The organism is Thermococcus cleftensis, from assembly GCF_000265525.1.
GTDB lineage: Archaea > Methanobacteriota_B > Thermococci > Thermococcales > Thermococcaceae > Thermococcus > Thermococcus cleftensis.
This window is the reverse complement of record NC_018015.1, coordinates 380,799-435,397: the sequence shown is the minus strand read 5'-3', so window position 1 is coordinate 435,397 and position 54,599 is coordinate 380,799. Positions and strand designations below refer to the sequence as shown.

Sequence of the window (54,599 nt, the reverse complement as noted above, 5' to 3'; positions counted from 1 at the left end):
TCTGCGCTACTCCGAGGAGCTTCCTGAGAGGATAACCTCGATCGAGCACCTTCTCGGGGGAATTCTCTGGAGCGTCAGGCGCGGAAAGGCGGCCGAGCTCTTCGTCGAGAGCTGCACCGTCAGGTTTTACATGAAGCGCTGGGGCTGGGACGAGCTGAGAATGGGTGGACAGGTTGGTATAATGGCCAACCTCCTGGGCGGCGTTTATGGCGTTCCGGTAATAGCGCACGTCCCCCAGCTCTCCCGCCTTCAGGCGGGACTCTTCAAGGAGGGCCCGATTTACGTGCCGAAGGTTGAGAACGGAAAGCTCGAGCTGGTTCACCCGAAGGAGTTCGAGGCGGACGAGGAGAACTGCATTCACTACATCTACGAGTTCCCGAGGGGCTTCAAGGTTTTCGACTTCGAGGCTCCGAGGGAGAACCGCTTCATCGGCGCGGCTGACGACTACAATCCTAACGTCTACATAAGGCCCGAGTTCAGGGAGCACTTCGAGGAGATAGCCGGAAGGGCGAGGCTGGCAATAATCAGCGGCCTTCAGACCCTCACCGCTCGGAACTACCGTGGGCCATTGGAGGAGATGAAGCGCCACCTTGAAATCCTAGGTGAGAATAACGTCCCGGTTCACCTCGAGTTCGCCTTCACCGCCGACGAGACCGTCAGGAAGGCACTCGTCGATGTCCTGGGTCTCTTCCACAGCGTCGGCCTCAACGAGGTCGAGCTGGCATCGATAATGGAGGTGCTCGGCGAGAAAAAGCTTGCCGAAGAGCTTCTCGCCAGCGACCCCGTTGATCCGGTGGCGGTTGCGGAGGCCATGCTCAGGCTGGCGGAGAAGACCGGCGTCAGGAGGATACACTTCCACACCTACGGCTACTACCTGGCACTGACGGACTATAAGGGTGAACACGTGCGCGATGCCCTCCTCTTCGCGGCTTTGGCAGCTGCAGCTAAAGCCAAGCTCGGAGATGTTCCCTCAATCAACGAGGTCGTCGATGCCATGGACGTGCCCGTGAACGGAAAGGCCTCTGAAGTGGAGAAGAAGCTCGTCGAGGAGTACGGAATGAGCAACGGAATGGCCGAGGTGGATAACTATCAGTTGGTCTTTGTTCCGACGAAGATAGTTGAGAGGCCCAAGAGCACCGTCGGAATAGGGGACACCATATCCAGCTCGGCCTTTGTGGGCGAGTTCGCCCTCCGCTGATTTTTCCTTCGCCAAGGTTAAAAACCTGAAGAGCGTAAGTAGTGCAGTGAACTGGGGTGGTTGCCATGAAGTCGCTGATTCTAGCCGGCGGCAGGGGAACGAGGCTGTGGCCACTGAGCAGGGAGCTGATGCCGAAGCAGTTCGTCCGCTTCCTTGACGATAGGTCGCTCTTCCAGAAGACCGTCGAGAGGGCTCTGAAGTTTTCCAGGCCTGAGGAAATTTTTGTTGTTACCAATAGGGACTATAAGTTCCGTGTTCTGGACGACCTGGGCGAGCTTGGAGTCAAGCTTCCGGAGGAAAACGTTCTGCTCGAACCTGAGGGGAGGAACACCCTGCCGGCGATACTGTGGGGGGTGCTCAGGGTAGAGGAGACCTTCGGCGATTCCACCGTCGCGGTTCTTCCGAGTGACCACCTAATAGAGGCCGGTGAGGCCTACGAGCGGGCATTTAGGAACGCGGAGAAGCTGGCAGAGGGATACCTCGTTACCTTCGGAATAAAGCCGACCAGGCCACACACCGGCTACGGCTACATAAGGCCGGGCGGGAAGATTCAAAGCGAGGGTGGGGTCATCGGCTACACCGTGGCCGAGTTCAAGGAGAAGCCCGACCTAGAGACGGCAAAGAGGTACGTCGAGGAGAACTACCTCTGGAACAGCGGCATGTTCATGTTCAGGACGGGGGTTTTCATCGAGGAAGTCAAAGTTCATGCCCCAAAGGTCTGGGAGGCCTTCGAGAATGCCGGAAGTGTGGAGGAAGCCTACCGCGCCGTCCCGGACGTAAGCGTGGACTATGGCGTCATGGAAAAGACCGGCAAGGCTGCGGTGGTTCCCCTCAACACCTATTGGAACGATCTGGGGAGCTTCGACGCAATCTACGACGTCCTTGAAAAGGACGAGAGCGGAAACGCCGTGAGGGTGAGCGGGAAAAATTCCGATTACATAGCCCTCAACTCCCGCAATAACCTCGTGATGACCGAGCGCTTAACGGCAACTGTCGGTGTTGAGGATCTCATAATAATCGACACCGACGATGCCCTCCTCGTCGCTCATCGCGGGGAGAGCCAGCGCGTTAAGGAGGTCTATAAGCTCCTCAAGGAGCGCGGCGACGAGAGGGTCTTCGTCCACAGGACGGCCTATCGTCCCTGGGGAAGTTACACAGTTCTTGAGGAGGGTGAGCGCTATAAGATAAAGCGTTTAACCGTTCTGCCCGGCAAGAAGCTGTCCCTCCAGATGCACTACCACCGTTCTGAGCACTGGGTGGTTGTCAGGGGCACCGCCAGGGTCGTCGTTGGAGACAGGGAGATACTCCTCAGGCCGGGGGAGAGCACCTTCATTCCAGCGGGAGTTAAACACCGCCTTGAGAACCCGGGCAAGGTCGTCTTAGAGGTCATAGAGACCCAGATTGGGGAATACCTTGGTGAGGACGATATAGTTCGCTTTGCTGATGACTTCGGGAGAGATTGAGGAGATGGGAGCTATGTCCAATAAAGAGAAAACCAAGAACTGTGGCGATGAGTGGGAGAGGTTCAGTAGCTCAATAGCCTCGCTTTCGCTGAGCCTCCTTCCAACGCTCCTGTTCATTCTGATAATGGCCTACGTCATTGTCGTGGGACTTCAAAACGCGGAGATAAGCTTTACTGTCGGCGACCAGCGGGTGACCGTCACCTACCCGGAGGTGAGCGTGCCCATTGACTACACTGCTATAAAGAACGCCGTGGTTTATCTCTTCGCGGCGATACTTATAGGTCTCCCGGTGCCCCTTCTATCGGGGAAGCTGAAGCCCGTAAAGGTGCTCGTGTCCCTCCTGCAGGCTGGAGCGTTCATTTACGGACTGTACATATTTGTGATGGCAATACTGAAGTTCGCCAACGCGCTGATGTGAGGTGAAAGCGATGGGAAGGCTCTTTGGGACCTTCGGCGTCAGGGGGATAGCGAACGAGAAGATAACGCCTGAGTTTGCCCTCAAGATGGGCATGGCCTTCGGAACCATGCTCAGGAGGGAGGGGAGGAAAAGGCCGCTCGTCGTAGTCGGCAGGGACACCCGCGTTAGCGGGGAGATGCTGAAAAACGCATTGATAAGCGGCCTCCTCAGCGTCGGCTGCGACGTCATTGATGTCGGCATCGCTCCAACGCCTGCAATCCAGTGGGCCACGGCTCACTTCAAGGCCGACGGTGGGGCCGTTATAACCGCTTCCCACAATCCACCCGAATACAACGGCATAAAGCTCCTCGAACCGAACGGCATGGGACTTAAGAAGGAGAGAGAAGCGGTTGTCGAGGAGGTCTTCTTTAAAGAGGACTTCGACAGGGCCAGGTGGGACGAGATAGGCGAGGTCAGGGAGGAGGACATCATCAAGCCCTACATCGAGGCGATAAAGGCTCGCGTTGACGTTGAGGCGATAAGGAAGAGGAGGCCCTTCGTGGTCGTCGATGTCTCCAACGGCGCCGGCTCTCTAACGCTCCCCTACCTCCTCAGGGAGCTCGGCTGTAAAGTGGTGAGCGTGAACGCCCACCCCGACGGCCACTTTCCTGCTAGAAACCCCGAGCCCAACGAGGAGAACCTGAGGGGGTTCATGGAGATTGTGAAGGCTTTGGGTGCCGACTTCGGGGTCGCCCAGGACGGCGACGCCGACAGGGCTGTCTTCATAGACGAGAACGGCCGCTTCATACAGGGCGACAAGACATTCGCGCTCGTTGCCGATGCCGTTCTGAGGGAGAACGGCGGTGGGCTTCTCGTTACCACGATAGCGACCTCTAACCTGCTCGATGACATAGCGAAGAGGAACAACGCGGAGGTGCTGAGGACGAAGGTAGGCGACCTCATCGTTGCGAGGGCACTCCTTGAACACAACGGAACCATCGGCGGCGAGGAGAACGGGGGTGTAATCTTTCCGGACTTCGTGCTCGGCAGGGACGGGGCGATGACAACGGCAAAAATAGTCGAGATCTTCGCAAAGTCGGGCAAGAAGTTCAGCGAGCTGATTGATGAGCTTCCGAAATACTACCAGTTCAAGACGAAGAGGCACGTTGAGGGCGACAGGAAGGCGATAGTGGCGAAGGTGGCGGAGCTCGCTGAAAAGAAGGGTTACAGGGTGGACACCACCGACGGAACCAAAATTCTCTTTGAAGACGGCTGGGTACTCGTGAGGGCCAGCGGAACGGAGCCGATAATTAGGGTCTTCAGCGAGGCGAAGAGCGAGGAAAAAGCCAGGGAGTACCTCGAGCTCGGGCTGGGGCTTCTGGAAGAGGCTATAAGAAGGTGATTTTTGCCCGTCTCCTCTTTTTATCAATCCATTCAAATAATAAATAGAGCCGGGGGCTGACCGCCTCCTGGGCGCCAAGAGAAAAACGTCAGCCACTTCTGATGTAGAAGCCCATTGGAACGTTCACGGAGCAGGAGCTGAACCATCCGGCTTTGAACTTGTATTTCTGCGCGCTCTCGAAGGCGCTTATCATTACAAAGGAACCGTAGTTTTGAACTCCACCATCTATTGATACGCTCTTGGTCTTCTCGTACTGGACTGAAGCAACGAGTCCGGCAACCGGTGCTGGGGCGCCGAAGGCAACCGCAATTGCACCCACTGGAATCCCTACACCAAACTTCATACCGCATTTTCCACCAATGCCGTTGAACAAGTATGCAAGGCTTATTCCTTCGCCGGCACTCAGCGGTGTCCTGAGGGACTTCCTGGTGAACCTGTAAAACGTTGGGTCCAGTTGAGGTGTCTTTACCTCAGAACCGCCGTACATTATGTACCCATTGACGCCCCTTCTGACTTTAACGTCGTAAATCCCAACATCTATCCTTTCCCTTCCCGTCTCACTGCAACCGTATGCCCCCATTCCCCCCGCACAGATGTACTCCTTCTCGTGCCTGTAGTAGGGCTTTGCCAGGACGTAGATGTAGCCGACCTTTCCTTTGGGGACATCGATGGAGCGGTAAAAGTAATAGTGCCCCTCGACGGGGACCCACTTCTTTCCATATATCGTCACGGACGACGAGAGTGCCTTGACCGGATCACCGCTCCCGAACTTCACTTCAAGGTCTGTTCCATGGGCTAGAGTGGCAGAAAACTCTGTCTTGTAGTCTGCCCTAAATGAAATCGACGCCTGAAGCTTCCCCCTCCCGTTTCTGTTGTCGATGATGAGAAGGGGAACTGTCAGGAAGTCTTCGGCCTCCCAGGAGTCCTCAGCGAGTCTCCATTCGTAGTGGTACCCTCCTTCCCGGACAGGTGACGGCAGGGGTTCTTTCTCAAGAATCTCCAATTCAACCCTCTTCCATGTCCCGTCCAAGTCTTCCCTCGAGAGCAACGTCGAGCCGGTGCCCCTGTACAGGAGGCCATTCTCCCTATCCATAATCCAGACGGAAACCCTGACACCGTAGCGCTTTTCCTCACTTATCCCTGGGAACAATTTCCTCACGTTGTCCATCTTTACGGTGCTCCTCGTCGTATCGAGCTTCCAGAAACCGGACCTTTTAATTCTGTAATGTCCAACCGTTTTGATGCCCTCCGGTGTGGCCACGTCCACCTGAACCTGAATCTCGTAGTCCTCGGAGAGTCCCCTAAGGGGTTCCCCTTCTCGTCCGTCAAGACTATGAGCATTCCGTCCTTCGGCGGTATCCATTCCGCCAATCCTGGCATTCCGATAAAGAGCGTTATCAAAATTAGTACTGCCAATGTTTTCAGTCTCACTCTCAGGACGTATCACCAGATTCAACATGACCTGTAGTATTTTTAAAATTTGCTGTAAATTTTTTGCTTTAAAATGGCAAGCTTCAACTGAAATGTGCATATCAAGCCCGCCATTTCCTCAGAATCTCTACCCCCTCGTTCACGCTCTTCGGTACTGGCAGGCCGAGGTTCAGGAACAGCTCTACCAGTGGGGGCACGTCCAGATTGTGCTCCCTAAGGAGTCCTGGATTTCCAAGTATCTCTTCGGGAGTCCCGACCGTGATAATCCTTCCGCGGTCCATAAGGGCTATCCTGTCGCAGAGCGAGAGGTAATCGGCCTCGTGGGAAGCTAAGATAACGGTCTTTCCCTCCCCCTTCAGTTCGAGCATGAGCTCCCGCATCAGCCTCTTGCCCCTGAAATCGAGGTTGGCGAAGGGTTCATCGAATACTATTATCTGTGGCTTCATGGCAAGGACTGTGGCTATCGCTATCCTCTTTTTCTCACCAAAGCTGAGCTCCTTGGTTTCCCTGTCTGCATAGTTCTCCATGCCTACCTTTCTCAAGGCCCAGAGAACCCGCTCCCTCAGCTTCTCCCCCCTGAGGCCGAGGTTGTAAGGGCCGAATGCAACGTCCTCAAAGACGGTCGGCGAGAACAGCTGGTCGTTGGGGTCCTGAAAGACTATACCAACTTTTCTCCTGGCCTCCCTTGGCTTTTTTGAAGGATCAAGGCCGTCCACAAGAACTTTGCCCTTCTTTGGCCTGAGGATCCCGTTGAAATGGAGGAGCAGGGTGCTTTTTCCAGCCCCGTTTGGTCCGAGGAATCCGAAGAGTTCTCCCTTCTCAATCGCGAGGTTTATTCCCCTCAGCACTTCACTGCCGGAGTAGGAGAAGTAAAGGTCTCTCAGCTCTATCATAGCAGCAGTCCCCCCAGAGCGAGAAGGGCAAGTGTTGCGGTCCAAACACTCGGCTTCGGTTCCTCAAGGTGCGGGAACTCCCCGAAGCCCCTCGCCAGCATAGCCCGGTATATCCTCCCGTTCCTGAGGTAAGCCCTGACGAATATCTCGCCGATGAGGGAGCCGAGCTTTTTGTAGTATTCCTTCTTCCCGATCCCAAAGGCCCTTGAGTCGAGGGCGCGCTTCATTCTCGTTGCCTCGTCCACGAAAATGTCGAGGTAGCGGTATGTGAAGGCCAGGGTCAGGGTTAGTATCCTTGGAAACCTCAGTGCCTCCATCTCGGCGAGTATCCTGGAGAAGCCCACCGAGCTGGTCACTACCACGGCCGTTCCGGCGGAGAGGAAAGCCTTCCCCAGGAGCATGAAAAACGAGTGGATTCCCTCATGGGTTATCGGCCCAAGAGGGGTCTCTAAGATTGCTTGTCCCGGATTGAAGAGTGCCATGATAAACAGAAGTCCCTCGAAGCCGAGAAGGAAGCCGAGCTTTTTGAAAACACCCCTCTTTGGCCCCATTGTGAGCACAACGACAAGGAAAAGGAGCCCAAAATAGGCTAACTCCGTGATGCTCTTTCTCGTTACAACCCCAATCGCGTAAAGGAAAATGAAAGGCAGGTACACCTCAGGCACCCTTTGCAAGCTTTGCTAGAGCATAGCCAGCTGCGAAGGTTAGGGTTATGCCGAGCAGGCCCATAACTACGCTCTGACCCCAGGTTTCCCCGTAATCAAGGGGAGCGTGGTAAACTGGGTTCTCTTCAAGGCCGACTTTCTCCATCGTGGCCTCCAGCCCGTCCGGGTTGCTTGAGGCTAAGGGGAGAACCACCGCCAGTACGACGGCTATAATGAGCAAACCCTTAAAGACCGTCCTCATGCCGGCACCCCCTCCACCGATGGAAGCTTTGCCCTTATGGCGTGGACTATCAGGACGGTGAGTACGGCCTCACCGATTCCGATTATCGAGTGGTAGCCGACCATCAGGGTGAGCACCTTGAGGAACGGAAGGCTGTGGCTGAGGCCTATCTCGACCGATGCGAGGGCAGCTCCAAGAACGACGGAGAGCCAAGAGGCTAGACCCATCGCGAGGGTCTCGTTGATGTCCTTGAGTTTTGTGTAAACGGCGTAGCCTATGAAAGCCCCAATCAGTCCCATGTTGAGAATATTGGCTCCTATTGCCGTTATTCCCCCATCACCGAAGAGTAGTGTCTGTATTAGAAGAACCGCGGTCATGACTATTACTGCCGCATAGGGCCCGAGCATTATTGCAACTAGAGTTGCTCCCAGCAGGTGCCCGCTGACACCACCTATTATTGGGAAGTTCACCATCTGCGCCGCGAAGATTCCTGCCGCGAAGAGCCCGAGGAGCGGTATCTTCTCCTCCGGGAAGTTTCTGAGCTTCCTCACCGCGTAGGCTATTCCGGCTATCGTTATTGCGTATGTAATCACTATTACCGGTGTGCTCAGCAGTCCGTCTGGAATGTGCAACTCAAACACCTCCCTGAGGTCCTTAGTGTCATCAATTAGTAGAAAAGTGGCACGAAATAAAAGCGTTTTTTAAACCGGGTATTACCAACCAAAGGTTTGCAACGGCGGTTTTCAGTTTAAATCTTCAGAAAAGAAACGAACGGGGGCTCAGAGGTAGCCCCTGTCTTCCTCCTCCGGGGCCGGTGGCATCTGCTGCTCCAGCATCGCCCTCTGCATCTCCTGGACCTTCCTGAGTATCTCCTCCGTCTCCTTGGCGCGCTCTTCGAGGGCAGTCATGTCGATCTCGATGCCCAGTATCTTCGTCACCGCCAGGAGGACGGATTTTGCCGCCTTGGCATCGACGATGTAGCCCAGGCTCTCGCCGAGAAGGCTTATCCCGTACATAGAGCGGAGCTTACCCATGCCGAGGAGCAGTCCGGCGGCGCCTACTATGGCCCCTCCCTCGTCCTCGCGCCAAATTACCTCCACCTGACAGCCCTCGAGCCTTCTCTGATAGTGCTCGACCAGCTCCTCGTGGGTTACAGCCGCCAGAACCCTCGGCTCGCCCTGGAGCTCGGGCACCTGGTAGCCGCCCATTGTGATTATCTCCCTGACCCCAAACTCGCTCACGAAGTCCAGCATCTTTCCAACTACCTCGAAGTGACCGGGGCTGTCCGTTGGTGGAACCTGCTGGTCGCCGGTGATGATTATGATATCCCGGCCGTTCTCGTCCGGGTTCTTCCAGTAGTAGAACTCGTTCTTCATTAGCTCGACTATCGAGCCCTTCTTGATGAGAACCTGGTGCATGAAGTGGGGTGAATAGAGCTCTGCAAACTTGATGGCGTTGAGTTCCTGAATGAGATGTTCGGCCGCTAGCTTCCCGACTAGCCCAATGCCTGGAAGGCCCTCGATGAACACGGGATCCCTCAGCTGGGGTCTCTCAAGGACGTAGATGGTGGTCTCTTTCATCTCTCACTCCCTCCTAACAAGGCCCAGCTGCTCGCGCTTCAGCCTCCTTCTGTACTCGCCGTACGGGTCTTCCGGCGAGAAGCGCGGCGGATGGGCTACCTTGGTCTTCTCACCGCAGACAGGGCAGGTCTCCCTGAGCGTATAGCGCCCGCAGCTGGGACACTTCCTTATCCGGAAGTGCATCACGAACCCCTCTTCTTGACCTTCTTTATGCGCTTCTCCTTTCTAATGAGCGTGGCCTCTCCGCCGGCTTCCTTAATGACCCTGAGTATCTCCTCGGCTATGTCCTCCAGAACCGCCTCGGCCTTGTAGTAGTCCGGGGCGGTGATGTCGATCCTGTACCTCGGAGCGCCCTGGTAGGAGAACTTGACCTCTATCTCCCTCTCTTCGTTGGCCCTGTCCCTTGCCCTGATGAGAGCCTCCTTGATTATCTCTATACCGTTCGGCTTCGGAACGGTTATCTCAAACTCGGCGTCGATGGTGACGGTGGGTATCTCAACGTAGGCCTCAATTATCGGCTTCAGAGCCTCAATCCACTCGTCGCTGATGAGGCCCTGGAGAACCTCCATTCCGTTCTGGGCCGCGTCCTCGAAGGCGGCATAAACCTCCCCGTACTCCTCTTCGAGGGGAACCCAGACCTCGCGCCAGGCGGTTTCGAAGTCCTTTCCTGTCTTCTCAGCCGCCATCTTGAGGAGGTTCTCGGCCTTCTGGGCGCGCTTGTACTCCTGGAGCTTGGCCTTCCTCTGCTGCTGGTTGACGCGCTTGAGGCTCAGGTCTATATGCCCCTTGCTCGGATCCACGCGTATGACCTTGGCGACTATCTTCTGGCCCTCTTTAACGTGATCCCTGATGTTCTTAACCCATGTGGAGGCGACCTCGCTTATGTGCATGAATCCCTCCTTTCCGGGGTACTCGTCGAGCTTGAGAAATGCACCGTAAGGGTGAATGCTCTTGACGGTGGCGACCACAAACTCTCCCTCTTCCGGGTATTCTCTGGCTTTCCTCGGCATTTCAATCACCTCAAAATTTTCTCTGCCGGGATAAGTTACGAAAAGAGGTATTTAAAGTTTAGCAGAAGTTTCCAGGCACGGAGGCAAAGGAAAGAAAAAGCTCACTCGAGAACCTCGAGTATCTTGGCCTTGATGACGCCCTTACCGCCGGTCGGCTCGACGAGGGTCGCGCCGCAGACGAGGCACCTGACGGTGGTGGCCGGGTTGCTGAAGACTATCTGCTCGTTGCCGCAGTCTATGCACTTGACGCGGAGGAACCTGCTCCTCGGCATCGGGATAAGGTTCTTCGGGAGCGCCATGGATCACACCTCCACCAGCTCGAACTTCTTAACGCGGAAGCCCTGTCCCCTGGTGTGGGCCTTGCCGCACACGGTGCACCTAAACCTGAGGTCGAGCTTCTTGACCGGCTTCTCCCTTCCGGCCGGGTTCGGCCTCGGGAAACCACGGTAACCCTTCATGATTCTCCTAAAGCGCCTCTGACCCTGGCTGAGCTCGCTCCTCGGTCTCTTCTTGACCTTCTCGACCTTGTGGATCGTGTGCTTCTTACAGTAGGGGCAGTAAGTCCTTATCTGCTTCGGGTACTTCATTCTCTCACCTCCACGCAGAGGCCCGGTGGGTTCCTACTCGCCCCAGCCTCGGACACCCCCGAGCCGTGAGGCATGATAGTGCCTGCAAACCCCGGTAGCCGCGAGGCTTTAAAAAAGTTTTGCGAACTGAACCAAAACATTTAAATAACAATAGGTTATTAAAATGTCTGGAGGTGGGATCATGGAGGAAATGATAACTACCGTGGAGGAACTGAAAAAGCTGGAGGCAAAGGCGGAAAAGGAGTACCGGAGGCTCCTCAAAAAGCTCAAGGATCCGGAGTATGCAGATCTGAGGGCTCTGCTCCTTAGAATGGCTATAGACACTGCCTTTCACAGGCACCTGATGGAGGCCCTTGAGAGAGCGTACCATGAGTCCTTGAAGCTCGTCGAGGAGTATGGGAGCGGGGAGGACGTGAGTGATGTGGCACTAATCCCTGGCCTGCCCACGATTGTGATGCCCATGGGCTTTGGTGCAATGGGTGCCAGGGTTCCCCCGGAAGAGATAATCGAGGAGTACCTAAAGGACTTCCCGACGGAAGTGGTACTGCCTGAGAATGGAGACGGAAAGCTTAGTGAGTTGCTTGGGAGGTACCTCGAGCTCCAAGAGAAGATGCTAGAGCTCTACGATAGGCTCTCAAGGAGGGCATTCCACCCGGTAGTTAGGGGCATTGTCACAGAGATAAAGAGGAACGAGGAACAGCACGAGGCTATCCTTAAAAAGCTTGGTGAGAGGTACGGGACTCACTCGGCGGGTGCGTAGTAGCAGCGCTTCGGTGAGATTATCTTACCCTCTTTTTTGAGCACTTTTATGGCCTTGTCCACTTCCTTCTTGTCGATGCCGGCCAGCTCGGCTATCTCCTTGCTCTTGAGGGGCTTCCCTGCTTCCTTCAAAACCTTGAAAACGAGTTCAACCTCGGCCATCTTCATCACCGATTGAGTTTACACATAAAACCTAAATCGTTTGAACTTAAAAGATTATTGGTTAGAACTGAAGGATAAACGGGACAACGAAGGGCACCATAGCGGTGAGCACGAAGCCGTGGACGAAGGCTATAAGCGCCACCTCGCTCCCTCCGAACTTCGTCATTATCGGTAGCGTGGTATCCATCGTTGTAGCACCTCCCATGGAGACGGCCAGCTCCTTTGGTATTTTCTTTATCGCCACAGGATACAGGAGAACCGTGAATATTTCCCTCGTGAGGTTTGCCAAAAAGCCGAGCGTTCCGTAGACTGCTGAATACTGTGCGATCAGTGGTCCTGTGAGGCTGTACCAGCCGCAGCCGGCGGCAACTGCAAGCCCCCACCTGAGTTCTATCCCCAGGAGCAGGGAAGCGACGAGGCCGCCCAGGAGTGAGCCCAGGAGGGTGCCGAGGGGCAGCTTTATGGCGAGCCTTCCGAGCTTCCTGATCTCCGCGAGCCGGAAGCTCTGACCAAGGTCTATTCCGATTATCAGTATCAGCAGGTAGAGCATGATTTCATAGAGATTGCCGAACTCCGGGGCGTAGAAGTGCCCTGTGAGTATCCCTGCAATCAGCGCGACCAGAACGTAGGCCAGAAACCTCATCCCTTTCCCCCCACGAGGAGAGCGATCCCAACGCTGCCCGCTATGGTGAGGGCCGCGAATACTGTGGACGAACTAAGGAGCCACAGGGCATCTATCTTCACCTTCCCTGCCTCGACACCCATGAAGAATATTAGGAGCAGCAGTGCGGCGCTCATGGGGGCATCAACGTTCACCTTACGCTCTTTCCTGCGGAGAACGTAGCCTACGAGAACGCCCGCGATTAGTGGGATAAAGATGTTCATGTAAACCCCTCCTCTGAAGGTTAGTGAACTACCCCTCTCACAGGTGGGGCTTCGTGAGGAGTGAGACCACCCCAAGGTAGCCTCACCCTCACTGGCCGGTTCACACGGCCACTACCGGCTATCCCCCTGAGGGGGGAATCGCCGGCTACCTTCCTCAAAATGTTCAACGCACCGTTCACGTCGGCATTAACCAGCGTTCCAGTTGAGGACTGGAAAAGTCCCCTTTTCACCCGCCTCCCAAGGTATTCCTTCTTTTTCCCAATAGGCTCCAGAGCGAGGGCATCAACCCTGCTCGTGTACGCCTCATCAACCTCACTGTAGTTAATCCCGTAACGCTCGCACTTCGCCTTCAATTTTTGCTTGAAAAGGCCGAACGGAACATACTGGAAATTCTGGTTGTTCCTCTTGCCAAGGTTGGCGTTCTGCTTTATCCCTTTCAGCTCACCAATTACAATGTTGCCAATCCCGTTCTCAAGGCAGTAGTTCACGATGTAGCTCACCGCCTTGTTCATGAAGTCGTTAATCACGTTATTTCTTTTCCTCAAAAGCCAAGCCATCTTCTTTCCAAACTTCACGCCTTGCTTATCGTATTGACTCTGAAGGCGGGCCTTCTCCCTGTTCCACCACCGGTTGAAGCTCTTTAACCCCCGGCCTTCGATGATGAAGGCAGTCCCGGTGGTGGAGACACAGGTGGCGAAGTTGTTAAGGCCCAAATCAATGGCGAGGTATTTTGAGTGGTCTAAATCCCTCCTCTCGGGTTCAACCTCGTAAACATATTCAATCTCGAACCAGAGGGCGTTGTATCTTGGCACGATGCGGACTTCCTTTATCCTGTGGCCTTTAACGTTCTTCGGGAGGGTGAATTCGAGGTGCTGGACTCCATATTTTCTGGCAAAGTTCCTGCCGAGGGAGAGGATTATTCTGTCCCCTTTAACCCTGAAGGACTGGTAGGGGAAAATGAGGAGGAAGTGGCCGTCCTTGGGGAGGTATTTCGGCGGCCTTACCGGACGGTTGTAGTTACCCTTCCGCCTCTCGTTGAGGACGTGGAAGAAGGAGCGGAAGTTTCTCTCCACGATTTTCATCGTTTGCTGTGCGGCTTGGCTCGGAAGGAGTTTGTAAGGCTCGCTGTCCTTCACGAGGTGGTAGGCCTTCACGTATGGCAGAAAAGTGCCGTTCAGCTCGTAGTGTTGTTTAACCGTGTAAAGTGTGAGGTTGTAGAGGCTCCTGGATAGGTGGGTCAGCGTTCGGAGAATTTTGTAGGTCTTCTTGTCCACCCTGAGGTGGTTCTTCTGGGTGAGATACGTGGGAAACCACCTATTAGTTTCTAATATGCGTTGTCATTTAAAGTCTTCGGGCTTTCATCTCCTCCCTTTCGGAAGGAGTCTCCCCGCCCAATTGGATAAACGTATCGAGGGGCTCGGAGGGTGTTCACGTCATCATCTGTGAGCCGTCAGTTTGCTTGCTAGTCGTCATCGCCCCGAAAAACTACTCGACATGCCTTTTAAACCTCCCGGGCAAAGGTTTTTACGAGGAATTTTGCCTCATTCAGACGGTGGTTGATATGATTCGCGCATCGGAAAGGGCGATGGGGATAGAATACGCCATCAGAGACGTTGTCCTTCCGGCAAGAGAGCTTGAGAGGAAGGGAATAAAGGTTATCCGCCTTAACATAGGCGATCCCGGAAAGTACGACTTTCAGCCACCGGAGCACATGCAAGAAGCCTACTGTCGTGCCATAAAGGAGGGGCACAACTACTACGGACCAAGCGAGGGCCTTCCGGAACTCAGGGAGGCCATAGTCACGAGGGAAAAGAGGAAGAACGGCGTTGATATAACCCCCGAGGACGTTCGCGTCACCGCGGCCGTCACAGAGGCCCTCCAGTTCATATTCGGGGCCCTCCTCAACCCCGGCGACAACATCCTCGTTCCGAGTCCCAGCTATCCACCCTACGTCGGCCTGGTCAAGTTCTATGGAGGAATCGCAAATGAGTACCTGACGGTTGAGGAGAACGGCTGGCAGCCGGACATAGACGACATGAGGAAGAAGATCAACGAGAGGACGAAGGCCATAGCCGTGATAAACCCCAACAACCCAACCGGCGCTCTCTACGAGAAGAAGACGATAAAGGAGATACTCGACCTCGCCGGCGAGTACGACCTGCCCGTCATCAGCGACGAGATATACGACCTCATGACCTACGAGGGGAAGCACGTTTCCCCGGGTTCCCTCACGAAGGACGTTCCGGTTATAGTCATGAACGGCCTCTCCAAGGTCTACTTCGCCACCGGCTGGCGCCTCGGCTACTTCTACTACGTTGACCCCGAGGGCAAGCTTGAGGAGGTCAGGGAAGCTATAGACAAGATGGCCAGGATAAGGATATGCCCCAGCACCCCTGCACAATTTGCCGCGATAGCCGGCCTGACCGGTCCGATGGACTACCTGGAGAGGTATATGGCGAAGCTCAAGGAGAGGAGGGACTACATCTACAGGCGCCTCACCGAGATTCCTGGGATAAGCACGACGAAGCCCCAGGGAGCGTTCTACATCTTCCCGCGCATAGAGGAGCGCTCGAAGTGGAAGAGCGACAAGGAGTTCGTCCTCGACGCCCTCCACGAGGCGCACGTGCTCTTCGTCCATGGCTCGGGCTTTGGCTACGCTGGAGACTGGCACTTCAGGATAGTCTTCCTGCCTCCGGTGGAGATACTGGAGGAGGCCATGGACAACTTCGAGGCCTTCATGAGGAAGAGACTGAGCTAATCCCTCAGTTCCCCTTTCATTTTGAGATACTCCTTTTTACTCAGCGGAAGGTCTTGGCTGATTTCATTAGGGAGTTTATGAACTCTACCTGCTCTTTGAACACTTCATTGGGGTTCTTCTTCAACCTTTCAACGTACGTTCTAATGAACGATATCCGCTCGTTCATATCACGTCTCGAATGGAGCCTTAACGTTGGGTTTTTGTGCGTATTCATACAGCATCGCCCGGTCAAGCTTCTCCTTAAAAAGCTCATACAGAAAAAGTCGCTTAGTTCGCGGGTCACTACAATCTCGGTCAGTTTTTCGTTAGGGATTTGAATTCCTATGCCCTCACCAAGAGAAAATTGAAAAAGGCCTCTCCCTTCAGGGTGGGGAGGAGGTCAGCCTCCCGAGACCACTGGGATTACTTCAACGGTAACGCCGTCCTCGATCTTCTCGTCCTCCAGGGCAACCCTACCGTTCACCTTGGCTATGGCGCTTTCCGTGTTGAAGCCGACCTCGCGGAGCACGTCAGATACCTTGAGGCCCCTTCTCCACTCAATCTCCCTCTCTATACCCCTTCCGAGGACCCTTACCCTTATCATCGTCACCACCGAAAGGCATATCTTTTCCCGCTTTATAAACTCCACTGGCCGATGCGCTTACGCTCCCTTCGGGCTGAACGTTTGGCCCGGCACCGACGGGTGCGGAGACCACCACTCCCGAGGCCAGCTAGCTTTGCGCAAGCAAAGATTGACCAAACAGGATTTTGGAGAAAAACGGGGTTCGTGGGGTGTAGCCCACTTCGGGGGTTTGAGAGTACAGGAAGCTTTTGGAAAAAGCTTCACCAAAAGTTTGTGGTTCTCCTTAAAATTGGGTATATTCAGTGTGATTTTAATTGGGGGTGTTTTTGACTTGGAATCACTCTCGTTTTACAATTTAAAGGATAAGATTGTGGAGCCGGGACCGGGATTTGAACCCGGGTGGAAGGGATCTGCAGTCCCTCGCCTCGCCTCTAGGCTATCCCGGCATTCGACCCAGAGAAAGATTTTGGCGCCGCGGAGGGGATTTGAACCCCTGTGGGCAGCGCCCACCGGCTTAGCAGGCCGGCGCCCTACCAGGCTAGGCTACCGCGGCACTCCAATGCCCGAGTTATATGAACAGGGGAGGGTTTTTAAGTTTTTTGGCGGGGCAAAGCTTTTACGTCCTCTCACCCACACCCCTCAGATGACCGAGCTCTTCAACTCCAAGCTCTGCGCAGTCTGCAAGGGTCGAAAGCTCCTCTGCGGCAGGCCCACCTGTCCGATTCTTGAACGCTTCAGGGTAGCCCGCACCGTCGAAGGAAAACTGAACAAACGCCACCTTTTCGGCTCCTCCCCGCCGAGCGTCTTCGTCGGGGAGTACGGCTACCCCAAGGTGAGGATAGGCCCCCTCGTCCCTCCGATTGAAGGGAACACGAGCCACCTCGACAGCCCTCTCAAGTGGGAGGACAAGACGATTCGCGATATTCTTTACTACCGTTCCCTTCTTGTCATGGGCGAGACGAGAGCCGATGTGAACGTCAGAAAAAGCGGGAGGATTCTGAGCGAGGTCCAGGAGCTGGCCATGTCGGTGAAGCCCGTTGACAGCGAGATAATCCTCAAGAGGAAGCCCGTCCTCAAGGTTCTCCCGAGCGAGTTTGCACCACCCATAGGGCCGAAGGCTGAGCTACTCGACTTTGAACTCACGGAGAACCCACGGATTCCGAGGAGGACGGACTACGTCGTGAGCGACGAGCTGAAGGCAGAAGCGGCCATAATGAGGCTCTACAACTGGGGCTTTGACGAGTACTACATCATAAGGCTCCTCTCGGCCGGACTCCTCGGGGTGGACAAAAAGCTCGTTCCGACGCGGTGGAGCATCACGGCAGTTCAGGACACGATAGGAAAGAACCTGCGGCGCGAGATACTCCGCTATCCCGAGATAAACGACTATGAAGTTTACTTCTACCGCTTCCTCGGCAACCGCTACGCCGTTCTGCTCATGCCCGAGGGCTACGCCTTTGAACTGCTCGAGGTCTGGCTCAAGGGGTCGCTTTTCGGGAGCGAGAGGCCAAGCGTCATTCACGACTACGAGGACTTCCGCGGGAGGAGGGAGTACGTCAAGGAAACGGCCGGAGCCTACCACGCCGCCCGGCTGAGCGTTCTGGAGGCGCTGAGGAAAAGGAGGAGGCAGGCCAGAGCCGTTGTCTTCCGAGAGGTTACACCCGAGTACTATGCCCCCGTCGGAGTCTGGCAGATTCGCCTCGGAGTGAAGAAGGCGATGGGAAACCCCATCGGTCGCTTCGAGACGCTCAACGAGGCGCTCGATGCCATAAAACGGCGTCTCGAGCACCCGTTCGAGGAGTACCTCAGGAGGAGCTACATACTGGGAAGCCTCGCGAGGCAAAAAACGTTAGACGAGTGGCTCGGAAGGAATTTATACCGGGTCGAGAAATAGGAACGGTGGATGATGACCACTCCATCCCACTGAGGCGTGATGACTGCACGTCAGGCTGACACCGGTGATGGAAATGAGAAAAAAGCTCGCCCTCGTAAGCCTCGATGGCAACGGGGTTTACAACCTGAAGCACATGCCGTTCCTCAGCGAGTTAGCTGAGAGTGGAAGTTTTACCGTAGTTGATTCAATTTTCCCGACGCTGACAGATTTGGTTCACACCAGCGTGATGACTGGAGTTTGGCCGAAGGACCACGGGGTCGTTGAGAACGGCTACTACGACAGGCTCGCCGACAGGAAGATTAACTTCTACGACTACGAGGTTGCCTTCAACCCCCACAGGGTCATAAAGGCACCGACCGTCGTTGATTTGCTCCGCTCCAGGGGCGTTAGAACTGCCAGCGTCTCCGGCTACACGATGCCACCCTTCAGCGGGACTGATGTTAGAATCTTTCCGCCCTTCTTCGCGAGCGACAAGCTCTACAGGATTCACGGGCGTGACTGGAGGAAGGACCTGTGGGTTCTAAACTCGGCCATCTACCTCTACGAGGAGTGCAGGCCTGACCTACTCCTCGTCCACTTCGCCTCGATAGACGGCATGGGCCACGACCACGGCCCGCTGAGTGAGGGGGCTCTGAAGGCCGTCGAGACCGTTGATACTGCAGTGAGGGCACTGTGGGAAAGGTTGAAGGACGAGTACGCCTTCGTAATCTTCGCCGACCACGGGCAGGAGGAGGTGCACACCTGGGTGAACCTGAGAACTTACCTGAGGAAGCACGGAATCGAGACGCTCCGGGTTTCCTCTGGAGGCGGAGCACACGTCTACCTCAGGAACCCGAACGAGGCGGAGGAGGCCTTTGAAATCCTCAGGAGAGCACCCGGCGTTGGTGCGGTTTTCTTCCGGGAGGATTTGGAGCACCTAAACAGCCCGAACAGCGGCGAGCTGATAGTCTCGGCCAGGCCCGGTTACTGGTTCTGCTCCCACAGAATGTGCAGGGGGATAAAGGGAGTGAGCCACTGGGTTAAGGGAATGCATGGCTCGATGAACGAGCCAGTTGTGAAGGTTCCGCTGATACTGTGGGGATTTGAGAAGGTTGAGCTTGAACACGCCTCGCTGATGGACATAGCACCCACGATACTGAGGTTCTTCGGGATAGAGAAGCCGGGGAATATGGCGGGGAGGAGTTTAGTGAGCAGTACATAAAATTATTCTTCTTGGGGTTTAAAGATGAACTTAATAATCCATGCCTTATCTTTTTCAGAGTAATGGTATTCTGTCTTCAAAGCTAGGGGCATTAACGTGTGCTCCAGGGTTTCCTTAATTTCTGATATCTGGGGACCACTCAGTTTGGATTTAAGAATTCCTATAATCCCGTCTTCCCTATAACTCCATGAACAATCATTACGAACAAATTTGACACATCTTGTTAATGAAATGATCTTTGAACTTCCTAGTGACCCCTCGTAGACTTTCATCTTTATTAGGGGTGTGTTTTTGAAAAATACGGACTTAAGGTTCTTGATGTCTTCTTGGCGGTTTTTTCTGAAAAGTTTACCTACTCCTGATTTTGTGCTGAATAATATTCCGTTTATTAGTTACTGCTAATCCATTAAGTCCCCCGGAGAAATATCAAGATTAGTGAAGACGGTAAGGATATACTCCCCCGGCATCAAATAGTCCCGAAGTTCCATTTCCCTCCTCCCGGAGAGTATAATACTGGGGAGCTTAGAGCAGTCCAAGGCGGCGGAGTTTGCGTTCTTCAAGTGCCCTCTCTTCCTCGCGAATCTCTCGCATGATTTCCCTAGCGGATTTATCGAACTTCAGAAGACCTCTGAGCTCAATATCCTCATCAACCGGGATCAAAACAATCCCATTCCCAAAGTCGATGGTTTGGAATTTACGCTTCCCAACCCTGACCACTAGGAAAAGAATACGCATCAGGCACAAAAAACCTTTCCAAGAGACTGGGATAGAAAAGCAGAAGAATAGTGGGAAATCCCGCCAGCCCTCAGCGTGAGGACTGGGCAATCCTCTCGATCTCTTCCTTCTTGCTGTAGGCGAAGCTCTTCGGGTCCCTGTTGGCTGCAGCTATGATTTCCTCGGCGAGGGCCTGAGCGTAGCTGGTCTTGTTCCTGTAGCACTTGGCGGAAGCACCGAGGGCGATGTTCTTGAGGGCTATGTCGAGCCTCCTGAGCGGGGAAACATCGACGGCCATGTGGTAGCGTATCCCACCGAAGGCTATGGTGGTCGTGTCCTCCCTCGGGGCGGAGTTCTCGATGGCCCTCACGAGAACCTGTATCGGGTTCTGCTTGGTTCTCCTCTCGATGATCATGAAGGCCTCCTTGACTACCTCATAAGCTTTCATCTTCTTGCTCATAAGGGAGCGGTGCTCTCTCCTCATGAAGTGACCGCCGACCTTGTGACCGCTGGCACCGCTGCGCATGACCTTGTTGATGAGCCTCTCGACGATGTGGACCTGGGCCTTGCCGAAGGCCTTCTTGGCGTGCCTTCCGTGGCTGTGCGGGAGGATTCTAGCGTCGAGGTTGATGTAGGGCCTGAGCGAGGGGTCGTTCACGGTGACGTCCTCAACGCTCCACCTGCCCATGACCTTGAGCTCCTTAGGCTGGTAAAAGCGCTCGGTGAGTGGCTTGGCCATTCTCTTCACCTCCTCGGCTTCTCCTTCCTTCCCTTGACGAGCTCCTTGAGGCTGACCCTGTTCACCTTGACGACCTTGTACCTGATTCCTGGGATATCACCCATGGAACCTCCCTTTGGACCGCCGATTCCCTCGATGATGACCTCGTCGTGCTCGTCGATGTGGTTGATAGCACCGTCACCCGGGGTGAAAGCGGTGACGACCTTACCGTTCTTGATGAGCTGAACCCTAACTGCCTTACGCATAGCCGAGTTCGGCTGCTTGGCCTCGACGGCTATCTTCTCAAGAACGATACCCTTGGCCTGCGGAGCACCCTCGAGCGGGTCGCTCTTCTCCTTGAGCCTGAGAACTCTCCTCTTGTACCTTATGTCGCTCCAGCGGAACTTCTTCCTCTTGAGCTTGAGCTTTCTACCAGCGAACTCTCCATATGGGGCCTTCTTTCCCGGCATGATCATCACCTCAAATTATGACCACATCGTGAATGCCATGGTGTCTCTCCATCAACTCCTTAACGAGGTTGATGTTCTGGCCGCCCTTTCCTATGGCGCGGGGCTTGTCGCGCGGTCCTATGTCGAGGAGGGCGACCTTTTTACCATCACGCTTCTCAGTGATGTGGACCTTTTTAACCTTAACTCCAAGGCTCTTATAAATGTTCCTCAGGAACTCCTCGGGGTTTTCCGAGTGCTCTATGAGCTCGATTTCCCTTCCGACCATGTTCTGGACGCGCTTGACGTTGGCTCCCTTTTTTCCGAGGGCAAGGCCCATCTCGCCCTTCTTGATGACGTAGATGAGCCTGTTCCTCTTGGTGTCTATGAGGCAATCCAGGACGGTCGCTCCCGTCATGCTCTCGAAGAGCGCTATGAACTTGATCTGGTCGGTGTTGAGCTTGAGCGGCATTACTCCTTACCCCCAGCCAAGGCCAGTATCTTGCTCTCGCCAGGGTCGATTATCGCGAGGGCGGAAACGGTGTGCGGCCTTCCGAGGAGGGTTCCAAGCTCGACGCTGGTCCCCTCGAACTCGTAGACCGGAATGCCGCTGAGCTTGGCGTAGTAGAGTATGTCCTCCTTGATATCAGGCCTGGCGTTCCTGGCAACGATAATCATCTTGGCCCCGCCCATCTTGGCGTACTGAATGCTCTTCTTGGCTCCCATGACTATCTTTCCGGTGTCCTCTGCCTTCCTAAGTTCGAAAGCGAAATCAACCATACATCACACCTCCCTACTCCCTTTTCGGTCTCAGGGGGAGATTCATCGCCAGTTTGACCATTCCGGTTCCGACTGGAACCGGCTGCCCTATCAGCACGTTCTCGACCACACCGTTGAGGGGATCGACCTCGCCCCTCTCGGCGGCCTCGAAGAGGTGCTGGGTTGTGATCTCGAAAGCGGCCCTGGCAAGCACGCTGGCCTTCTCCCCAACTATTCCGTGCCTGCCTATGGGCAGTATGACTCCATCGAGCGTCATCATATCGGCGACGAGCATGATGTGCCTGACGTCCACCTCGAGACCCTGCTCGCGCATCGTGTTCACTATTTCCTCGATGATGGCGTTTCTGGCGGCCTCTATGCCTAGCACCTCCGCTATTTCCCAGATGTTGTTGGTCCTCGTCCTGGTTGGATCAACGCCCGGAACCTTCAGCACCTGCTTGAAGTTCGAGCCCTCGGTGTAGATGACGTACTCGTCGCCTTCCTTTCTTATGATGGTCTTCCCGACGCCCGACAGGCCTTTAAGGCGGTGCTTTTTAACCTTTTCGGCGAGCCTCCTCAGGTCGGAGAGCTTTCCGACCTTCTTGGGCCTCATAATGAGCGTGTATCCATCGATCTCGAACTCAGCGCTCTTGAAGGAGCTTTCAAGCTTCCTCTGAATCCTCTCCATGTCGAGGCCGGCCTTTTCAAGCCTCTCCGGGTCGATGTCCACTATGAACTCGTAGTTGAGTATGTCTATGCTCGTCTCGCGGGCGAGGTTCTCGAGGGTGGTTCCCTCTATCCTCCTCGCCACCTCGAGGGCCTTCTCCCTGTCGTGCCGGTGCTTCTCGTCGAGGTAGACGGTCATGATGGGTGTTGAGGGGTTCTTCCTGGCATCGACAATCTCGATGATCCTTGGCAGACCTAGGGTGACGTTGATTTCCGCGACACCTGCATAGTGGAAGGTGTTAAGGGTCATCTGGGTTGAGGGCTCACCTATGGACTGCGCCGCGACGGTTCCTATGGCCTCTCCCGGCTCGATGAGGGCCCTCTGGTACTCCTTCACGGTCTCCTCGATTATTGCCTCTATCTCGGCCTTCTTGAGCTTGTACTTCTCATTGTACCTGACGAGCTTCTCGTAGAGTTCCTCCTTGAGGTTCTCCGGGAGGTCAGCCTTGTCAACGAGGCTCCTGATGGTCTTCGCTGCGACCATTTCACTCACCTCCCCTCATCTTGATGAGGGTCCTAACGATGACCCTGTCCACATCGACTGTCTTACCCTGCCAGCTCTTCATCGGGTCTATTCCGTCCTCACCGTACTTGAACTGAACGATGATTCCGGTTGGGTCTCTGACGGTTCCGTCGTAGTCCACCTTGAGGTCCTGGAGCGCGTTTATCAGACGGCGCTGCATGTAACCGCTCTGGGCCGTCCTGACGGCCGTGTCAACCAGTCCTTCCCTACCACCCATGGCGTGGAAGAAGTATTCCTGGGGCGTTAGACCGCTCTTGTAGGAGTTGGTGACGAATCCCCTGGCCCTGGCTCCAAGGTCGCCGGGCTTGAAGTGTGTCAGAACCCTTCCGCGGTAGCCACGGTAGAGGCGCTTTCCACGAATGGACTGCTGGCCAAGCATCGCCGCCATCTGGGTGATGTTGAGCATCTTACCCCTCGCTCCGGTCTTGGCCATGATGACCGCGTGGTTGCCCATACCGAGGTACTTTTCAGCGACCTTACCGGCGTTGTCACGCGCCTCGGCTAAAACCGCCATGATGTTGCTCTCGAGGGTCTCCTCGAGGGTCTTGCCCGGTAGGGGCTCAAGCTCGCCGTTCTTGTAGGCTTCAATGAGCCTCTCCACCCTCTCCTCGGCCTCGCGGATTATCTCGTGTATTCTGTCAAGGGCCTCCCTCGGCAGGTCCTCGTCGTCTATCGCGGTCGTGAAGCCCTTGTGGGTTATGACCCATATGGCCAGCTTGGTCACCTGGTCGAGGAACTGCCTGGCCCTCTCGACGCCGTACTCCCTCACGATGATGTCGAGCAGCTTTCCGTCCTCCCTGCCGTAGGCCTTCTTGTCTATGGCACCGCTGAGGAGCTTTCCGTTCTGAATGTAGGTGAAGCCGTCGTAGGCGAGCTTCCTGACCTCCTCTGGGTCAGGAACGAGCTTCTCCTCGATGAGCTTCTCAAGGGCCTCACAGCGCTCCGGCTCGTCGCAGAGCTTGTTGCGGTACCAGATCGTGAGGTCGTCCGGCAGGAGGAGCGAGAATATCGTCTTTCCGCTCCACAGTTCAACGCCGTTCTCAACCTTGTCCGGCTCTGGAAGCTTGTCCACGTTAATTCCCGCGAACATGAGCATCTGCTCGACCTCTGAGCGGGTGAAGTATGCTCCCTCGCGGGTGAGCAGGTAGCCACCGGAGATGTGGTCCTGGATTCCAGCTATGAGCGGGCCGCCGTAGCGAGGCGAGATGATGTGGTTCTGGACTTCCATGAGTATCTTCGCCTCTGCCTGAGCCTCCTCCGTCTGCGGAACGTGGAGGTTCATCTCGTCACCGTCGAAGTCGGCGTTGTAGGGCGGGCAGACGGAGAGGTTGAGGCGGAAGGTTCTGTAGGGCATAACGCGGACGCGGTGGGCCATTATGCTCATTCTGTGGAGCGAGGGCTGCCTGTTGAACAGCACTATGTCGCCGTCGAGGAGATGCCTCTCGACCGTCCAGCCGAGGTCGAGCCTCTCGGCTATTATCTCGAGGTTGTTCTCCATGAGGCGTATCCTTCTTCCCTCCGGGTCTATGACGTAGTTGGCGCCGGGGTACTTCTCGGGCCCGTTGAGGACCATCTTCTTGAGCTTCTCGAAGTTGAACTCGGTCACTTTCTCAGGAACGGTCAGCTCCATTGCGACCGCTATGGGAACGCCGACCTCGTTGATGCTTATCATCGGATCCGGACTGATGACCGTACGGGCTGAGAAGTTCACGCGCTTACCGCTGAGGTTTCCACGGAAGCGGCCTTCCTTGCCCTTCAAACGCTGGGAGAGGGTCTTGAGGGGCCTCCCGCTCTTGTGCTTGGCCGGCGGAATGCCTGAGGTCTCGTTGTTGATGTAGGTGGTAACGTGGTACTGTAGGAGGTCCCAGAGGTCCTCGATGATGAGCTGGGGCGCACCGGCCTCGATGTTGGACTTGAGGCGGTTGTTGATACGGATAATATCGACCAGCTTGTGGGTGAGGTCGTCCTCGGCGCGGATACCGCTCTCGAGGGTGATTGATGGCCTCATGGTAACGGGCGGAACCGGCAGGACGGTGAGAACCATCCACTCCGGCCTGGCCTTCTCGGGGTGGAGTCCGAGGAGTGGCAGGTCCTTGTCGGGTATCTTCTCAAGCCTGTCACGAACCTCGCTCGGCATCATTCTGTGCCTGTACTCGTTACCTTCTTCGTCCTTCCTGAGCTCCCAGTAGATGGTGGGCCTCTCGAACTTGATCGGGAACTGTGGCGCTCCACAGTGCGGGCAGACCATTCTCTCCTTGGCCTTCTTGTGTATCTCCTTGATGAGCCTGTCCTTGGCCTTCTTCCTGTCGCCCATGACCTCGAACTTGTGCATGTACTCTTCTATCTCCTCGTCGGTGAGCTTTATCCTTCCGCACTCCCTGCATGTGCTCTCCAGAACGCGGTGAATGGTCTTGGCGAAGCCAACGTGGATTATCGGTCTGGCGAGCTCGACGTGGCCGAAGTGGCCCGGGCACTCTCCAGCCCTGGCACCGCAGGTCTCACACCTGAGACCCGGGTCCACCACGCCGAGCCTCTTGTCCATCAGGCCACCTTCTATCGGGTAGCCGTCGTCGTCGTAGGTGTCGGGGACGGTGATCTCGGCCGCGCTCATCTTTCTGATTTCCTGAGGTGAGAGGATTCCGAACTCGATACTCCCGATGACCTTCTTCATCGACTGCATGATATCACACCCTGTCGGTTATGTTGAGGGAGGGCCTTATCACCATGGCCTTCAGCTCGTCCAGCAACAGCTTGAAGGCGTAGCTCATCTCCACCTTGCTTATCCTCTCTTCCTCTCCACAGACCGGGCAGTAGACCTTTCCTCTGCGCTTGTCCTCCAAGGCTAGGTGTCCACAGCTCTCGCAGACCCAGACCTCGGTCTTGTCGCTCTCCTCGAGCAACCTCTCGATCAGGAGCATCGCTGCACCGTGTCCGATGAGGACGTCACGCTCCATCTCACCGAACCTGAGACCGCCTTCCCTGGCCCTACCCTCGGTCGGCTGCTTGGTGAGAACCTGAACTGGACCCCTCGAACGGGCGTGCATCTTGTCAGCTACCATGTGGTGGAGCCTCTGGTAGTAGATGACGCCGACGAATATATCAGCCTCGAGCCTTCTTCCGGTTATGCCGTCGTACATGATTTCCCTTCCGCTGTGCTTGAATCCAAGCTCCTCGAGCTCCTTCCTGAGCTTCTCCTCTGGCTCGCCGATGAACGCTGTACCGTCCACTCTCCTTCCCTTCAGCGCCGCAACCTTTCCACCTATTGCCTCTATGAGCTGCCCGACGGTCATACGGCTCGGGATACCGTGGGGGTTCACTATGAGGTCCGGGACGATTCCGCTCTCGGTCCAGGGCATGTCCTCCTGCGGGACTATGAGGCCGATAACACCCTTCTGGCCGTGCCTCGAGGCGAACTTGTCTCCAAGCTCTGGGATCCTGAGATCCCTGGTGGTTATCTTCACGAGCTTGGTCCCATCGCCGGTCTCGGTTATGATGACCTTGTCCACTATACCCCTCTCACTGGGCCTTACCGTTACGCTCGTCTCGCGCCTCTCCTGGAGAATTATGCCTCCAAGGCCGCTCTGTTCCTCAAGGAACCTCGGTGGGGAGGTTCTTCCAACGAGAACGTCCTTGCCGGAGACCTTGGACTCCGGGAAGATTATGCCGTCCTCGTCGAGGTGCCTGTAGTACTTCTCGCCCAGATAGCCCTGTATTGTCGGGTCGGGAACCTCGAAGCGGTCGGTCTGGCCACCGAGGTAGCGCTTCTCCTCTGCCTCGTAGGTTCTGAAGAAGGTTGAACGAGCCAAGCCGCGCTCTATGGAGGCCTTGTTCATTATGACGGCATCTTCCATGTTGTATCCCGAGTAACTGAGAACTGCGACCACGAAGTTCTGGCCAGCTGGCCTCTCCTCGAAACCGACTGCCTTCATTATCCTCGAGTTCACAAGCGGGACCTGCGGGTAGTGCATCAGATGGCCGCGCGTGTCCACCCTTATCCTGAAGTTGGCCGCTCCAAAGCCGAGGCTCTGCTTGGCCATACCGGCACCGTAGGTGTTACGCGGGGCCGCGTTGTGCTCCGGGTACGGAACGAGTGAGGCAGGTATTCCGAGAATCGCAGCGGGCATCAGCTCGAGGTGGGTGTGCTCCTCGGTAACCTCCCAGGGCCAAGTGGCGACGAGGGCGTTCTCCTCCTCCTCAGCGTCGAGGTACTCGATGATGCCCATCTTGATGAGGTCGCTCCAGGTGAGCTGGCCGGTCTTTATGCCCTCGACGTGCTCGCGGGTGAGTCTCGGCTTGCCGTTCTCGACGATGATGAGGGGTCTCCTGACCCTACCGTCATCGCTGTTCACGTATATCTCCTTGACGTCCTCGTCCTGGTATAAGGCAACGTTTATGACGTCGCTTATCCTTCCGCTTCTCCTATCGCTCCTTATCCTCTTTACCAGGCTCTCGCCGTCCTCGATGGTCCCAATGAGAACTCCGTTGAGGTAAATCCTCCAGAGGCTCGGGTTCGGCCTTCTCTCCTCGATGGGAACGACGCCGAGCTTGCTCAGGTACTCCCTGACTTCCTTCTCCGGGATTCCGGTGGTTATCTGGGCCATCAAAGCAAGATTCTTGACCAGACCACAGTTTGGACCTTCCGGCGTTTCCGTCGGGCATATCCTTCCCCAGTGGGTTCCGTGGAGGTCACGGGCCTCGAAGTGGGGCTGGTCCCTGCTGAGCGGGGAAGTGACGCGCCTGAGGTGAGAGAGCGTGCTCATGTAGTTGGTCCTGTCGAGGAGCTGACTGACACCGGTTCTTCCACCTGGCCACGCACCGGTCGCGAGGGCGTGCTCAATCCTCTCGCTCAGCACGTCCGGCCTTATGGAGTTCCTCACGAAGCGCTGTATGTTCTCGAAGGTGTAGCGCTCGCCCTTCCTCTGGTAGGTCTTGGTCATCTGGTACTGCATGTCCTTGACGAGCTGGCCGAAGGCAACGCGGAAGAGGTCCCTGAGGAGGTCTCCCGCCAGCTTGAGCCTCTTGTTGGCGTAGTGGTCCTTGTCGTCCTCGCCGCGGAGGCCAAGTGAAAGCTCCAGAACCTTGAGGGCCATCATACCGAGGTAGTAAGCTTTGGCCCTTCTCCTCTCGGGCTCGACGCCCATGTGGGGCAGGAGGTTGTTGTCTATAATGTGCTCGGCCCTCCTGAGCCTGTACTCCCTGGGCTGGCCTGGGAGGGAGAGCTTTCCTATGTAATCGAGGGCCTCCTCCTGGGTGGTTATGTCGCTGGCGTCCTCGAGGTTGTCGAAGAGAACCTGCTGTATCCTCGGGTCGTCGCTGACAGCTTCAACTATCTCCTTATCGCTGAGGAGACCGAGGGCGCGCATGACGTAGACGAACTTAACTGGCCTGGGGACGTTCGGTATGTTCACGTAGAGTATTCCGTCCTTCCTTCTCTCTACCGTTATCAGGGCCCTGTAGCCGTGCCTGTAGGAGAAGACCTTGGCGATTATCCTGTTCTGCCTCTCGTCCCTCTCCACCAGGGTCTTGTTGGGGGCGAGGTCCTCAATGGAGACTATAACCCTCTCGGAGCCGTTGATGATGAAGTATCCTCCGGGGTCCTTCGGGTCCTCGCCGAGCTTTATAAGCTCCTCGTCGCTGAGGCCGTAAAGCCTGCAAGCCTTGGACTTGAGCATTATCGGGAGCTCGCCGATGCGAACCTCGACGGGTTCCTGCTCTATTCCCTTGATAACTGGAATAAGCTCGAGGTAGAGCGGGGCCGAGTAGGTCAGGTTCCTTATCCTGGCGTCCATTGGATAGAGGGGCTTCCTCTGGCCCTGGGCCTCCTGGAACTCGGGCTCGCCCAGGCGGATTTTACCAAACTTGACCTCAAAGTCCGGAATGTCGGGCTTGAGGCCACCGAACTCGTCTATAACCTGCTGCATTCCGTGGTCGATGAAGGCGTTGTAAGAATCAAGGTGCTGCCTTACAAGTCCCCTCTCCTTCCAGTAGGCTTCCATAACGAGCCAGAGGTCGTCAGGGGTGACATCAACAACGGTGGGTCCTCTCGATGCCATAATCTCACCTCTCAGAATCAGTCCTCCACCACAAGACGGTAGTAGTAATAGTAGCCCGCCGTTGGGCTCTTTCTCTTTATCTCAATGACGTCTCCCGGCTTTGCCCCAAGGGCGACGACGGCCGGGTCCGAGGCCTTGATCTGTGGGAGCTGTGAGATCCTGATCCTGTACTTTCTGAGGAGTTCCTCCTTCTCCTCCTCGCTGAGGATTCTGTGCTCGGGAACCAGCTCATGCGTGAATATATCAAACTCCTTTTTCGTCGCCACCGAGAATTGCCCCCTTTAACGTTTTTTAAGAACGATTATCACTACCTCACACCTGCGGGTTTCGGTATATAAGCTTTTCGAGTGGTATCTGGCCCGTAGGGGTTTATATCGGTTGCGTAAAGTTTAAGAACCGTTTTCTGGCCCGAAAAAGGACTCTGATGTACTTCAATGTCCACCGAAAACGGAAAGACTTATAAAGGCTCGGCTGGGGTTCGGAATCCAAACTTCAGTGGAGAGAGCAAAGTGGCAGGTCTTTTCCGTAGATTTGCCGATTCTAGTGGGTTTATGTAGACACAAGTTGTACCATTGACGGGATAACTTGTCATATCTGGCAAAAGTTCGCATAAACTTGGTCTCATTCTGCAATATGGCCGGCATTTTGGGCCTCCAGGCGGGGGCGTATCTTCTGACACCTCTCGAGGAGCAACTCCTAAAGAATGGCAATTTAAAGAACGAACACATCATAAAAACAAGCACCTTTTGGAAAAGACACTTACTCTTCCGCCAGCGCTCGCGCAAGCAAGGGCTGTTGTGGTGGGCCCGGGGGGCTTTGAACCCCCGACCACGCGGTTATGAGCCGCGCGCTCTGACCAGGCTGAGCTACGGGCCCACTACTGGCGCCGCCGCCCGGACTCGAACCGGGGACCGCCGGATTAACAGTCCGGCGCTCTACCGACTAAGCTACGGCGGCACGACCCAATGTAGGGAATACGGAGTGGATTTATAAATCTTACGGTGTGGGCAGGAACTGCGAAAACTTTATATCTCCCTCGGAAGGTCTTTAGACCGTGCCCCGGTAGCCTAGCCTGGCGGGGCGGCGGACTTGTAATCCGCCGGTCGCGGGTTCAAATCCCGCCCGGGGCTCCATTCTAACAAACTTCGCCTTGTGGGGTTTGATAGGGGATTGTAGCTCTGTTTGAAGTGTCAGTTCTAACGTGGCCAAAAGGGTTCTCATAATTAAACGCTGGCCTTGGATTGAGAAACCATATCTTTGAACGTGCAACAGGGAGCTACGACTTTTGATGAGGCTTGGAAACGCTTTTTGACCAAAATTCGTAGGATAAGTTGCTCGCTTAAAACCGTTGCCTATTGTGTGTAGGTAGGGAGGCATAGATCTCAGCTCGTTGTGAAGATGGTCCAGCTCTGATAGTCAGCTTCTATGAGAACTTCTATTATGTCCTCTTCACCGTAGTGTATCTCCCTCACCGTTACCTCCTTCTTGATGTGGCCGTGTACAACGGCCTGATGGACCTCTTTGGGAAGCTCCTCTGTCACGGGAATGATCCCGTCCTTCACGTATATTCCCGCCAGCTTGCCCCTCTGGAGGAGGAACCCCCTGACGGGAACCACGTATTCATCAAACCCCACCCCGTACTTGGCGTTTTCAACACGTCCAACACCAACTGTCATATGGATCACCCACATGTAAGTTTTCTATTACATATTTGTGCCTTCCATTTATAAGCTTTTCTGGCTAGAATTGAATAAGAAGAAATGGGGAAGCAAGGTAGTCAGTATTCTACCTCGCCCCTCTCCCTCAGCTCGCGGTACATCTTCCAGCTGAGAACCGGCTTCTTTGCCGCCAGAACGTCGTCCACGCGCTTCACCGCCGTGTTGTGCGGTGCGCTCTTAACGATCTCCGGATTGCTGTAAGCTTCCTCGCTTATCCTCCTGAGGGCCTCGACGTAGGCGTCGAGCTCCTCCCTGCTCACGGTCTCGGTCGGCTCTATCATCAACGCCTCGTGGACGATAAGCGGGAAGTAAACCGTCGGCGCGTGCATTCCGAAGTCGAGTAGCCTCTTGGCTACGTCCATCGCTGTAACCCCTGTTTCCTTCTTCATCGGCTCGGCGGAGAAGACCACCTCGTGCTTCCTCAGCTCCTTGCCGGGCAGGGAGTAGCCCCTTGTCCCTTTCAGCTTCCGGGTGATGTAGTTGGCGTTTAGAACAGCTACCTCGCTCGCGTTCTTAAGGCTCTCCCTTCCCATTACCTTGAGGTAAACGAGGGCCCTGACCATAACCGCGAAGTTGCCGTAGAGCTCCTTGACCTTGCCGATGCTCTTGGGCACGTCGTAGTCGAGGTAGTAACCGCGCTCCTCATCGTAGCCGACCAGCGGAACCGGCAGGTAGTCCTTGAGGAAGTCCTTGACGCCGACCGGCCCGCTTCCAGGTCCACCGCCGCCGTGCGGGGTTGAGAAGGTCTTGTGGAGGTTGAGGTGGACTATGTCGAAGCCCATGTCACCGGGTCTGATCTTTCCTAGCACTGCGTTGAGGTTGGCACCGTCGTAGTAGAGCAGCCCGCCGGCCCTGTGGACTATCCTCGCTATCTCCAGTATCTCGTCCTCGAAGATGCCAAGGGTGTTGGGGTTCGTGAGCATCAACCCGGCCGTTCTCTCGCTCACCGCGCTCTCAAGGGCCTCCAGATCCATCGTTCCCTCCTCGGTCGAGGGAATTTCGATGACCTTGAAACCGGCCATGGCGGCACTGGCCGGATTGGTTCCGTGGGCCGAGTCAGCAACGAGCATCTCGTCCCTCTGTGGCTCGCCGTTGTCGAGGTGGTAGGCTCTGATTATCGAAACGCCCGTGAACTCGCCGTTGGCACCGGCAGCGGGCTGGAGGGTGAAGCGGTCCATTCCGGTTATCTCCTTGAGCCACTGCTCCAGCTCCCACATTATCTTTAGCGCTCCCTGGACGGTCCTCTCGTCCTGGTAGGGGTGAATGTAGGCAACCCCCGGGTGTGAAGCTATCTCCTCGTTTATCTTGGGGTTGTACTTCATGGTGCACGAGCCGAGCGGGTAGATGCCCGAATCAACGCCGTAGTTCATCTCGCTCAAGCGGGTGTAGTGTTTCACTATCTCGGGCTCGCTCAGCTCAGGAAGGTTCAGCGGGCTTTTCCTCCTGAGCTTCTCCGGAATCTCAACGCTTACATCTTCAATCGGCCTCGGAAGGGTGTAGCCGACCCTCCCCTTGCGGGAGAGCTCGAAGATGAGCGGTTCGTCCCATTTAGCCTGCCGGAACATTCAGGCCACCTCCCTGAGGGCCTCTATGAGGGCATCTACCCATTCCTTCCTCGTCGTCTCTGTCGCGGCAAAGAGGGCAGTCTCGCCGAGCTCCGGGAAGTGCTTCCCGACGTAGTAGCCTCCGTGGATTCCCCTCTCCAAGAGGGCCTCGTGCACCTCGCTGTAGGGCTTTTCGAACCTCGCTGGCACGTCCTTGAAGTAGAGCCCCTCGAAGGGAATCTCAGCGACTTCGCTCAGCCTCTTCCTGAGGTAGGCCGTGTTCTTGAGGATTGCCTCGCCAAGCTCGGCCAAGCCCCTCGGCCCGAGGCTCGCGAGGTGTATCGCTGAGGCAACGGCCACCAACGCCTCGTTGGAGCATATGTTCGAGGTCGCCTTTGCGCGCCTTATGTGCTGCTCCCTCGTCTGGAGGGTCATGACGAAGGCCCTCCTTCCCTCCGCGTCTCTCGTCATTCCGATTATCCTGCCCGGCATCTGGCGTATGAGCTTTTTGTCGTTCCTGACGGCGAAGATTCCGGCCCTCGGGCCGCCGAAGTTCATGGGGTTGCCGAGGTATGCCGCCTCTCCGACCGCTATGTCAGCGCCGAGCTCACCCGGCGCCTCGAAAAGCCCGAGCATCGTTGGGTCTGCTCCGACCACGAAGTAGGCCCCCGCATCGTGGGCAATCTCGCCGATTTCCCTCACGTTCTCCTCGACTAAACCGAAGAAGTTGGCCATCTCGACGTAGACGCCGGCGGCTTCGCCAACTGCTTCCTTGAGCTTTTCAAGGTCAAGATTGCCTTCCTCGTCCCAGGGAACTTCAACTATCTCCAGCCCGGCACCGCGCGTGTATGTCGCTATCACCGCCCTCTTCTCCGGGCTGAGGGCCTTTGGGACAAGGAAGCGCTTTCTCTTGCCCCTGTGGAGCCTGACCGTCATCAGAGCGGCCTCGGCTATGGCCGTCCCCCAGTCGTACATCGAGGAATTGACAACGGGCAGACCGTAAAGCTCCGCCATTATGCTCTGGTACTCGAAGAGGGCCTGGAGCATTCCCTGGCTTATCTCGGGCTGGTAAGGAGTGTAGGCCGTCAAGAACTCGCTCCTCTCGATGAGGTACTTGACGTGGGCTGGAACGTAGTGGAAGTACGTCCCCGCCCCGAGGAAGCTCGGCATTTCAAGGACGGTCCTGTTCTTTGAGAGGATTTCGCTGAGCTCGAGGAAGACCTCGTACTCGCTCTTTCCCTCCGGAAGGTTGAACTCCTTGACCATTCCGGCCGGGACGTCGGAGAAGAGCTCGTCAATCGAATTGAAGCCGATTTCTTTCAGCATTTCATCTCTATGCGCCAGGTTTGGAAGGTAGTGCCTCCCCATACCTATCACCTTCTGAGCTTTAAGACGGTCGTTGAAAGTTGGGAGCTGAGAATATATGCTTTGTGCCGCCGGGAGGGCAGAACCGTGTACCACTGTTAAGGAAAAATAAGGGGGGTAAAGGCCTCAGCCGGTAACGCCGACGTCCTCGAAGAACTTCTCCATCAGGCCGGCAATGGCCCTTATGTCGTACTGCATGGTCTCGTAGACCGCCCACTGGACGAGGCTGTACTCCCTGCCGTCGAGGGTCTTGAAGCCACTCGGGGCGTTCACGTCAAAGTTGGCGTGGAGCTCGATGTTCCTTATGGCCCAGCCGTCCACGTCGTCGTCGAGCCAGTCGTCATTGCTCACGTAGGTGTAGATGTAGACGGTGTCACCCGGAACGGTGACGCTGGTATCGACGAGCGGGTTCGGGTCCTGGGCGTAGCGGGCTATGAGGTTCCAGTTCTTGTCGTAGATCTCGACGTAGCCGAGGGTCTTGAAGTAGGCGTTCTGCATGTCGATGTCCTTGAAGACGAGGGTTATCGAGCTGGCGCCCTTGAACTCGAGCTTGAGGACGCTCCAGTCGCCCTTCTTGAGGGTCCTGGTCCAGAAGTAGCTTCCGAGGTGGCCGCGCTCGCTCCAGAGGTTGATGTCCTTGCCGGTCGAGTAGAGCATGTAGCGCCAAGAGTTGTGGGCTATTAAGTCAGCGTAGGCCCAGGCAACGCCGTTGGCGAGGCTCATGTGACCGTTCTCGTTGTCGGCTATATAGATGTCGTAGCCGTAGATGAACCGCTGCTTCTCCTGCGGGATCTGCCACCACTTTATCGGCGTGAGGTCGAGGGGAACGCGGTCGTTGAGTATGTCGTCGGCGACGGTGGGGGAGATATCGTTCTCAACGAAGTCGTGGGCGTCCTCGATGTAGCTGAACTGCTCGAGGTCCTCGAAGAGGGCAGGGGTGGTGTGTGCCACCAGCATGCTCATGTCCTCGAGTATGTGAACCGCCCTGCCGAGGTAGAGCATGGCCTCCTCCCTGTTGCCCTGCTTCCAGAGCTGAACCGCCTGCTCGTAGAGCTTCTGGGCCATGTCGGCTCCGGAGCTGTCGCGGTCGCCGAAGAGGTCAACGGTGATTAGCTCCGAGTGATCCATAGGGTCGTGGAAGTGGTACTGGCTCTGGAGGGTGTAGGTCTTCCCGTTGAACTCTATGCTCCCGCCGCGCCAGTCCTCGTCGTAGGCTCCGTAGAGGAGCTGGTCCTGGTACTGCATGAGGATCGAACCGAGGGTCGGGTTGTCCCTGTAAACCGCCTGTATGGCCTTGTAGGTCAGCTTCTGGTGGACGTTCATGGGGTTGTCGAGGGTCGGTCCGTCGGTCGGCCAGGCGCTCACGAGGCCCAGCCCACCGAGGACGAGGAGAACCAGAACGACGGCCCCTACCTTCCTCATTTTATCACCCTTTTGTTTTTAGATTCTATTGGAAGTGGACATGCAGCACTATGGGAGAATTAAAATTTAAAACTTTTTTGAGTTACGTGAGTTATACCCTGGGAATTTTCTGTATCTTATCGTGCTGTTGCAACCGTATAATATTTCCGTTGTTTGGGGCAACGCTTAAATTTGGCTTCCCCTTCGGGGTATGGGGGTAGCCATGATAATAGCCTTCGACTTCGATGGAACGCTGGCTGACACCTACACCTGCATCGAAGAGGCGTTCAGGCGGGCCCTGGAGAGGCGCTACCGATGGCTCCCGGGGAAGGCACTGTGGGCCAAGCTGCTGACTAAAATCGAACTCCAGTTTGAGAGGCCTGCCTTCGGGAAGCACAAGAAAAAATCCAAACCCCCGTTCTTCCTGCGCACGAAGTTCTTCGAGACCTGGTTTGAGGAGAGGGCCAAGCTTAGCAGACCAATCGACGATTCCCCGGAGCTTTTGAGGAAACTCAAGGAGGAGGGGCACACTGTAATCTCCTTCTCCGCCGAGGACTTCATAGACGGAATGAAGGTCAGACGGCTGAAGGAAATGGGGATATACGACCTCTTTGACGACGTCGTAGTCTTTGGCCACGATATGACCATAGACGAGGCCTTTAAGCTGGTTCGCGAGAAGTACGGGAACGAGACTTTAATCTGGGTGGACGACAAGCCCTGGCGCTTCATCGGTCACGGCGATGAGAACACCGAGTACGTGTGGTATTACTTCCCCTTCACGGCCAGGTTCGTTGAGAAAAATCGCGAGAAACTGGCTCTGATCCCCCACCTTCACATAATACACGACCTCTGGAGCCTGTTTGACGTCGTGGAAAGGGTCAAGCAGGAGCGCTAGCCGGAGTCGGCGTTGGTGTATTCTATGGTGTCCTCCACGAACTCATCGTAGGTTTCCCTGTCCACTTCTTCAATCTTGAGGCTGAACTCCCGCCCCAACGCCCAGCGGATAGCGACGTCACCCCTGTCTGTCTCGGCAACTATGAGACCGAATGGTAGATCACCGGCCCAATGGTGTTTGAAGAATCCTACCCTAAAGCCCCTTTTCGTGAGTTCCTTCAAGACAGCCTCTTGGGTTCTCAGGGGACCGTACGGGCTCTTGGCCAAGCCAATATAGGGCATTTTTACTCACCATTGTTCCATAGATGGGCAGATTTAAAACCTTTTCGGTTGTCCTAACAAAACTCGACGGTGAGGTTTCCGGAAGGCTAACATTTTAATAGTAGGCCGGGAACTTACTCCGGGTGATGAAATGAAGGCACGCTACATCGGCCTGCTCATTGCTTTAATCGTTCTCGCCGCCGGCTGCATCTCCGGGGGTGGAACGTCCCCTTCTCCAACCACCACGACCACTGGAAACCTTCCGTTCACTCAGGAAGACATGGAGAAGGCCATAACGTCCCTGAAGAGCTACGAGTACGTGATGAGAGTGGACAGCTACAATGGAACGAGGCTGGTGGCCCAGCTTAGGACCGAGGGCGCGATAGACTTCGAGAAAAAGCTGAAGGCAGTGTCCACGCTCTCGAACAGTACCGTCGGGGGCGGCTCCTACTACCTGGCCTACTACTACACCACCTCCAAGGGCTACGCGAGCTACATCGACAGGAACGGTACGGTGACCTGGGAAGCCGCGTGCTACGGGCCGGGCGAGGGGCCAAACATGAACTCCACGGTTTTGGACGGACTTTGGAAGGTACTGGACATGGAGAACGTCAGGGTTATCGAGGAGGACGGTTACTACCTCATATACGCCAACGAGACTGGGGGGACGGCAATCGGAACAAACGTCACGAACGCTTATCGGACGAGGGTCGAGGTTAAGCTCACGAAGGATCTTATCCCCGTGGAGGTCAAGCGGACCGTCTACTACGAGAAGAACGGGGCCGAGTGGGTTGATGTAACCACCATAGAGATAAAGAACCCGGACTCAGCCACGGTTGAGCCTCCCAGGGAGCTCATCGATTACCTCGAGGAACAGGGGATTGACCTCGGGGAGTTCCTTGGAAAATGCTAAACCTTTAAATTCTCCTTTTCCCTCTAGTTTTGGGTGAATAGGTCGTGGATGCCCTAAGCGTTATAGCGTTCTTTGCCTACGGTCCGGCGCTCGTTATACTATGGTACTTCTATCACGCCGACAGGTACGAGCCTGAACCAAGGAGGTACGTCCTTGGAACGTTCCTGCTGGGGGGAACGCTCTCGATAGGAATTGCCTACGTGCTTGAGAGCTTCCTCACCCTTGGAGGCGCAATAGAGCCGATCCTGCCAGCCTCAGCATTCTACGTCGCCCTCGTGGCGGGGATCGTTGAAGAGCCTGCGAAGGCTTTGGCCATACGGTGGCCGTTCAAGGCCGGTCAGATGGACGGCATAATGGACGGCCTCGTTTACGGAGTCGCCGCTGGTCTGGGCTTCGCAGCCACCGAGAACTTTATGTACGGTCTCGGCTGGGGTGTGGCGGTGACGGTGACCCGTGCTTTTCTGACGCCACTCGCCCATGCCACCTGGAGTGCCATAGTCGGTGTTGGCTACGGAATGAAGGCCGAGGGGAAGGTGGACTCGGTTCTTCCATACTTCCTGCTGGCCATCGTGCTCCACTTCGTCTGGGACTACTACGCTTTCCTGAGTGCCGCGGTTCCAGCGTACAACGTTCTGCTGATATTCTTCATAATCTTGAACCTGGCCCTGCTCCGCTACTTCCTTATTATGGGTCGGGCGGAGGACAGGAGTAGAATATGGTATTACTGGTTCAAGAGGAGGGACGGTCCGTGAACCGGCTTGAGGAGGCTCTCTTTGAGGCAAGACCCTACGTGGAGTACTACGACAGGCTGGAAGAGCTCGTCAAAAGGCTCTGGGAGAAAGCCACCGACGAGGAGCACTTCCTCCGACTCCTTAGCGAGGAGCTCCCCCGCGCCGAGGAGCCTTTCAGGACGGATCTCCGGATATTCCTGCAGAAGTTTGAGGCGCTCTAAATTTCTTCTTTTCAATAGTAAACCTTATAACCTGCTGGCATTAACTTTTTTGGTGGGTTCGATGAGGACGCTGGCGGCAGTTATTGCGGGCCTTCTCCTGCTGACCATCGCTCTGTGGGCGGCGTGGGCTGGAATAATCCGCCCTCGGTGGACGACGTCGTCTCCTCCATCGAGAGCCTGGACTCCTTCTGCTGGAGGGCGGAGCTTGAGAGCGGACGCTTCACATGGAGAAGCGATAGGAGCCACATCGATTGGAACCGGAGGGAGGTTGTAGAAACCGAGGGGAGCTTCGAGATGCTTGGACTGTGGAAGCGCTGATGCCTCGCTCGGGTGGTGCACTATGTCGCGGCGGTGGAAGGTGTTCGTGGTCGTTCTCCTCCTGTTCCTGGCCCCAATGTCGTTGAATGGCTACACCTACCGCTACGGGCTTGAAAGCCGGGGTTTTATGTCGTTCTCGGAGATGGGCTTTGGCGTCGCCTGTCCAGGCATCTTTCGGGCCTACTACCAAATAAACGATGAGTGGGAGGTGAAGTTCGTTAGCTCCTACTTCCCGGGGGAGAACGATTCCAGGAAGTTCAACGACCCCAACGTGGTGATAGCGGAATTCGAGCGGAAGGCCCGGTCAAGGAGGCTCATCAGCGCGGGCGATTACTCCGTTTTAGTTCTCTCCAGAGACGAGAACGGCAGTTTTTTGAGCACCCATTACCGGCTCAAGGCAGTTTACGAGCAAGAAACCCTCAGGAAGGTTTCCTTCAACATCACCCACTCCCTCAACTACGGCCCGGGGAACAGTAGCGTCTTGGTGGACTACGTTGATATTTACAGGACTTACGACATTGAGGAAACCCGTTGCTGGCAGGTTCTCATCGGCTGGTTTAAACCCCTACTCAGGAAGTACCTGAGGGATCAGCTCGGCAAGATACCCTATCCCAATCCTTGGGAGCGGGAACCCTGGTGATCGTTTCCACATTTTGCAAACTCTTGCCAGTGGTGTGCAAAATTTGAACAGAAAAAGTATTTAAACCAACCCTTCCACTTGCCTATGAGGACAACTGGAGGTAGTACGATGAAGAGGGCTGTGGCTCTAATTTTGATGGCAGTTGTGGTGCTGGCAAGCGGCTGCATCGGGAAGGGCGTTGGCCTCACCGAGGAGAAGGTCCTTGAGGCCCTCCAGAGCATAGAAACGGCCAGCTACGACCAGAACTTTTCAATGAGCATGCACTTCACCGATCCGGAGGGCAACAAGACGATAAACTTCACGATGTCGGGTCGCGTCCTTGGCGTCTTCAACAACACGGCCGGACTGGAGAGAGGTAACATGAGCATAACGATGCACATGATGGGAATGGACGTCAATATGAACTGGCCCTACTTCGTCAATAACTCCAGCGTCTACTTCATGGTCGATGGGAAGTGGTACAACGTCTCCCCCGACGATGACCTCTATTCCCGTGCCCAGGGATCGCTCAACGTGGACTACATCAGGAACCTTCTCAAGGAAAAGAACGTCACCATAGAGAAGCTCTCCGATGGCTACGCCTTCCGTGTGAACGTGACCTTCTGGGAGTTCGTGAACGCCACCAACCAGAGTGGATACTTCAACGAGCTTTGGAGCGTCGATGGCGAGAGATGGGTGAACGTCACCACAAACTCCGGCTGGGTGGAGGTTCACCTGACGAAGGACGGAACCCCAACCTTCATCGAGACCCACATGGAGGTTATCCTGGCGGTAAAGGGCTATGACGGCAGAACGACTGACATCTACGTGACCCTTCACGAGAGCGTCGCCCTCTCGAACATCAACGAGCCCGTTGAGATAAAGGCCCCTGAGGGGATAGAGAGCGCTGGGGACTTCGAGGAAATATTCTGGTGAGGGGGCTAAGCCCCCCTCGTGGCCACTATTTTTATTCCGTTCCACTCGGCAACCACTTCCCCGACCTCGACCGGGGCCCTGAGCTTCAGCTTCGCCAAAAACCTCATGAGCTCAGGTATCTTCTCCTTTGGAACTGGCTCCGCGGTTTTAACGCTCACCGTTGGCAAAGCTCCGCCTTCAACTGGCACGACGCTCATCACCACCCTCTTCGGGTTCGTAACTTCCTGAACCGCCCACTCCTCACCGCGGGGGCAGGTGTGGCCGGTAACTCCAACGACCCTGCCGTCCTCTACTTTCACCTCAACAGCGCAGCCGAGGGGGCAGACGATGCAGGTGAAGCGGTAAATCATACCCTCACCACCTCCACTGTGAGCTTCTCAGCCTTCCTGATCTCCTCTGCCTTCAGCTTTACCCTGAGCATCTCCGCCGGCTTGACCACCGGGAGCTTCATCTTCTTGCCGATTTCGGGGATTCTAAGCTCGACGTCCTCCATCGGCCTCGCGACCCGGAGGTAGAGGTAAACGTCCCTATCGCCGCTCAGATAGTGCGGAGCGAGAAGGCGGACGTTTTCACCCTTCTCGACCTTAACCCACTTCCTGCTCCCTATCCCGCCGTTCTCGATGAACTCCCTGGCTCCTTCAGCGGCAAGTTCACCCTGCTCGGCGACGTAGTCGACCAGGTCGTTGATGAGGAGGGCGTTTCCGGCCACGAAAATCCCCGGAACGCTCGTCTCGAGCCTGTCGTTCACAACCGGGCCACCGGTGGAGGGGTCGATCTCAACGCCTATGGCCGTCAGCTTCTTGACGTTCGGAACCAGTCCGGCGGAGATAATCAGTGTATCCGCCTCGATCCAGAACTCACTTCCGGGGATTTCGTTGAGGTTCTCGTCCACCTTTACTACCTTCACCCTCTCGACCCTTCCCCTGCCCCGCACCTCGACAACCTTGTGGCTCAGGTAGAGCGGAATATCGAAGTCCCTCAGGATTATGACGTTTCTGGCCAAACCGCCGGGGTAGGGCATCAGCTCTATCACCGCCTTCACCTTCGCCCCTTCAAGGGCGAAGCGGCGCGCCATTATGAGGCCGACGTCGCCGGAACCGACTATCACAACCTCCCTGCCCGGCATTATCCCGTAGATGTCCATCAGCGTCTGGGCCTCTCCGGCGGTGTAAACGCCGGAAACCCTGTCGCCGACTATTCCTATCTCGAAGGCGTGCCTCTCCCTCGCCCCGGCGGCGTAGATAACGGCCCTGGCCCAGACCCCGTAGGCACCGCTCGGTGATGTGAAGACGACCACCTTCTCAAGGTCGGAGTAGTTTTTGATTTCGAGCACCCTCGCGGCCGTTTTATACTCCACCCCGAGCTCCACCATCTTTCTGGCCAGCCTCGCCGCGAACTCCGGGCCGGTCAGCTCCTCCCTGAAGTAGTGCAATCCGAAGCCGGGGTGTATGCACTGTGGAAGGATTCCGCCGAGGTGGTCGTTCTCGTCGAGGAGCAGAACCTTCAGGCCGAGTTCCTTCGCCCTCACCGCGGCGGCCATTCCAGCGGGACCGCCGCCGATGACGACGACGTCGTAGTTCAGCATCGGAATCCTCGGGAACATCAGGCATCACCCCTGAGGAGGGCCTTGACGTCACCCACTCCAATCTCGCTCCCCTTACCCTTCAGCGTGACCTTCCAGGGTTCGACGCCGTACTCCCTGGCCAGAAGCTCGACTATCTTCGGCCTGCAGAAGCTTCCCTGGCACGTTCCGGTGGTTGCCTTCGTCCTGAACTTCACGGAATCGACGCTCGGCGTCTTAACGCCTATGAGCTTCATCCTCTCGATGGCCTCCAGAATGTCCCCCTCGCTCACGTTGTTGCACCTGCAGACGACCTTTCCGTAGGAGGGGTTTCTCTTTACGGCCTCGTTAACCTGCTCCGGGCTCATCATGAAGAGGTGGCTTATCTCCCTCCTGTAGGGGTTCCACTTGGACTTCTCCCTGAGCTGGATTCCGAGGTCGCGCTGGATTATCTCCGCCACTTCCTCCGCAATGGCCGGAGCGCTCGTCAGCCCGGGCGAGCGGATTCCAGCCACGTTTATGAAGCCCCAGACCTCTTCCTCCGCCCTGATTATGAAGTCCCCGCCGGTGGGTTCAGGTCTTAAGCCTGCGAAGGTCCTGATCACCTTGCTCCTAGGTGGTAACTGTGGCCAGAGCTTCTTGGCTCCTTCCCAGACCTGCTCAAGCCCCTCCCTGGTGGTGGCGAGGTTTTCCTTCTCCTCTGGCGGCAAATCCTGGGCGTTTGGCCCTATCATCAGATGGCCGGATATCTCGGTTGTCACGACTATTCCCTTGCTTATCGGAGTTGGAGTCGGGAAGAGGACCCTCCTCGGCCCTGGAACGTCGTCGTCGAAGATCCAGTACTCCCCTTTTCTCGGGTGTATCTCGAAGTAGTCTATGCCGGCCATTCTCGCTATCCTGTCAGCGTAGAGACCGGCGGCGTTGATTACTATATCCGCCTCGATGAAGCCGTTGCTAGTTTCAACCCCCTTAACCTCGCCGTTCTCGACCCTTATTCCGGTAACCTCGGTCTCGAGGTGAGTCTTAACGCCGTTCGCCACGGCGTTCTCGGTTATCGCTATGACAGCTGGAATCGGGCCTATTTGCCCCACTATCGGCACCCATAGCGCCCCGATGGCTTCCTTCGTCAGGCCGGGCTCGAGGTGGAAGAGCTCTTCCTTATCTACGATCCTCATCTCGGGGACGCCGTTCCTTCTCCCGCGCTCCAAAAGCCTCTCAAGCTCGTCGAAGTCCTCCTCCCTGGTTGCAACTATCAGGGCCCCGTTCCAGACGTGGGGGATCTCAAGCTCTTTCACCCACCGGTGCCAGAGACGGTTTCCCCTTATGCACAGCTTCGCCCTCGTCGGGTACTTGTCAGGGTCGTCGTCGTAACCGCCGTGGATCAAAGCCGTGTTGGCCTTGCTGACTCCCCAGCCAACGTCCGGGGCCTTCTCAATCAGGTGAACCTCAAGGTTCTCGTATTTACTGAGAACCCTCGCTATGCTGGCCCCGCTTATGCCAGCCCCTATTATGGCCACCTTTGTCTTCATGATCTTCACCTCGATTTAACTTGAGAAAGGGCTTCCACCGTTTTAAAGCTTTCCCCAACCTTTAGTTGGGCAAAAGGGCAAGGAAAGAACCTTTAAGGACATTAGAAAAAAGGACAGTGGCGAACAGCATCTTGATGGACAGAAATGTCCACCCAAAGCTCAGGCCCCAACGACCTTTGCCCAGCCCATTGCTCTCTTCACGGCCTCCTTCCAGCCGCGGTAGAGCCTCTCCCTCGTTTCCCCATCCATCTTTGGCTCGAAGACCCTCTCCGCCTTCCAGAGGCTCTCTATCTCCTCAAGGCCCTCCCAGTAGTCAACGGCCAGCCCCGCCAGATACGCCGCTCCCAAGGCTGTGGTCTCCTTCACGACGGGCCTGACGACGCGCCTGTTGAGTATGTCCGCCTGGAACTCCATCAGGAAGTCGTTCGCCGTCGCTCCCCCATCGACGCGGAGCTCCTTTATGCCGACGAGCTTCTCCATCTCCTCTATGACGTCCCGGGTGAGGTAGGCTATCGCTTCAAGCGTTGCCCTCGCGAGGTGCTCCCTTCCCGTTCCGCGAGTTATGCCGATTATCAGCCCCCTCGCGAACTGGTCCCAGTAAGGCGCTCCCAGGCCGACGAAGGCCGGGACGAAGTAAACACCTTCGTTGCTCTCAAGTTTTCTCGCTAGCTCCTCCGTCTCGGGGGCGCTCTTTATGATTCTTATTCCATCGCGGAGCCACTGAACTGCCGCTCCTGTTATGAAGACGCTCCCCTCGAGGGCGTAGGTGACCTTTCCTTTGAGCCCCCACGCTATCGTCGTGAGCAAATTATCTGAATACCGGACGGTCTTGCCTGTGTTTGCCAAGATGAAGCTCCCCGTCCCGTAGGTTGCCTTCACCATTCCAGCCTCAAAGGCGGCCTGACCGAAGAGTGCCGCCTGCTGGTCGCCGGCGTCTCCGCTCACCGGGATTTCAGCGCCGAGGAGTTCTCTCTTCGTGTGGCCGTAGACCTCGCTCGACTCCCTGACCTCCGGCAGGATCCCATCGGGAATCCCGAAGATCTCCAGAAGCTCATCGTCCCAGTCGAGTTTCTTGATGTTGAAGAGCATGGTTCGAGAAGCGTTTGAATAGTCGGTGACGTGCTCACCGGTCAGGCGGTAGATCAGGAAGGTGTCGACCGTTCCGAAGAGCACCTCGCCCCTCTCGGCCTTTTCCCTCAATCCCGGCACGTTGTCGAGGAGCCACCTGATCTTGCTAGCCGAGAAGTACGCATCTGGGACCAGGCCGGTCTTCTCCTTGATAACATCGCCGTACTCCCTCTTTATCTCCTCCACCATCTCGGCCGTTCTTCTGCACTGCCAGACTATCGCGTTGTAGAGCGGCTTACCGCTCCTGTCCCAGACTATCGTGGTTTCACGCTGGTTGGTGACGCCTATCGCCGCTATCTGGCCTGGCTCGATCTTGGCTTTTTCCAGCGCCGTCTTGATGGCCCTGAACTGGGCGTCCTATATTTCCTCGGGGTCGTGCTCGACCCAGCCTGGCCTGGGGTAGTGCTGGGGGAACTCGTACTGGCCTATGCCCAGAACGTTGCTCTCCCTGTCGAAGATTATAGCCCTTGCAGAGGTCGTCCCCTCGTCGAGGGAAAGTATGTAGCGCTCCATGATATCACCGGGGTTAAAGAAATGGTGAGGGGGTATTAACGGTTTCGATGGAATCACCTGAGCCCCAGTTCTCTGAGGTATCTGATCATCTTCTCTACGTCATTCGCTATGACGACCTCGAAGAGGCCCTTAAGCCTCGCGAGGTTGTCGTCGGCGTAGAAGAGCCCATCGTTCTCGGTCCAGAGAACCACTTTAAGGCCGAGGGAGCGCGCCCAGTGAAGGGCCTGAAGGGTCTTCTCGAAGCCGAGTAGGGGGATTGCCTCCATCGGAACGTTTATTGACCAGAGGTTGAGCTCATCTTTCAGCTTCGGAATCAGGGGGACCACTTCCTCCCTGTCTATGAGAAGCCCCATCGTGGTTTCCTCGTCGTGCTTTCGGTATTCCCTGAGGGCTTCAATATCAAAGGACGAGACCATTACCCTCCGAGGATTGTTGGCTTTCACTATCTCGGCCACTTTCTCCACCGCGTCCCTGTCCTTGAGCTCAACGTTGATTAGGGCACCCTCGGGCAGAACCGCGAAGACCTCCTCCAGCGTTGGAATCCTCTCGCCCATCCCTATGTCCGCCTTCCTGAGCTCCTCAAGCGTCATCTCCTTCTGCCTTCCGCTCATATCGCTCGTCCTGTCTATGGTCTCGTCGTGCATTACTATGACTTTCCCGTCCCCCGTCAGCCAGACGTCAAGCTCGATTCCATCGGCACCCGATTCGATCGCCTTCCTGAACGCTAAAAGGCTGTTCTCGGGGAACCTGCTCATGTAACCCCTGTGGCCGAGCACTATAACCTTATCCCTTTCCCACATTGGAATCGCCCCAGGAAAATACTCCCTCCCCGTAAAAACCTTTCCTCAACCTGGCAGGGTCGTCCGAGATGACTGCGTCCGCGAGGGGGAGCAGCCTTGGGATCCAGATCAGTTCGTTCATTTTGTAGTTCCAGAGGTATATCCTCAAGCCCCTCCTCCTGAGCGCCCGAAGAAGGACAATGAGATTCCTGTAGCCGATGTAGGTTACGACATCTATCGGTACGTGGACGGAATATATGCACCTGAGCCTCGGGAGCACCACCGCGGAGGGATAGCCGGTTATTGAGAAGCCTGCCTTACAGTCCGGACACTCCCTCATGAGGAGGGACACCACCGCTGGATCATCGGAGGAGAACACTGTGCTCTCAACCCTGCCTTTCCTCTCCACAGCCCTCAGTACCGGTTCAACGGCCTCACTTTCCTTGACGTCCGCGTTGAAAACCGCACCTGGAAAAGCGTCCAGCACTTCCTCGACCCTCGGTATGAGCCGGCCCAGGGGGTGAAGCTTCCTTATTTCTCTCAACGTCAGCTCCCGGAGCCTGTGGGAAGAGCCGCCTGAGCTGAAAGCCGCATCGTGGTGGGTTACGAGCTTTCCATCTCCTGTTAGTCTGACATCGAACTCTATTCCGTCCGCGTACTGGAGCGCTCTCCTGAATGCTGGAAGTGTGTTTTCAAGCCTTCCTCTGAACCCACGGTGGCCCAAGATGAAAACCTGTTCACTGTCTGCAATTGTCATCTCCTCTGCCGCTCAGGTATGGACTCAAAATCCTTAAAAGTTTCTCGGAGTAGATTTCCCGTCACTATAGTCTATATAGTATCATGGGGGTGGGAACTTGGAGTTCAAATACAGTCGGATATTCGTCCTTGGATTCGGGTTCTTCGGCATAAGCATCATCTGGGCGCTCTACAACGCCTACATACCGATATTCCTGCAGGACACATTCCACCTCAGCAAGACGGTGACGGGCTTCATAATGACCATAGACAACCTCTTCGCGGTGCTGTTACTCCCGTTCCTCGGCGCTCTGAGCGACATGACGCGGACGAGGCTGGGCAGGAGAAAGCCATACATTCTACTCGGCGCCCCGTCCGCGGCCCTGATGTTCGCGCTCATTCCGGTAGCGAGGGAGTACGAAAACCTCGCCCTCTTCATGGGGACTATAATCTTCATGAACTTCTTCATGGCCCTGTTCCGCTCTCCGGTCGTGGCCTTCATGCCCGACATAACGCCCAGCGAGAAGCGCTCCCAGGCCAACGGTATAATCAACTTCATGGGCGGCCTCGGCGCCCTGCTGGCCTACTTCGGCGGCAAGGTCCTCTACGACATGAACTACGCCTACCCCTTTTACTTCGGCGCGGCCGTGATGCTCCTCGCGAACCTGCTCGTGATACTCTTCGTCCCCGAGCCCGATGAGTACAGGAAGCCGGGGGAGAAGGTGAGCCTGAGAAAGCTCCTCTCGGAGACCTCCCACAAGAGCTTCGGTGAGCTGAGGGAGAACCTCAAGGACGTCTTTGCCAGCCACGAGAAGAGCCTACTCGCGGTTCTCATAGCGATATTCTTCTGGTTCATAGCCTTCAACTCCCTGGAGACGTTCTTCACCAGCTACGCCAAGTACTACCTCGGCATCGAGGAGAGCACCGGGGCCTTCATGCTCGGCGTCTTCAGCCTGAGCTTCATGCTCTTTGCAATTCCAGCCGGCTTCATCGGCGGCCGCTTCGGAAGGAGGAGGACGATAACCCTCGGCCTCATGATCATCGTCGCGATAATGCTCGCGGCCTACTTCGTCGGCGAGAGCTCCAGGCCCCAGTCCAGCTCCCTGAGCGACCCTGTGGTGATGACGCTGATGGGGCTGTTCTTCGTGGGTGGAATGGGCTGGGCGATGGTGAACGTGAACTCCCTGCCGATGGTCGTGGACATGACCACCGAGGAGAAGCTCGGCGGCTACACCGGGCTCTACTACTTCTTCAGCCAGGCGGCCAACCTCGTCGCCCCGCCCTTTGCTGGGGCCTTCCTCGACGTCATCGGCTACAGGACTCTGCTGCCATTCGCCACGGCCTTCTTTATTCTGGCGGCGATAGCGATGCAGTTCGTCAGGCGCGGGGACGTCGTCCGCACGAAGGGTGACGCCCTGGACTACATTCCGGACATGGACTGAGTCCTTTCTTTTCCTTTGTTCCTTTGTTAGTTGAACCGAAAAGGTAAAAACTTCCTTCCCAGGTATATAGTCTATATAGCCAACGGGAGGGTAGGTGATGAAATCGGGAGGGCGAGGATTTCAATGGGGTGTTGTTTTGAGTCTTGCCCTGCTCGGCTTCAGCAGGAGCGTTGGTTGGGCGCTCAACAAGGGACTGTCCTTCCCGCTCCTCTCGAGCTACACCGAGTCGGCCTTCGTTAAGGGAACGATACTGGCCATCGAGGGCCTTATAGGCCTGTTCATTCCGGTTCTCCTCGGCTATTACAGCGATACCCTCCGCTCCCGCCACGGCAGGAGGAGGCCCTTCATAATGGTCGGTGGCCTGATGGCGGGGGTGGCCGTCCTGATGATATACACCGGCTACGCCATGGGCGTCCCCCTGTGGGGCTTCGCCTTAACCCTGGGCTTCTTCTACCTGTCGATGCACGTCTACACCGCCCAGTACCGCGCCCTCATGCCGGACACCGTTGAGAGCGGCCACAGGGGCAAGGCGAGCGGCGTCATAACCCTCCTCGAGTGGGCCGGCAACCTCTTCCTCTTCGGCCTGGCCGGCTACCTCATGGCATTGGCCGTGGCCGAGACCGGGGAGAGCGAGGGGATTAAGGCCCTGGCCCAGACGCCCTACCTCAAGATACCATTTATTGTCACCGCCGCCTTCCTCATCGGTGCGGCCCTCTTCGTCTACTTCATCATCAGGGAGCCAGAGGCGCCGGAGATAGAGGAGAACGAGAGCCTCTGGGGATACCTCAAGAGCATCGTCGAGAACCGCGACTTCCTCAAGTTCTACGCCGCTCAGACCCTCTGGTGGATGAGCTTCGAGTTCATAGCCATCTTCCTCTACGGCATACTGGCCTACATACTCCACGGCTCCGCGAGCGAGGAGAACATAAAGGCCGTGACATCGCTCGGCCTCTACCTGATGGCCCTCTTCAACGTTACCGTCCTCCTCGGCGCGCTGCCCGGCGGGATAATCTACGACAGGCTCGGCAGGCGCCTCAGCATAATAGTGGGCGGCGTCATCTTCGCCCTGCCCCAGATCTGGGGCTGGTTCATCCACACCGAGGCCGAGATAACCATCGCCCTTGGGATAGCGGGCATTGGCTGGGGTATCCTCATGGCCGCGTCCTACCCGGTCATCGGCGACCTGCTTACCAGGTTCGAGCGCGAGGCCTTCACCGGCCGCTACTACGGCTTCTTCGAGGCCACCCGCTCCCTGCCCGTCCTCTTGGCGGGCACGATAGGCGGCGCCATAGTCCAGCTCGCGGGTGAAAACTACAGGGTGCTCTTCCCGATCGGGGCCTTGCTCGTCCTCCTGGCGATGCCAATGGTGTGGTTCATGAAGAACCTCGAGGTGGAAGGAACCAGGGGGGGAACGGAATGATAGTCGGGCTTCTCCTTGCCCTTTTTCTCCTTGTCCTCGTCTTCTTGGCCTTCGTTGGCTACAAGATGGTCAAGCCGCCCCGCTTCGTGGGCGAGTGGACGCCAAGGGAGCTGGGCTTCGACTACGATGAGGTGACGATCGAGACGAGGGACGGCCTCAGGCTCAGCGGGTGGTGGGTTCCCAACGGCGAAAAAACGGTTATCCCTCTCCACGGATACACGAGGAGCAGGTGGGACGACGTTTACATGAAGCAGACGATGGAGTTCCTTCTCAATGAGGGCTACAGCGTCCTCGTCTTTGACTTCAGGGCGCATGGGAAGAGCGAGGGGAAGTACACCACGGTCGGCGATAGGGAGCTCATCGACGTTCTCTCCGCCATAGACTGGCTCGAGAAGAACCACCCGGAGAAGGCCGGGAGGATAGGCCTCGTCGGCTTCTCGATGGGTGCCGTTGTGACGATAAGGGCCCTAGCCGAGGACGAGCGCGTAGCCTGTGGCGTCGCGGATTCACCGCCGATAGACCTCGACAGGACGGGGGCGCGTGGCTTGAGGTACTTTGCCAGCCTCCCCGAGTGGCTCTACCACCTCGTCAAGCCCTTCACCAAGCTCTTCAGCGGGGCGAGGGAGCTCAACATGCTGGAATACGCTGACAGGGTCAGTAAGCCCCTTCTCCTCATAGCTGGCGAGAAGGACCCCCTCGTGAAGGTTGAAGAGGTTAGGGAGTTCTACGAGAGGAACAAGAAGGTTAACCCCTCCGTCGAGCTCTGGGTCACCGATGCGCCCCACGTCAGGACGCTGAAGCTCCACCCGGAGGAGTGGAAGGTCAGGGTTGGTGACTTCCTCAGGAAGCACCTTTAGAAAGGTTTTTACGCCTTCTTTCCTTCTCTCTTTGATGAAGAGGCTTCAGGTGTTCGCGGTACTGTTTCTCGTCCTGCTCTCCTCTAGCTCCCTTGGCAGTCCAGCTTATCTCCCGGCCTTCGGCCGCTTTGCGATTCTCATCCACGACGTCAGCCCCGCCTACCTTCCCCAGCTCGAAGAGATAACAGCCCTCATAGATGAATACGGCCTTCAGAACGAGACCTACCTCTTCGTGATTCCCGACCACGGCGGAAAGATGCCGATGTGGAAGTACAAGGCTTTTATGGACTTCATTGAAGGGCTGAAGCGCGAGGGCTACCACGTGGAACTCCACGGCTACACCCACGTTGGGGACGAGTTCGACTGCAACGCGAGCACCGCGGGGAGAAAGCTCGAGCTCGGCCTTGATGCTCTGGCGGTCATCAACGCGACTCCCGAGTACTTCATAGCCCCTCGCTACTCCCTTTCAAAGCCCGCCCTGGGTGTTCTCCTCGACCACAACATAACCGTCATCGGTGAGGACTTTATCTACTTCCCCAATGGAACCGCTGAGCCGATTTACAACCGCGAGTACACGTGGTATCTCCCAGAACCCCTTCTCGACTACCAACTGGCCAGCGCCAGGGCCTCCAGTGCATTTACGCGGGGGACGTTCTTCCTTTCACTCCACCCCGGGGCCGCCAACAACGAAGCCGGCGTAGAATTCCTGAAGGCCTTTTTGAGATCTGTGGCGGGGTGTGAAAACAGAGACGGTAGAAGGGGCCTCGGCTAACCCTCTTGTCATCATCGTCAGCGTGGCTAACGCTCGTCATCGGCCGAAAATCATTGGGGTGAACCTTTTAAAAATGCAACCGTCAAGGAAAGGGAGGGAATGACGAGCGTTTACCGGTCTGACCGCTACCTATGATGAGACTGGCACTGGCCGACCCCCTTACCTCAGCGACAGCTCGTGCTCGACGAGGGCCACTATGTCGTTGTGAATGTCCTCGACGCTCGCGAGGGCGTTTACTATCTTGATCTCTGGGAAGCGCTCCGCTAGCTTGAGATAGTTCTCGCGCACCCTCTTCTGGAGCTCCGCTATCTTGTCGAACTCGGTTTTTATGCTCCGCCCGTTTATGCGCTTCATACTCTCCTTCACTGGAAGATCGAGAAGAATCACGAGGTCCGGCCTTATGGCAAAGCGGTTTAAGTCTATCAGCCACTCGAGGTCGAGTCCCCGCGCCCACTGGTATGCGAGCGAGGAGTAGAAGTAACGGTCGGATATGACTATTTTACCAGCCTCGAGCGAGGGCTTTATCAGCTTGGCAACGTGTTCGGCTCTGTCGGCGGCGAAAAGAAGAGCCTCCGCCTCGTGGCTTATCCTGGCACCGTCTATGATGCCCTCTTTTCCACCCGTCAGAACGAGTTTCCTGATGAGCTTTCCGAAGGCGGTATCGGTTGGCTCCTTCGTCAGGACGACTTCGTGTCCCTTTTTCTCGAACCACTCGGCGAGAAGCTTCGCCTGGGTTGATTTTCCTGCACCATCGATGCCCTCGATGACAATGAACATTCCCACAGGTGTCACCCCCAAAATGAACGTGGTGGATAACGGAAAGCCCCTTTTAACGCTTTTCCGTGAAAATTTTTAAGGGGGATTTAAAAAGAATCAAAAAATTCAGAGGTTTTTCTTCATGTGGTCGAGCAGCTTCCACATGCTTCCGAACTCAAACTCCTCGCCGTCCCTGTAGAACTCCACAACCCCCTCTGGCCTGAAGCGAAGTCCAAAGTCGTAGTCTCCCTTCTGGAGTTTGTGTATGAAGACCTCCTTTGGCTTGGGAGGCAGGTAGCTGGTCATCATATCGTTTATAAGCTCGGCATCGAAGCCGAAGTGGTCGCTCATGCGCGGGAAGAAGAGCACCGCGGGGGTGTTCATGGCATCAACAAGGGCTTTACCCTCGATGCGGAAGTTGTAGTGCTTGAATATCTCGTGCAGGAAATCATCGAGGGCGTTGGGGTAGTAAACGGTCGCCCCTATGTCGTTCGGCTGGGCCTCGATGAAGCTCCTGCTCTCGAGAATGGCGTTTATCTCGTCGCCGTCTATTCCGCTGACGTAAACGCGGACGCCGCCGTAGTAGTAGACGTAAGCCAGGGGCAGGCCCTTTCTCATGGCGAAGTCCTTGAGGGCTATGAGGGGAATCAGGCGGACGTCCATTATCGTCGAGCCCGTGCTCACTATTCCAACCACCATCGCCCTCTTTCCGTACCTCGATATGGCCCTTCCGTCCCTTCCGACTATTATCGTCCCGTGCGATATGGTCCCTATGGCCCTTCCAAGAAGGGCGAGCTCCTCGGGGTTGAACCTTGGGGAGTAGTACACCTCCACTTTCATCACCTCAATCGGGCAGTATTATGCTCTCCTTTCCAATCCGGGACTCCACCCAGATCTTGACGTTGGATCCGATCTTACTGAAGTCCTCTATGAGCGTGTTGTCACCTATAACGCTGCCAGGCTGTATAACAACGCCTTTTCCCACGTGGACGTTTTCCCCGATTATGGCCTCCCTTATCTCAGTTCCCTCCTCTATGACGGCACCCGAAAATATCACCGAACGCTCTATTTTAACGTTTCTGCCTATCTCCACATCATCGCCTAGGACCGCGAAGCCTCTGATTTCTGGCCGTCTCAAGACACAGCGCCTTCCCGTAAAGAGCGCCCCTCCATACTCGAGGTTGCCCTTCAGACTCTCGGTCCTTACGTGCGGAAGCATCAGTCTTCCCAGAAAGACGTCCTCGGTGGCTTGGAGGTAGCTGGAAGGCCTGCCGACGTCGTTCCAGTACTCCCTGAAAGGGAAGCCGTAGAGGGGCAGGTCGTTTTCCAGCATTCTTGGGAACAGGTCCTTGGAAAAGTCAAAGTTCCTGCCCTTTGGGACGAGATCAAAGGCTTCTGGCTCGAATACGTAGATTCCGGCATTGACTAGGTTGCTGAAGACCTCCTCCGGCCTTGGCTTCTCTTTGAACTGTTGAATTCTTCCGTCGTTGTTCACTATGGCTATGCCGTACTGGGTAGGCTCGTCCACCTGCGAGAGGGCTATCGTGGCGAGGGCCTTCTTTTGTCTGTGGTACTTGTAGAGAGCCGTCATGTCTAGATTGGTGAGGACATCGCTCGAAACGACGAAGAAGGTATCGTCCATATGCTTTACCACCCTCTTGGTGGCCCCCGCGGTTCCGAGCTTTATGTTATCGCCGTTGGAGTAGTGAATCTCAACCCCCCACTCACTCCCGTCGCCGAAGTAATCCATTATGCGCTCCTTCAAGTAGCCTACCAGGACGTAGACCTCATCGACACCGGCCTTTATGAGGCTCTGGAGGACGTACTCCATCAGGGGCCTGTTGAAGAAGGGTATCATCGGCTTAGGCCTGTACACTGTGAGGGGAAGCAGTCTGGTTCCCCTTCCGCCGGCTAGAATGACTGCCTTCATCACGCGCACCACCTGAATGTATCACTGCCCGTTAATATACTTTGCGCACGCCATTCATCACTGAACTTATGGGAGCATCACCGAACTAAATTTCCCCGGCAAACTATTTTAAGGCATCGCTCAACTCTTTCCGGAGGCGATACCATGAACGCCCTTGAGAGGCTTGAAAGGCTCCTTGAACGGGAGCAGTTCGAAAAGATAAAGGCCATCGACAACCCCGAGCTTCACGCTTTTCTGGCGGAGTGGATTGAGTGGCTCGAGCCGAGCAAGGTCTTCGTCTGCACCGACAGCGAGGAGGACGAGCTGTACGTCCGCTGGAAGGCCCTCTACTACGGCGAGGAAAAGATGCTTGAAACGCCCAACCACACTGTTCACTACGACAACTACTACGACCAGGCGAGGGACAAGGCCAACACCAAGCTCCTCGTCCCGGGTGGAAAGGAGATTCCATTCCTCAACACGAAAGACAGAGATGAGGGGCTCAGGGAGATAAGGGAGCTCATGAGGGGAGTTATGCGTGGCAAGGAGCTGTTCGTCTGCTTCTTCGTTCTTGGGCCCAAGAACTCGATATTCACGATCCCGGCCGTTCAGCTCACCGACTCGGCCTACGTTGCCCACTCGGAGTTCATTCTCTACAGGAAGGGCTATGAGGAGTTCAAGCGCTTGGGCAGAAACGCTCGCTTCTTCCGCTTCGTCCATTCGGCTGGAGAGCTCGACGAGAGGAAGACAAGCAGGAACCTCGATAAGAGGAGGATTTACATCGACCTTCTCGACGAGACCGTATATTCCGTGAACACCCAGTACGGAGGAAACACAATCGGCCTGAAAAAGCTCGCCTTCAGGCTCACGATTCAGAAAGCGGTAAGGGAGGGCTGGCTCAGCGAGCACATGTTCCTTATGAGGGTAAACGGCCCGAACGGCAGGAAGACCTACTTCACGGGTGCTTATCCGAGTATGTGCGGGAAGACCTCAACGGCCATGATACCCTGGGAGAACATAGTCGGCGACGATTTGACGTTCATCCTCCCCGTGAACGGCGTAGCTAGGGGTGCGAACGTAGAGAAAGGAGTTTTCGGCATAATCCAGGGCGTGAACCCGGAGGACGACCCGATAATCTGGCAGGTTCTCCACTCCCCGGTCGAGATAATCTTCTCCAACGTCCTCGTCAAGGACGGAAGGCCCTACTGGAACGAGATGGGAATCGAGATTCCCGACGAGGGCGAGAACCACAGCGGGAAGTGGTGGAAGGG

General features: G+C 56.1%; 57 protein-coding genes, 5 tRNA genes and 1 pseudogene (2 of these 63 cut by a window edge). 21 read left to right on the top strand and 42 right to left on the bottom strand.

The window, feature by feature from the left end:
* The 4 genes from CL1_RS02425 to glmM form a co-directional block, all read left to right on the top strand.
* Positions 1-1,198, top strand: the 3' portion of a protein-coding gene (locus CL1_RS02425; RefSeq protein ID WP_014788317.1) for an ADP-specific glucokinase. The gene continues 164 nt to the left of window position 1, outside the view; the window shows 1,198 of its 1,362 coding nt (coding positions 165-1,362); its start codon lies off the left edge, out of view; its stop codon occupies positions 1,196-1,198.
* 65 nt (positions 1,199-1,263) lie between these two features.
* On the top strand, positions 1,264-2,661 hold the full coding sequence (locus CL1_RS02420) for a mannose-1-phosphate guanylyltransferase/mannose-6-phosphate isomerase (RefSeq protein WP_014788316.1): 1,398 nt from the start codon (positions 1,264-1,266) through the stop codon (positions 2,659-2,661).
* 4 nt (positions 2,662-2,665) lie between these two features.
* Positions 2,666-3,079 (top strand): hypothetical protein, encoded by a 414-nt coding sequence (locus CL1_RS02415; protein ID WP_148267266.1) that lies wholly within the window; start codon positions 2,666-2,668, stop codon positions 3,077-3,079.
* A 10-nt stretch (positions 3,080-3,089) separates the two neighbouring features.
* Positions 3,090-4,460, top strand: a complete 1,371-nt coding sequence (gene glmM / locus CL1_RS02410; RefSeq protein ID WP_014788314.1) for a phosphoglucosamine mutase — start codon at positions 3,090-3,092, stop codon at positions 4,458-4,460.
* 88 nt (positions 4,461-4,548) lie between these two features.
* Here the strand turns inward: glmM and CL1_RS02405 are convergent, their stop codons facing one another.
* The 10 genes from CL1_RS02405 to CL1_RS02360 all read right to left on the bottom strand — a co-directional run bounded on the left by CL1_RS02405 (position 4,549) and on the right by CL1_RS02360 (position 10,846).
* Positions 4,549-5,907 carry a hypothetical protein gene (locus CL1_RS02405; protein WP_237266264.1) on the bottom strand — a complete coding sequence of 453 codons (1,359 nt, stop codon included), beginning with the start codon at positions 5,905-5,907 and terminating at the stop codon, positions 4,549-4,551.
* 85 nt (positions 5,908-5,992) lie between these two features.
* On the bottom strand, positions 5,993-6,784 hold the full coding sequence (locus CL1_RS02400; protein WP_014788313.1) for an energy-coupling factor ABC transporter ATP-binding protein: 792 nt from the start codon (positions 6,782-6,784) through the stop codon (positions 5,993-5,995).
* On the bottom strand, positions 6,781-7,440 hold the full coding sequence (locus tag CL1_RS02395; protein ID WP_014788312.1) for an energy-coupling factor transporter transmembrane component T family protein: 660 nt from the start codon (positions 7,438-7,440) through the stop codon (positions 6,781-6,783). The genes CL1_RS02400 and CL1_RS02395 overlap by 4 nt, the downstream gene beginning before the upstream one ends.
* Position 7,441: 1 nt before the next feature.
* Positions 7,442-7,690: a PDGLE domain-containing protein gene (locus CL1_RS02390; RefSeq protein ID WP_014788311.1), complete on the bottom strand. Its 249-nt coding sequence runs from the start codon at positions 7,688-7,690 to the stop codon at positions 7,442-7,444.
* The gene (locus tag CL1_RS02385; protein WP_048151807.1) at positions 7,687-8,301 is read right to left on the bottom strand and encodes an energy-coupling factor ABC transporter permease; all 615 of its coding nucleotides are present in this window, start codon (positions 8,299-8,301) and stop codon (positions 7,687-7,689) included. Before CL1_RS02385 ends, CL1_RS02390 begins: the two co-directional genes overlap by 4 nt.
* A gap of 147 nt (positions 8,302-8,448) precedes the next feature.
* Entirely contained in the window at positions 8,449-9,249 is an 801-nt protein-coding gene (locus CL1_RS02380; protein WP_014788309.1) for a proteasome assembly chaperone family protein, read from the bottom strand.
* Between the two features lie 3 nt (positions 9,250-9,252).
* The gene (locus CL1_RS02375) at positions 9,253-9,432 is read right to left on the bottom strand and encodes an RNA-protein complex protein Nop10 (RefSeq protein ID WP_014788308.1); all 180 of its coding nucleotides are present in this window, start codon (positions 9,430-9,432) and stop codon (positions 9,253-9,255) included.
* Complete coding sequence (locus tag CL1_RS02370; RefSeq protein WP_014788307.1) at positions 9,432-10,259, bottom strand: translation initiation factor IF-2 subunit alpha; 828 nt, start codon at positions 10,257-10,259, stop codon at positions 9,432-9,434. Before CL1_RS02370 ends, CL1_RS02375 begins: the two co-directional genes overlap by 1 nt.
* Positions 10,260-10,360: 101 nt before the next feature.
* Positions 10,361-10,558 (bottom strand): 30S ribosomal protein S27e, encoded by a 198-nt coding sequence (locus tag CL1_RS02365; protein WP_012571194.1) that lies wholly within the window; start codon positions 10,556-10,558, stop codon positions 10,361-10,363.
* A 3-nt stretch (positions 10,559-10,561) separates the two neighbouring features.
* Positions 10,562-10,846 (bottom strand): 50S ribosomal protein L44e, encoded by a 285-nt coding sequence (locus CL1_RS02360; RefSeq protein WP_014012391.1) that lies wholly within the window; start codon positions 10,844-10,846, stop codon positions 10,562-10,564.
* A gap of 181 nt (positions 10,847-11,027) precedes the next feature.
* Between CL1_RS02360 and CL1_RS02355 the strand changes: the two genes are divergently transcribed.
* Entirely contained in the window at positions 11,028-11,606 is a 579-nt protein-coding gene (locus CL1_RS02355; protein ID WP_014788306.1) for a hypothetical protein, read from the top strand.
* Here the strand turns inward: CL1_RS02355 and CL1_RS02350 are convergent.
* From CL1_RS02350 to CL1_RS02335, 4 genes are read right to left on the bottom strand one after another with little or no spacing between them, the layout of a single operon-like run.
* Entirely contained in the window at positions 11,588-11,773 is a 186-nt protein-coding gene (locus CL1_RS02350) for an HTH domain-containing protein (RefSeq protein ID WP_237266263.1), read from the bottom strand. The two genes, CL1_RS02355 and CL1_RS02350, sit on opposite strands and share 19 nt — an antisense overlap.
* Before the next feature lie 55 nt (positions 11,774-11,828).
* The gene (locus tag CL1_RS02345; RefSeq protein WP_014788304.1) at positions 11,829-12,410 is read right to left on the bottom strand and encodes a lysine exporter LysO family protein; all 582 of its coding nucleotides are present in this window, start codon (positions 12,408-12,410) and stop codon (positions 11,829-11,831) included.
* Positions 12,407-12,652, bottom strand: a complete 246-nt coding sequence (locus tag CL1_RS02340; protein WP_014788303.1) for a hypothetical protein — start codon at positions 12,650-12,652, stop codon at positions 12,407-12,409. Before CL1_RS02340 ends, CL1_RS02345 begins: the two co-directional genes overlap by 4 nt.
* A 20-nt stretch (positions 12,653-12,672) precedes the next feature.
* Entirely contained in the window at positions 12,673-13,983 is a 1,311-nt protein-coding gene (locus tag CL1_RS02335) for an RNA-guided endonuclease InsQ/TnpB family protein (protein ID WP_335324017.1), read from the bottom strand.
* 230 nt (positions 13,984-14,213) lie between these two features.
* On the opposite strand from CL1_RS02335, the gene CL1_RS02330 reads away from it, so the two are divergent.
* The gene (locus CL1_RS02330) at positions 14,214-15,410 is read left to right on the top strand and encodes a pyridoxal phosphate-dependent aminotransferase (RefSeq protein ID WP_014788301.1); all 1,197 of its coding nucleotides are present in this window, start codon (positions 14,214-14,216) and stop codon (positions 15,408-15,410) included.
* A gap of 379 nt (positions 15,411-15,789) precedes the next feature.
* Here the strand turns inward: CL1_RS02330 and CL1_RS02320 are convergent, their stop codons facing one another.
* The 3 genes from CL1_RS02320 to CL1_RS02310 all read right to left on the bottom strand — a co-directional run bounded on the left by CL1_RS02320 (position 15,790) and on the right by CL1_RS02310 (position 16,525).
* Positions 15,790-15,993 (bottom strand): MoaD/ThiS family protein, encoded by a 204-nt coding sequence (locus tag CL1_RS02320; protein WP_014788299.1) that lies wholly within the window; start codon positions 15,991-15,993, stop codon positions 15,790-15,792.
* Between the two features lie 350 nt (positions 15,994-16,343).
* Positions 16,344-16,418, bottom strand: a tRNA-Cys gene (locus CL1_RS02315).
* A gap of 21 nt (positions 16,419-16,439) precedes the next feature.
* Positions 16,440-16,525, bottom strand: a tRNA-Ser gene (locus CL1_RS02310).
* A 90-nt stretch (positions 16,526-16,615) separates the two neighbouring features.
* Between CL1_RS02310 and CL1_RS02305 the strand changes: the two genes are divergently transcribed.
* Together CL1_RS02305 and CL1_RS02300 are read left to right on the top strand one after the other, a co-directional pair.
* Positions 16,616-17,866, top strand: a complete 1,251-nt coding sequence (locus tag CL1_RS02305) for an Nre family DNA repair protein (protein WP_014788298.1) — start codon at positions 16,616-16,618, stop codon at positions 17,864-17,866.
* A gap of 73 nt (positions 17,867-17,939) precedes the next feature.
* Positions 17,940-19,067, top strand: coding sequence for an alkaline phosphatase family protein (locus CL1_RS02300; RefSeq protein ID WP_014788297.1), 1,128 nt, complete (start codon positions 17,940-17,942; stop codon positions 19,065-19,067).
* A 522-nt stretch (positions 19,068-19,589) separates the two neighbouring features.
* Here CL1_RS02300 and CL1_RS02295 read toward each other — a convergent pair.
* The 11 genes from CL1_RS02295 to CL1_RS02245 form a co-directional block, all read right to left on the bottom strand.
* A complete protein-coding gene (locus tag CL1_RS02295; RefSeq protein WP_148267265.1) occupies positions 19,590-19,784 on the bottom strand; it encodes a hypothetical protein in 195 nt (64 codons plus the stop codon).
* A gap of 88 nt (positions 19,785-19,872) precedes the next feature.
* Entirely contained in the window at positions 19,873-20,520 is a 648-nt protein-coding gene (locus CL1_RS02290; RefSeq protein WP_014788296.1) for a 30S ribosomal protein S7, read from the bottom strand.
* A 5-nt stretch (positions 20,521-20,525) separates the two neighbouring features.
* The gene (locus CL1_RS02285) at positions 20,526-20,969 is read right to left on the bottom strand and encodes a 30S ribosomal protein S12 (RefSeq protein WP_014788295.1); all 444 of its coding nucleotides are present in this window, start codon (positions 20,967-20,969) and stop codon (positions 20,526-20,528) included.
* 10 nt (positions 20,970-20,979) lie between these two features.
* A complete protein-coding gene (locus CL1_RS02280) occupies positions 20,980-21,417 on the bottom strand; it encodes a NusA-like transcription termination signal-binding factor (RefSeq protein WP_014788294.1) in 438 nt (145 codons plus the stop codon).
* Entirely contained in the window at positions 21,417-21,725 is a 309-nt protein-coding gene (locus CL1_RS02275; protein ID WP_014788293.1) for a 50S ribosomal protein L30e, read from the bottom strand. Before CL1_RS02275 ends, CL1_RS02280 begins: the two co-directional genes overlap by 1 nt.
* 13 nt (positions 21,726-21,738) lie before the next feature.
* Positions 21,739-22,914, bottom strand: a complete 1,176-nt coding sequence (rpoA2, locus tag CL1_RS02270) for a DNA-directed RNA polymerase subunit A'' (RefSeq protein WP_014788292.1) — start codon at positions 22,912-22,914, stop codon at positions 21,739-21,741.
* Position 22,915: 1 nt separating this feature from the next.
* Positions 22,916-25,633: a DNA-directed RNA polymerase subunit A' gene (locus tag CL1_RS02265; protein WP_014788291.1), complete on the bottom strand. Its 2,718-nt coding sequence runs from the start codon at positions 25,631-25,633 to the stop codon at positions 22,916-22,918.
* Between the two features lie 4 nt (positions 25,634-25,637).
* Positions 25,638-29,006 carry a DNA-directed RNA polymerase subunit B gene (locus CL1_RS02260; RefSeq protein ID WP_014788290.1) on the bottom strand — a complete coding sequence of 1,123 codons (3,369 nt, stop codon included), beginning with the start codon at positions 29,004-29,006 and terminating at the stop codon, positions 25,638-25,640.
* A 17-nt stretch (positions 29,007-29,023) separates the two neighbouring features.
* A complete protein-coding gene (locus tag CL1_RS02255) occupies positions 29,024-29,272 on the bottom strand; it encodes a DNA-directed RNA polymerase subunit H (protein ID WP_014788289.1) in 249 nt (82 codons plus the stop codon).
* Positions 29,273-29,804: 532 nt separating this feature from the next.
* Positions 29,805-29,882 (bottom strand) — tRNA-Ile (locus CL1_RS02250).
* Positions 29,883-29,887: 5 nt separating this feature from the next.
* Positions 29,888-29,963, bottom strand: a tRNA-Asn gene (locus CL1_RS02245).
* 99 nt (positions 29,964-30,062) lie between these two features.
* On the opposite strand from CL1_RS02245, the gene CL1_RS02240 reads away from it, so the two are divergent.
* Positions 30,063-30,139: transfer RNA gene (locus CL1_RS02240), tRNA-Thr, on the top strand.
* 249 nt (positions 30,140-30,388) lie between these two features.
* Here the strand turns inward: CL1_RS02240 and CL1_RS02235 are convergent.
* The 4 genes from CL1_RS02235 to CL1_RS02220 all read right to left on the bottom strand — a co-directional run bounded on the left by CL1_RS02235 (position 30,389) and on the right by CL1_RS02220 (position 35,055).
* Positions 30,389-30,682, bottom strand: coding sequence for a hypothetical protein (locus CL1_RS02235; RefSeq protein WP_014788288.1), 294 nt, complete (start codon positions 30,680-30,682; stop codon positions 30,389-30,391).
* A 101-nt stretch (positions 30,683-30,783) separates the two neighbouring features.
* Positions 30,784-32,289 (bottom strand): aminomethyl-transferring glycine dehydrogenase subunit GcvPB, encoded by a 1,506-nt coding sequence (gene gcvPB / locus CL1_RS02230; protein ID WP_014788287.1) that lies wholly within the window; start codon positions 32,287-32,289, stop codon positions 30,784-30,786.
* A complete protein-coding gene (gcvPA, locus tag CL1_RS02225; RefSeq protein ID WP_014788286.1) occupies positions 32,290-33,636 on the bottom strand; it encodes an aminomethyl-transferring glycine dehydrogenase subunit GcvPA in 1,347 nt (448 codons plus the stop codon).
* Positions 33,637-33,759: 123 nt separating this feature from the next.
* A complete protein-coding gene (locus tag CL1_RS02220; RefSeq protein ID WP_014788285.1) occupies positions 33,760-35,055 on the bottom strand; it encodes a zinc dependent phospholipase C family protein in 1,296 nt (431 codons plus the stop codon).
* Between the two features lie 202 nt (positions 35,056-35,257).
* Between CL1_RS02220 and CL1_RS02215 the strand changes: the two genes are divergently transcribed.
* On the top strand, positions 35,258-35,929 hold the full coding sequence (locus tag CL1_RS02215) for an HAD family hydrolase (RefSeq protein ID WP_014788284.1): 672 nt from the start codon (positions 35,258-35,260) through the stop codon (positions 35,927-35,929).
* Here CL1_RS02215 and CL1_RS02210 read toward each other — a convergent pair.
* Positions 35,926-36,210 (bottom strand): hypothetical protein, encoded by a 285-nt coding sequence (locus CL1_RS02210; RefSeq protein WP_014788283.1) that lies wholly within the window; start codon positions 36,208-36,210, stop codon positions 35,926-35,928. The two genes, CL1_RS02215 and CL1_RS02210, sit on opposite strands and share 4 nt — an antisense overlap.
* Before the next feature lie 130 nt (positions 36,211-36,340).
* Between CL1_RS02210 and CL1_RS02205 the strand changes: the two genes are divergently transcribed.
* The 6 genes from CL1_RS02205 to CL1_RS02180 all read left to right on the top strand — a co-directional run bounded on the left by CL1_RS02205 (position 36,341) and on the right by CL1_RS02180 (position 39,927).
* Positions 36,341-37,102, top strand: coding sequence for a hypothetical protein (locus tag CL1_RS02205; RefSeq protein WP_014788282.1), 762 nt, complete (start codon positions 36,341-36,343; stop codon positions 37,100-37,102).
* 44 nt (positions 37,103-37,146) lie between these two features.
* Positions 37,147-37,854: a PrsW family intramembrane metalloprotease gene (locus CL1_RS02200; RefSeq protein WP_014788281.1), complete on the top strand. Its 708-nt coding sequence runs from the start codon at positions 37,147-37,149 to the stop codon at positions 37,852-37,854.
* Positions 37,851-38,054, top strand: coding sequence for a hypothetical protein (locus CL1_RS02195; protein ID WP_014788280.1), 204 nt, complete (start codon positions 37,851-37,853; stop codon positions 38,052-38,054). The genes CL1_RS02200 and CL1_RS02195 overlap by 4 nt, the downstream gene beginning before the upstream one ends.
* A 123-nt stretch (positions 38,055-38,177) precedes the next feature.
* On the top strand, positions 38,178-38,372 hold the full coding sequence (locus CL1_RS02190) for a hypothetical protein (RefSeq protein WP_048151790.1): 195 nt from the start codon (positions 38,178-38,180) through the stop codon (positions 38,370-38,372).
* A gap of 22 nt (positions 38,373-38,394) precedes the next feature.
* On the top strand, positions 38,395-39,012 hold the full coding sequence (locus tag CL1_RS02185; RefSeq protein ID WP_014788279.1) for a hypothetical protein: 618 nt from the start codon (positions 38,395-38,397) through the stop codon (positions 39,010-39,012).
* Positions 39,013-39,096: 84 nt separating this feature from the next.
* Positions 39,097-39,927, top strand: coding sequence for a hypothetical protein (locus CL1_RS02180; protein WP_237266262.1), 831 nt, complete (start codon positions 39,097-39,099; stop codon positions 39,925-39,927).
* Between the two features lie 5 nt (positions 39,928-39,932).
* Here CL1_RS02180 and CL1_RS02175 read toward each other — a convergent pair whose 3' ends face one another.
* From CL1_RS02175 to CL1_RS02150, 6 genes and pseudogenes are all read right to left on the bottom strand, one after another.
* Positions 39,933-40,277 (bottom strand): DUF1667 domain-containing protein, encoded by a 345-nt coding sequence (locus CL1_RS02175; RefSeq protein WP_014788277.1) that lies wholly within the window; start codon positions 40,275-40,277, stop codon positions 39,933-39,935.
* On the bottom strand, positions 40,274-41,530 hold the full coding sequence (locus CL1_RS02170) for an NAD(P)/FAD-dependent oxidoreductase (RefSeq protein WP_014788276.1): 1,257 nt from the start codon (positions 41,528-41,530) through the stop codon (positions 40,274-40,276). The genes CL1_RS02175 and CL1_RS02170 overlap by 4 nt, the downstream gene beginning before the upstream one ends.
* Positions 41,530-43,017, bottom strand: coding sequence for an NAD(P)/FAD-dependent oxidoreductase (locus CL1_RS02165; protein WP_014788275.1), 1,488 nt, complete (start codon positions 43,015-43,017; stop codon positions 41,530-41,532). The genes CL1_RS02170 and CL1_RS02165 overlap by 1 nt, the downstream gene beginning before the upstream one ends.
* A 159-nt stretch (positions 43,018-43,176) precedes the next feature.
* Positions 43,177-44,658, bottom strand: a pseudogene (gene glpK, locus CL1_RS02160) (glycerol kinase GlpK).
* Positions 44,659-44,711: 53 nt separating this feature from the next.
* Entirely contained in the window at positions 44,712-45,458 is a 747-nt protein-coding gene (locus tag CL1_RS02155; RefSeq protein ID WP_048151785.1) for a glycerophosphodiester phosphodiesterase family protein, read from the bottom strand.
* Entirely contained in the window at positions 45,442-46,194 is a 753-nt protein-coding gene (locus tag CL1_RS02150) for a glycerophosphodiester phosphodiesterase family protein (RefSeq protein WP_014788273.1), read from the bottom strand. Before CL1_RS02150 ends, CL1_RS02155 begins: the two co-directional genes overlap by 17 nt.
* A 97-nt stretch (positions 46,195-46,291) precedes the next feature.
* Between CL1_RS02150 and CL1_RS02145 the strand changes: the two genes are divergently transcribed.
* The 4 genes from CL1_RS02145 to CL1_RS02130 all read left to right on the top strand — a co-directional run bounded on the left by CL1_RS02145 (position 46,292) and on the right by CL1_RS02130 (position 50,663).
* Positions 46,292-47,614: an SLC45 family MFS transporter gene (locus CL1_RS02145; protein WP_014788272.1), complete on the top strand. Its 1,323-nt coding sequence runs from the start codon at positions 46,292-46,294 to the stop codon at positions 47,612-47,614.
* Positions 47,615-47,711: 97 nt separating this feature from the next.
* Positions 47,712-49,034: an MFS transporter gene (locus CL1_RS02140; RefSeq protein ID WP_014788271.1), complete on the top strand. Its 1,323-nt coding sequence runs from the start codon at positions 47,712-47,714 to the stop codon at positions 49,032-49,034.
* The gene (locus tag CL1_RS02135) at positions 49,031-49,891 is read left to right on the top strand and encodes an alpha/beta hydrolase (RefSeq protein WP_014788270.1); all 861 of its coding nucleotides are present in this window, start codon (positions 49,031-49,033) and stop codon (positions 49,889-49,891) included. Before CL1_RS02140 ends, CL1_RS02135 begins: the two co-directional genes overlap by 4 nt.
* Before the next feature lie 34 nt (positions 49,892-49,925).
* Positions 49,926-50,663 (top strand): DUF2334 domain-containing protein, encoded by a 738-nt coding sequence (locus CL1_RS02130; RefSeq protein WP_048151780.1) that lies wholly within the window; start codon positions 49,926-49,928, stop codon positions 50,661-50,663.
* A 159-nt stretch (positions 50,664-50,822) separates the two neighbouring features.
* Here CL1_RS02130 and tmk read toward each other — a convergent pair whose 3' ends face one another.
* From tmk to CL1_RS02115, 3 genes are all read right to left on the bottom strand, one after another.
* Positions 50,823-51,440 carry a dTMP kinase gene (tmk, locus tag CL1_RS02125; protein ID WP_014788268.1) on the bottom strand — a complete coding sequence of 206 codons (618 nt, stop codon included), beginning with the start codon at positions 51,438-51,440 and terminating at the stop codon, positions 50,823-50,825.
* A 105-nt stretch (positions 51,441-51,545) separates the two neighbouring features.
* Positions 51,546-52,253 (bottom strand): phosphohexomutase domain-containing protein, encoded by a 708-nt coding sequence (locus CL1_RS02120; protein ID WP_048151777.1) that lies wholly within the window; start codon positions 52,251-52,253, stop codon positions 51,546-51,548.
* A 10-nt stretch (positions 52,254-52,263) separates the two neighbouring features.
* Positions 52,264-53,349 carry a sugar phosphate nucleotidyltransferase gene (locus tag CL1_RS02115; RefSeq protein ID WP_014788266.1) on the bottom strand — a complete coding sequence of 362 codons (1,086 nt, stop codon included), beginning with the start codon at positions 53,347-53,349 and terminating at the stop codon, positions 52,264-52,266.
* A 144-nt stretch (positions 53,350-53,493) separates the two neighbouring features.
* Here CL1_RS02115 and CL1_RS02110 point away from each other — a divergent pair, with 144 nt between their 5' ends.
* Positions 53,494-54,599: the 5' portion of a phosphoenolpyruvate carboxykinase (GTP) gene (locus tag CL1_RS02110; protein WP_014788265.1), read on the top strand. It continues 772 nt past the right edge of the window; 1,106 of the gene's 1,878 nt are visible here — the first part of the coding sequence; it begins with the start codon at positions 53,494-53,496; its stop codon lies off the right edge, out of view.

What these genes read in the sequence shown, in the direction of transcription:
- CL1_RS02290 (WP_014788296.1), bottom strand. Translation starts at nt 20,520, where the DNA reads ATGGCCAAGCCACTCACCGAGCGCTTTTACCAGCCTAAGGAGCTCAAG.
- CL1_RS02420 (WP_014788316.1), top strand. Translation starts at nt 1,264, where the DNA reads ATGAAGTCGCTGATTCTAGCCGGCGGCAGGGGAACGAGGCTGTGGCCA.
- CL1_RS02260 (WP_014788290.1), bottom strand. Translation starts at nt 29,006, where the DNA reads ATGGCATCGAGAGGACCCACCGTTGTTGATGTCACCCCTGACGACCTC.
- CL1_RS02170 (WP_014788276.1), bottom strand. Translation starts at nt 41,530, where the DNA reads ATGTTCCCGAGGATTCCGATGCTGAACTACGACGTCGTCGTCATCGGC.
- CL1_RS02350 (WP_237266263.1), bottom strand. Translation starts at nt 11,773, where the DNA reads ATGAAGATGGCCGAGGTTGAACTCGTTTTCAAGGTTTTGAAGGAAGCA.
- CL1_RS02115 (WP_014788266.1), bottom strand. Translation starts at nt 53,349, where the DNA reads ATGAAGGCAGTCATTCTAGCCGGCGGAAGGGGAACCAGACTGCTTCCC.
- CL1_RS02130 (WP_048151780.1), top strand. Translation starts at nt 49,926, where the DNA reads ATGAAGAGGCTTCAGGTGTTCGCGGTACTGTTTCTCGTCCTGCTCTCC.
- CL1_RS02340 (WP_014788303.1), bottom strand. Translation starts at nt 12,652, where the DNA reads ATGAACATCTTTATCCCACTAATCGCGGGCGTTCTCGTAGGCTACGTT.
- CL1_RS02215 (WP_014788284.1), top strand. Translation starts at nt 35,258, where the DNA reads ATGATAATAGCCTTCGACTTCGATGGAACGCTGGCTGACACCTACACC.
- CL1_RS02400 (WP_014788313.1), bottom strand. Translation starts at nt 6,784, where the DNA reads ATGATAGAGCTGAGAGACCTTTACTTCTCCTACTCCGGCAGTGAAGTG.
- CL1_RS02345 (WP_014788304.1), bottom strand. Translation starts at nt 12,410, where the DNA reads ATGAGGTTTCTGGCCTACGTTCTGGTCGCGCTGATTGCAGGGATACTC.
- CL1_RS02205 (WP_014788282.1), top strand. Translation starts at nt 36,341, where the DNA reads ATGAAGGCACGCTACATCGGCCTGCTCATTGCTTTAATCGTTCTCGCC.
- CL1_RS02305 (WP_014788298.1), top strand. Translation starts at nt 16,616, where the DNA reads ATGACCGAGCTCTTCAACTCCAAGCTCTGCGCAGTCTGCAAGGGTCGA.
- CL1_RS02265 (WP_014788291.1), bottom strand. Translation starts at nt 25,633, where the DNA reads ATGCAGTCGATGAAGAAGGTCATCGGGAGTATCGAGTTCGGAATCCTC.
- gcvPB (WP_014788287.1), bottom strand. Translation starts at nt 32,289, where the DNA reads ATGTTCCGGCAGGCTAAATGGGACGAACCGCTCATCTTCGAGCTCTCC.
- gcvPA (WP_014788286.1), bottom strand. Translation starts at nt 33,636, where the DNA reads ATGGGGAGGCACTACCTTCCAAACCTGGCGCATAGAGATGAAATGCTG.
- CL1_RS02380 (WP_014788309.1), bottom strand. Translation starts at nt 9,249, where the DNA reads ATGAAAGAGACCACCATCTACGTCCTTGAGAGACCCCAGCTGAGGGAT.
- CL1_RS02235 (WP_014788288.1), bottom strand. Translation starts at nt 30,682, where the DNA reads ATGACAGTTGGTGTTGGACGTGTTGAAAACGCCAAGTACGGGGTGGGG.
- CL1_RS02180 (WP_237266262.1), top strand. Translation starts at nt 39,097, where the DNA reads ATGAGGACAACTGGAGGTAGTACGATGAAGAGGGCTGTGGCTCTAATT.
- CL1_RS02210 (WP_014788283.1), bottom strand. Translation starts at nt 36,210, where the DNA reads ATGCCCTATATTGGCTTGGCCAAGAGCCCGTACGGTCCCCTGAGAACC.
- CL1_RS02150 (WP_014788273.1), bottom strand. Translation starts at nt 46,194, where the DNA reads ATGACAATTGCAGACAGTGAACAGGTTTTCATCTTGGGCCACCGTGGG.
- CL1_RS02375 (WP_014788308.1), bottom strand. Translation starts at nt 9,432, where the DNA reads ATGCACTTCCGGATAAGGAAGTGTCCCAGCTGCGGGCGCTATACGCTC.
- CL1_RS02220 (WP_014788285.1), bottom strand. Translation starts at nt 35,055, where the DNA reads ATGAGGAAGGTAGGGGCCGTCGTTCTGGTTCTCCTCGTCCTCGGTGGG.
- CL1_RS02390 (WP_014788311.1), bottom strand. Translation starts at nt 7,690, where the DNA reads ATGAGGACGGTCTTTAAGGGTTTGCTCATTATAGCCGTCGTACTGGCG.
- CL1_RS02275 (WP_014788293.1), bottom strand. Translation starts at nt 21,725, where the DNA reads ATGGTTGATTTCGCTTTCGAACTTAGGAAGGCAGAGGACACCGGAAAG.
- glmM (WP_014788314.1), top strand. Translation starts at nt 3,090, where the DNA reads ATGGGAAGGCTCTTTGGGACCTTCGGCGTCAGGGGGATAGCGAACGAG.
- CL1_RS02370 (WP_014788307.1), bottom strand. Translation starts at nt 10,259, where the DNA reads ATGCCGAGGAAAGCCAGAGAATACCCGGAAGAGGGAGAGTTTGTGGTC.
- rpoA2 (WP_014788292.1), bottom strand. Translation starts at nt 22,914, where the DNA reads ATGGTCGCAGCGAAGACCATCAGGAGCCTCGTTGACAAGGCTGACCTC.
- CL1_RS02280 (WP_014788294.1), bottom strand. Translation starts at nt 21,417, where the DNA reads ATGCCGCTCAAGCTCAACACCGACCAGATCAAGTTCATAGCGCTCTTC.
- CL1_RS02415 (WP_148267266.1), top strand. Translation starts at nt 2,666, where the DNA reads ATGGGAGCTATGTCCAATAAAGAGAAAACCAAGAACTGTGGCGATGAG.
- CL1_RS02285 (WP_014788295.1), bottom strand. Translation starts at nt 20,969, where the DNA reads ATGCCGGGAAAGAAGGCCCCATATGGAGAGTTCGCTGGTAGAAAGCTC.
- CL1_RS02140 (WP_014788271.1), top strand. Translation starts at nt 47,712, where the DNA reads ATGAAATCGGGAGGGCGAGGATTTCAATGGGGTGTTGTTTTGAGTCTT.
- CL1_RS02155 (WP_048151785.1), bottom strand. Translation starts at nt 45,458, where the DNA reads ATGTGGGAAAGGGATAAGGTTATAGTGCTCGGCCACAGGGGTTACATG.
- CL1_RS02355 (WP_014788306.1), top strand. Translation starts at nt 11,028, where the DNA reads ATGGAGGAAATGATAACTACCGTGGAGGAACTGAAAAAGCTGGAGGCA.
- CL1_RS02330 (WP_014788301.1), top strand. Translation starts at nt 14,214, where the DNA reads ATGATTCGCGCATCGGAAAGGGCGATGGGGATAGAATACGCCATCAGA.
- tmk (WP_014788268.1), bottom strand. Translation starts at nt 51,440, where the DNA reads ATGTTCATTGTCATCGAGGGCATCGATGGTGCAGGAAAATCAACCCAG.
- CL1_RS02300 (WP_014788297.1), top strand. Translation starts at nt 17,940, where the DNA reads ATGAGAAAAAAGCTCGCCCTCGTAAGCCTCGATGGCAACGGGGTTTAC.
- CL1_RS02165 (WP_014788275.1), bottom strand. Translation starts at nt 43,017, where the DNA reads ATGAAGACAAAGGTGGCCATAATAGGGGCTGGCATAAGCGGGGCCAGC.
- CL1_RS02320 (WP_014788299.1), bottom strand. Translation starts at nt 15,993, where the DNA reads ATGATAAGGGTAAGGGTCCTCGGAAGGGGTATAGAGAGGGAGATTGAG.
- CL1_RS02360 (WP_014012391.1), bottom strand. Translation starts at nt 10,846, where the DNA reads ATGAAGTACCCGAAGCAGATAAGGACTTACTGCCCCTACTGTAAGAAG.
- CL1_RS02175 (WP_014788277.1), bottom strand. Translation starts at nt 40,277, where the DNA reads ATGATTTACCGCTTCACCTGCATCGTCTGCCCCCTCGGCTGCGCTGTT.
- CL1_RS02185 (WP_014788279.1), top strand. Translation starts at nt 38,395, where the DNA reads ATGTCGCGGCGGTGGAAGGTGTTCGTGGTCGTTCTCCTCCTGTTCCTG.
- CL1_RS02365 (WP_012571194.1), bottom strand. Translation starts at nt 10,558, where the DNA reads ATGGCGCTCCCGAAGAACCTTATCCCGATGCCGAGGAGCAGGTTCCTC.
- CL1_RS02135 (WP_014788270.1), top strand. Translation starts at nt 49,031, where the DNA reads ATGATAGTCGGGCTTCTCCTTGCCCTTTTTCTCCTTGTCCTCGTCTTC.